This is a genomic window from Sphaerochaeta sp., assembly GCF_050256055.1.
Classification (GTDB): Bacteria; Spirochaetota; Spirochaetia; order Sphaerochaetales; family Sphaerochaetaceae; genus Sphaerochaeta.
The window spans coordinates 1-57,671 of the sequence record NZ_JBFWIJ010000009.1; the positions used below are offsets into that span (position 1 = coordinate 1).

Here is a 57,671-nt window from a genome sequence, read left to right on the forward strand (position 1 = left end):
CATCCCGAACACGGAAGTTAAGCACCCTCACGCCGATGGTACTACGGTTTGCCGTGGGAGAGTAGGTAGCCGCCGGGCCCCTTTTTTTTCTCCGTCCCTCCCTTCGCGGAGGTTCTTTTTTACCCTTTTGGTACGTTGAACTATGCTACACTGCTACAGGGAGTGTAGGATGCTGTTCATACAAGTATTTGCAATAGCCTTATTAGGTGCGTTCCTTCAAGCAAACATAGGATTCGGATTTCCGGTGATCGCCATGGTGTTTCTTCCATCCTTGTTTCCTTTCTCCACGGCAGTGGCTTTGAACCAGATGATTGCTTTGGCAAGTACCGGCTATCTCACGTTAAAATATCGTGCATCGATCCGCTATGCAACGCTCATCCCGTTGTTGATCAGTTCGCTAGTGGTGGGTATGGTATTCATTCTGTTCAGTTTTTCGCTTGATTCACGAATCCTCGTACTGCTGTTGGGCGGCTTTCTGATTCTTCTCTCCCTCTATTTCATAATATTCAGCGCACGAATTTCCATCAAACCAACAAGAAGAAACAGCTTGGCAATGGGGTCGCTTGCAGGACTCGGCAACGGGTTGTTTGGAATAGGAGGGCCTCCGGTGGCGTTGTATCTTCTGGCTTCCACGGGAGACAAGCGTGCATATCTGGGCACCATCCAAGCATATTTCTTGATCTGCAATATCCAGAGCATCATCCTGCGCTCGATGCATGGCGCCGTTGCCTTGGACCAGGTTCCTTTGGTGCTGCTGGGGTGGGCAGGCATCGGAATGGGAACCTATCTGGGGCTAAAACTCTTCAACATCTGGTCGGAGACTGTTTTGAAACGTATCGTCTATGGGTTTGTGGGAATCAGTGGCGTGTGGATCATCATCAACGCACGATAGGCCTCTTGAACAAAAAACTTGGCAATTGAAGTGTCGACAAGATTCTTTGGTCGATTGTCTGGGTATGTACGCAAAAGTGATTGACAAAGGTCACTGATGCATATTATATATTGATAAGCATCAATATGAGGAACATAATGGACAGTGAACAATTGATACTTATACTCAAAGCACTCTCCGACTCCAATCGGCTGGCAATCTTTCTCAAACTGACCGAAGGAGAAGCCTGCGTCTGTGAGTTGTTGAAAGTTTTTTCAATTACCCAAGGAACGCTCAGCCACCATATGAGGATCCTCTCGGAGGCTGACTTGGTGGTCGGGAGACGGGACGGCAAGTGGATTCACTATGCAGTCAATACAGCAACATTTTCTGCGTTTCAGACGTATATTGGATCGATTACGTTCACCACAGATCCCTTGGAGGCTTGCCCGTGCGTATGATTATCGATTTTCTGCAATACCAAGTGCTGGGGATGCGCTTCCTCAATGATCTGATCGGGATGGGCCTCTCCGCTCTGGGTATCTCCTTGGAGAGCCGGATTGGGGGAAGCCTGCAATTCTTTTTGTATGATGTGATCAAGATATTGATCTTGCTTTCCGTCCTCATCTATGTGATCAGCTACATCCAAAGCTATTTTCCCCCTGAACGAACCAAACGCATACTCGGTCGGTTTTCGGGTCTGAAAGCCTATACGTTGTCTGCACTGTTGGGGACCGTAACCCCCTTTTGCTCCTGTTCGTCCATCCCCTTGTTCATCGGTTTCACTTCCGCCGGGCTTCCCTTGGGAGTCACCTTTTCCTTTCTGATTTCCTCACCGTTGGTTGATCTTGGCTCGCTGGTGCTTCTTGCCAGCATCTTCGGTTTCCCCATAGCCTTCGCTTATGTGGTGGTGGGCTTGGTTCTGGCCGTCCTGGGAGGTGCGTTGATCAACAAGGTCGGCAAGGAAGAGCAGATCGAGGAATATATCCGGAATCTTCGGGCGAATGCTCAGACAGAACCTTCGGTCATGTTGGGCGTGCAGCGAAGAGCCTATGCCGCTTCCCAGGTGCGCACTACCGTGCATAAGGTATTCTGGTATATTCTCATAGGTGTGGGAATCGGAGCATTGATCCACAATTGGATTCCCGCTTCATGGATACTGTCGGTTCTGGGATCAAAGAATCCCTTCTCCGTCTTGATTGCTACGCTCGTCGGAGTGCCCATGTATGCCGACATATTCGGTACCATACCGATTGCCGAGGCGTTATGGCTGAAGGGAGTGGGGTTGGGAACCATACTGTCCTTCATGATGGGGGTCACCGCATTGTCCCTTCCTTCCCTGATACTCCTACGCAAAGCGGTGAAGCCGCCTCTGTTGGCTTTGTTTTTCACGGTAGTTACCGGGGGTATCATCTGCATCGGATACTTGTTCAACAGCATCGGGTATCTGTTCATTCATTGATTCGTAGAGGAGAAGACATTATGGCATTGTTTGGATTAGGAAAAAAACAAAAAGAAACACAAGAGGAAATTTCCTCTGCGGTGAAGATTCTGGGTTCCGGGTGTGCTGCATGCAATAGCCTGGAACTGAACACCAAGAAAGCCCTGCAGGAATTGGGACAGGATACGGCGGTTGAGCATGTCACTGACTTTGCGAAGATTGCATCGTATGGAGTCATGAGCACGCCCGCCCTGATGGTGGATGGAAAGGTTCTTTCCTCCGGCTTGGTCCTCGGTTCAGATGAGGTGGCCGCCTTGATCAAGAAGGCGAGGGATCTGGGATGAAGAAACCGGTGGTCGCCTTCATCTGTGTGCATAATTCCTGTCGAAGCCAGATGGCGGAGGCATTGGCTGTCTTGCACCACGCAGATGTGTTTGAAGCTTGCTCAGGAGGGACCGAGACCAAGGCTGCGATCAACCCGGATGCCGTGAGGATCGTGAAACAACTCTACGGAGTCGATATGGAATTGACCCAAAAACCCAAGTTGCTTGCTGCGCTCCCCCCTGTGGACATCGTCATCACCATGGGGTGCAACGTCCAATGTCCCCACCTTCCTTGCAAATATCGTGAGGATTGGGGATTGGATGATCCTACCGGAAAGGGGGATGATGCGTTCATGTTGACCGCCAAGGTCATCGAATCAAAACTTGAGGATTTGGCTCGGCGCATTGCAGCCGGCTTGGGTAATACCTAGTGGACATTCTTGGCAAATAACGGTATTACATAGGGGTGTCTTGCAACAAGACACCCCCTCTTTTCAGAGAATCCAGGAGTTTCGTGAATGCCCTCAATCGCATCCCTTTTGAAAGTCAAGCGAGAAAACGTACGCTTGATGTATATCGTCTATTTTGCCTTTTTTACCAGCGGCATGATGAGTACGCTCATCGGTGCGCTCCTGCCTTTTATGAAAGAAGAGTACCACATGAGTTACGTGCTCAGCGGCGCCGTCATTTCCGCCCATCAGATCGGCAACTTCTGTGCGCTTTTGATCGCAGGATACCTTCCGTATATGATCGGGAGGAAACGAAGCACCATCACGCTTTCTCTCGGGATTGTCATCGGTTTTTTGCTTATGACACTTTCAGGCAATCCGATTCTTCTATTGATTGCATTCGCTTTCACCGGGATCGGTCGTGGTACGTTGAGCAACATCACCAACGTGGTGATGAGTGAGATATCGGAAAACAAGGCCGCCAGCCTGAACCTGCTGCACGCCTCGTTTGCCGTAGGAGCCTTCGTGGCCCCGTTTCTCGCCATCCTCTCCACCAGTGTGTTCGGCGTCTATTGGCGTATCAGCGCCTGGGTGCTGGTGGCCTTTGAATTAGCCGTCCTGTTATTCTGGACTCGTTCCTCGCTCTCAGGCAAACCGAAAACGAAGAACAGGGACGAGGGTACCGATTTTGCCAAAAGCCCCCGCTTTTGGCTGAATACCGCGATTCTTTTTTTCTACCTCTGCAGTGAAGCCTCGGTGATCGGTTGGTTGGTGACCTATTTCAATGATACCGGACGACTCAGCCCGGCATTGGCGCAGACCACCAGTTCCGCACTTTGGGTGTTCATCCTCATCGGCAGACTCGCTTGTGCTTCATTGTCGGTAAAAATGAACAAGAATGTATTGCTCCTCATCTTGGGATTTTTGCAGGTGGTGTTTTTCTTCATGATGATCAGCGTCCAGTCAATCGTGCTGATCTATATCAGTCTGTTCGGGTTCGGACTCGCCATGAGCGGTACCTATCCAACCACGCTCTCAACGATGGATAAACGGTTCATGTCTTCCACCATCGCAACAGGAACCTGTATTGCCACTGCAACTATAGGGGCAATCGCCATGCCGATTATTGTCGGCTCCGTCGCTCAATCGGTGGGAATTGCCGGAGGTTTGGCAACCATCAGTTTGAGCATCTTATGCATGTTCTCGCTCATGGTTGTCAAATATCTGCTTGGCAGAAGACAGCCGGTGGCGGCAACTGCATGATTCTATGTACAAGGAACTAGTATGATTACCCATAATGATAAGATTCGCAACATCGCCATCATCGCACACGTCGACCATGGCAAGACCACACTTGTCGACGCACTGTTCAAGCAAAGCGGCATGGTCAAGGAAAACGCCGAGGAACGCATCATGGACAGCGGTGCGATCGAACGGGAACGAGGCATCACCATCAGTGCCAAGAACTGCGCCATCTCGTGGAAAGGTGTAAAGATCAACATCATCGATACCCCGGGTCATGCCGACTTCGGTGGTGAAGTGGAGCGGGGTCTGTCCATGGTTGATGGAGTGGTTCTGCTTGTGGACGCTGCAGAAGGGCCGCTTCCCCAGACCCGATTCGTGTTGGAAAAGGCTCTGAAACTGGGACTGAAACCGATCATTGTAATAAACAAAGTCGATCGTCAGGATGCCCGCAGCGAGGAAGTCATCCAGGAAGTCTACGAGCTGCTGCTCGAGCTTGCCAATGATGAGTCCATGCTCGATGTCCCGGTGTTCTATGCGAACGGCCGGGAAGGACGATGCGGGCTCGATCCTGGTTCATTGGAAGAGAACCTGTATCTTCTCATGGATTGTATTCTTGAACGGGTACCCGAGCCGATCTTTGACGACCAGCAGCCCTTCCAGATGCTGGTCAGCGATCTTTCCTACAATGATTATCTCGGTCGGCTTGCCATCGGGAAGGTGGTGAACGGAAGTGCCACCACCAACGATACGCTGGTGTGCGTGGGAAAGGAAGGTGAGCCGAAAACACTACGGGTCACCAGATTGCAGACCTACAACGGACCGACGTTTGCAGAAACCGAGCGGGTCGTCAGCGGGGATATTATTGTCCTCAGTGGTGTTGAGGATGTGCATATCGGTGACACCATCTGTACATCCGACAATCCGAAAGCCCTGGAGCGCATCCATATTGATGAACCGACGGTTTCAATGCTCTTTTCCAAGAATATCAGCCCGCTTTCCGGACGCGAAGGAAACCAGGTGACTTCAGCCAAGATCTGGGATCGTTTGCAAAAGGAAGCACTGCGCAACGTGTCGATCAAAGTGGAGAGAAACAACGACGACACCTTCACAGTAAAGGGGAGAGGTGAGTTCCAGATGGCCATCATCGTGGAACAGATGCGTCGCGAGGGTTTTGAGCTTTGCGTGGGAAGGCCTCGGACCATTTTCAAAACCGATGAGCAGGGACGGAAGACTGAGCCTGTAGAATACTTGTTCATCGATTGTCCTGAGGAATACAGCGGAACGGTCATGGACAAGCTTTCCAAGCGCAAGGCGCAGATGAGCGACATCACCTATACCGACAACAGCAGGGTGAAGATGAAATTTGAGATTCCGGCCAGAGGCTTGATCGGTTACCACGATGAGTTTTTGACCGATACCCGCGGTATGGGGATCATGAACAGCTATATGAAGGGCTATGAACTCTACAAAGGTGATTTCCCCGACCGTTTCAGCGGTTCCTTGATCAGTGACCGTGCAGGCGCAGCCGTTGCCTACGCACTCTGGCAACTTGAGGATCGGGGGCGATTGTTCCTTGTCCCCGGAGATCCTGTGTATGAAGGCCAGGTCGTGGGGGAACGAAATCGTGAAGGTGATCTTCTGCTCAATCCGACGCGGACGAAGAAACTGACCAACCTCCGAGCTTCCGGCAAGGATGAGGCGGTCACGCTGACCCCTGTCTCCAAACCGTCATTGGAGCAGGCGATCCAATTCATCAAGGATGATGAGCTGGTGGAAGTAACCCCCAAGTCAATCAGGATGTGTAAGAAAATTCTCGATTCACAGCAACGCAAAGTCTTTGAGAATCGAGGGGAAATCCCCCAGTATCTGCTTAACAAATAAACGTCAATCGGAAAGCGTAAGAATGACAGGAGCGTGGTCGCTGCCAAAAGTGTCACCATCAATGGTGCTGTCCACAATCCTGTTTTCAAGCTCTTTGCTGACCAACCAGTAGTCGATGCGCCACCCGATGTTTTTCTCCCGGGAACGGAATCGGTACGACCACCAAGAGTATACTCCCTCCAAGTCAGGATACCGATATCGGAAGGTATCGATGAATCCTGATTGGAGAAGCAAGGAGAACTGTTCACGTTCCTCGGCCGAATATCCGGCGTTGCGCTCATTCGCCTTGGGATTCTTCAAATCGATCGGCTTGTGTGCAACATTGAGATCCCCGCAGATGATCACCGGTTTCTGTTTTTGCAGCGTGTTCACGTACGCTCTGAATGCAGCATCCCAATCTATGCGGGTCTCAAGCCGAGCCAATGCTTCCTGACTGTTGGGAGTATAACAGCTCACCACGAAGAATTGCTCGAACTCAGCGGTTACGGTCCTCCCTTCTGCATCCAGGGGATGGCCGATGCCCGTTTGGACGGACAACGGCTCCTGTTTGCTGAACAGTGCCGTTCCGCTGTATCCTTTTCTTTCTGCAAAGCTCCAATAATGGAAATATCCGTCGAGTGCAAGTGAAATCTGGTCAGCTTGCAGCTTGGTCTCCTGCAGGCAGAAGATATCCGCATCAGATAATGCCAAGTACTCCTCAAACCCTTTCTTCTGGATGGCTCGAAGTCCGTTCACATTCCAACTGACCAGTTTCATTGCAACTCCTTTACATCATGAAGACATTCAGTGCTTTTGCCTCTTGTAGCATATCCTCAGGCCACACTGATGCCTGCACCTCCCCGATATGGGCTTTTTTGAGCAGGAACATACACAGACGACTCTGCCCGATGCCCCCACCGATGGTCTGCGGCAGTTCACCGTTGAGCAGCCGCTGGTGCCAGTACAAGGATGTACGATCATTGGCGTCCCGGATGGCAAGTTGCCTGAGCAGGGTCTCTCTATCCACTCTGATTCCCATCGAAGAGAGTTCCAGTGAATCCTGGCGTACCGTATCCCAGACTATGATATCCCCGTTGAGTCCGGTATGCTCGTCGTCGGTTTTGGTCGACCAATCGTCATAGTCGGGAGCGCGTCCACCCTGGCTGACCCCGTCGGCCAAGGGGGAACCGATACCAATCAAGAAAATCGCTCCGTATTCCTTGGCCAATTCCCGTTCACGTTCGGCGGGGGAAAGATGGGGATAACGCTTCTGTGCATCTTCGGTATGAATGAATGTGATTTGATCGGGAAGGGTGGGTGCGCAGGATGAAAACATCTCACTCACCAGGAATTCGGTGCGCTTCATGGCCGAGAAAATTTTTTTCACGATTTTCTTCAGGTATTCGAGGTTGCGGTCATTCTTTCCCATTACCAATTCCCAATCCCACTGGTCGACATAGATCGAGTGGATGGCGTCCAGGTCGTCGTCCGGCCGGATGGCGTTCATATCGGTATAGAGTCCGTTTCCGTTCTTGATCCCGAGGTCGGCCAAAGCCATACGTTTCCATTTTGCCAGAGATTGGACGATTTCCATCTCCCGGTTTCCCAAATTGCCGATTTCAAAGCGTACCGGTCGTTCGATTCCGTTCAAATCGTCGTTGATACCTGATCCACGGGGAACAAACAAGGGGCTGGTGACCCTGCTGAGTTTCAATCCACCGGAAAGCTCTCGTTCGAATGTGTCCTTGATGTACTTGATCGCTTTTTCAGTCTGTTTCTGTTCCATAGCGGGAACATACTCATGTGGAAAATATTTGGGCATAGAAAAGACTCCTTATTCGTCGTAGCATAGCGTATTTCTCCAATGTGGAAAAGCTCTGGTGTGAAGATGGCAGGTGTGCTAGTATCAGGCGATATGAATACAAATCCCTCCTTGATCATGGTCGATATGGGCGGTGTGCTCGCTTTGCATACGGACACCTCGTTGGAGCGCGCATTGCTGTTGGAATTCGGCATCGATAGCGTTGCAAGTTTCTCCCAACTGGAGCCTTCGCTGGTAGATCTACTGCAATTGCACAGTAAAGCCGTGATCGACGAGGATGCACTGTGGGCACGGTTCTCAGACTTGACCGGGGTACCGGTGCCACCCCATGATGGCTCGCTTTGGGCGAAGTATTTCAATCCACTGATGGATCCGGAGATGGAGAAGCTGTTGGGAGACCTGAAGGCAAAGCAATACCGGATCGTCTGCGCCACCAATACGGAACCTGCGCATTACGCCTATCATCAGAGGATGAACCACTATGGCATCTTCGATGCGGTGTACGCTTCCTGTGTGATTGGGAAGGCGAAACCGGAGCTTGACTTCTTTACCCATATCTTGGCTGCAGAGAATGTCGAACCTCGACAGGTGTTGTTCATCGATGACAGCAAGGAAAATTGCGATGCAGCATCATCGGTGGGAATCAATGCAATCCCGTATGCGAATTGCGCTAACCTCCGACAGAGATTGGAATATATTGGAATACTATAAAAAAATATAGAAAAAATATAATATAAAATAACAACAATATTTAAATAGTATGAAAAAAAATATGTTTGTACACTGCCACAACTTTGTTCTGGCGATTTCATAACCTTGTTGTCCATCATGATGCATGCTAGCATCATCGAAGATACGAGTCAGCAGGATAAGAAGAGGAAAAGGTCATGCAGAAGATAGCGTTTGGAAAGGATTTTCTCTGGGGATGTGCAACTGCAAGTTTTCAGGTTGAGGGTGCCACACAGGAAGGAGGGAGAAGCCCTTCCATCTGGGATACCTTCTGCAACGTACCGGGTGCCATCAAAGGGGGAGATGACGGACGCTTTGCTGCAGACCAGTATCATCGATATGCACAGGATGTCAAGCTGATGAGTGAACTTGGCTTCCAAGCCTATCGTTTTTCTTTGGCTTGGCCGAGAATCCTGCCTGAAGGAAAAGGTAGGGTCAATAAGCAGGGGATCGAATATTATCGTAATCTTGCCAAAAGCCTGCATGACAAAGGAATGAAAGTAGTGGTGACTCTCTACCATTGGGATCTCCCGCAGGTTCTCCAGGATGAAGGGGGGTGGGCGAATCGCAGCACCGCCTATGCATTCGCCGAGTATGCATCTGTCTGTTTTGCAGAACTGGGGGATGTCGTTGACCAATGGACAACGCTGAATGAACCATTTTGCGCAGCATATCTTGGGTACTTGTACGGGGAACACGCTCCGGGATTGAAGGATCCTGCACAGACGTGGAAGGCGGTGCATCATCTGAACCTCGCCCACGGATTGGCGGTGCAGGCATACAGGAAAACAGGCCTTCGTGCTCCAATAGGCATTGTTCTGAATCCCAGCATGCCGCGTCCAGCCACCAGAAGGCATGAGGATGTCCATGCCAGTGAACTGGCCAGAGCCTTTGATACCGACGTGTTCCTGCATCCTTTGCTCGGCAAGGGGTATCCCCTTCTTGTCACCAAGGAATTGGGCATCACCTATCCGATTGAAGCAGGAGATATGCAGATCATCGCCCAAACCATCGACTTCATCGGCATCAACTATTACATGGAACATGCGGTGGTCCTTGATGAATCTCAACCGTATCACATCCGGAATGTTCCTGTGTGGCAACGGATGACCGACCAAGACTGGCCGATTGTCCCCTTCGGACTGCTGAGGATACTTCGGTACTTTTCAGAGCAAACGAACAATATTCCTTTGTACATCACCGAAAACGGATGTTCCTGCAAAGATGTGGTTGAACAGGGGAGGGTGCATGATTACCAACGGTGTGATTACCTGAACCAGCATTTTGAAATGTGTCATCGAGCCATCGAGGAAGGCATAAACCTGAAGGGGTATTTCATATGGTCTTTCCTGGATAACTTTGAATGGGCATGGGGATATGAAAAACGTTTCGGAATCGTATATGTCGATTACGATACCCAGGAGAGGATTCCCAAAGACAGTGCCTATATGATGCGCGATGTAATTGCAGGGTATTGTGAATATGTATGATAACACGTAGAATTGATACAGATAAAATTAGAAAATATATTAAAATTATATAGAAACCATAAAATTACATATAGCTCAGTCCTGAAGGGAAAAAAGAAAAACGGAGGCTTTCATGCATTACATCGAGTGCTCGCGTGCATATGCCAAGCAGATTCTTGCTATCTATAACGATGCCATACTCCATACGACAGCCGTATATGAGTATGAAGAGAGGTCACCGAATTACATGGAAGCTTGGTTTTCCGCAAAGGAACAAGGATCATATCCAGTAGTAGGTTTGGTGGATGATGAAGGTGGTTTACTGGGGTTCTCCACCTATGGTCCATTCCGCCCCAGACCTGCGTACCAATACACCGTGGAACATTCAGTGTATGTGCAAAAAGATCATCGGGGCAAAGGATTGGGAAAACTGCTGCTTGGTTCCATTATTGAGAAAGCCAAGGCACAAGGTTATCATTGTATGGTGGCAGGCATAGATTCACGTAATACCGCTTCCAGGCGTTTGCATGAGGGAATGGGATTCAACCTCAGCGGGACGATGCATGAAGTAGGATTCAAATTCGATACCTACTTGGATCTCTGTTTTTATCAATTGATTCTGCCGCAAATTGGAATCGAAGCCATATGATACAATGAGAAATTATAGAAAAAATATAAAAATTATATAAATATAATAGTCAAATGATGTCTAACCCATGTAGTAATATAACTATATGTGTAGGTACGATACTATAAAAATAAATAATTACTATAATTAATGTTAGAAAATATATCGAAACAATATAATTACTAAATTGAAATACTTGCATTAAATATTTAAATGCTAGTGAAACAATAGTGATAGTATTTGTAATGATGTATTACCAGTAAGGAATTATATCCTTACACTGAAAAATGAATGCAGCAATGCTAGAAACAGGGTATCAATACTGAAACCTTCCGTACATCCATGTTGCATTGAATTACTCAGGTCGGTGATGATCTGATGATGAGAAGATTCTAGGCATGATGAAACGCGGAATACGCAAACTGTCCCAATCTGGATCCCGGAACATCCTCCTTGCGCAAAGAGACTGTTTGCTGTTTCATTCTCCTTATGAAATGCATTTCCCAGAACCGAGCAAGTACGTTCGTAAAAACCTACCAAGGTCACGTTGTATTGAGAGTGCCCGGTGAAAGTACGTGAGGGATGAATACTGATACCTGGGAACGTGCAGTAAACCGCACTGCTTCACTTGGTTTTTTCGAAAAAAACTACGCAATGTTCAAGACGAAATGATGTGGAAGTTGTTGGAAACTGATGGCGATTGTCGCTTTTGACACATGTACATACAACGAGGTATGAACAGAGAGGGGAATTCTGGAGTACCAGGGGAAGCGATATTTTGATGCTGATTTGAAAGGGAAAAGAACTTGAAAATTGGAACATGTAGGAATATGATTACAAACCAAGCAAATGGGAAGTATAAAGATTCCTCTATTTATCGCTTTTAGTTAAGAATAAGTATATAGCGTTCGGTATAAGTTATATTATATAATAAAAGTATAATACAGAAATTAAAAAGACATAAAAAAGATAGTATATAAATATTATTAAAGTTAAAAGCAATATTAAAATAATATGGTAACAAACTTATTTTAAATTAGTTATATACAAAATATTCATGATTGTTGTTTGAACCAGAATAATACTTGTACGATGAATAAACTCGGTATATACTGAGATTTAAGGTTGTACACATGGCAAAGACTATTTCATTCCACCTGCAAAAAGGTGGTGTTGGAAAAACGACAATCTCGGGTACGTTGGCCTGCCAATCCGCATTGGATGGGTACCGTACGTTGTTGGTTGACGTTGATCCGCAGGGAAATGCCTCTTCCTGGTTTTTAGAGGCAGCTCCTTCCTATGAATTGGCTGATGTTGTACAAGGAAAGTGCTATATCCAGGATGCTATCGTCCCTATCACGCAAGTACCGAATCTCTTTGTGCTTCCTACATTCGGAATCGGTGGAACATTGAAGCTGTATTCCGAAACTAAATTGGCCGAAGAACCTTATGTATTGCAGGATTTGGTAAAAGAAGTTGCAGATGCCTTTGATCGAATAATCCTTGATTTATCTCCGGGATTAGGGCGTCTCGAGCGTGCAGCACTTATTTCCAGCGATGAGGTAATCACTCCTATGACACCTGAGGTGTTCAGCTTGGATGGATTGGAAATCTTCATCGATGAATTGCAGAAAATAAGGAAAAATTTACGTTCTCCGGTCAAACATTCACGGATAATCATCAATTCATTTGATAACCGAATCAAACAACATCGTGACATATATACTGCTGCCTGCGAGGGTGTCTTTACGGTCTATCGTATTCCGGTGGATCCCTTGTTCAGAAAGGCGCAGGAAGCAGGAGTGGCTCCACAATTGTTCAAGGTCCGTGGAAAAGGTTTGAAGGAAAGCACAATAGAAGCGATTGAAACACTTAATAAGGATATTTGGAGATAAGGTATGGCTTTGAAGAGGAACCCGGAAGCAGAGAATGAGTTGGTGATTGACAACAGCATCAGTGGTCAGAAAGCAAAACAATTATTCAGCAAGGAGACGAAGACTCCAAAGAAGGAGAACAAGGTTCTTACCACCTTTTCCATTGAACCATCGTTCAAACGGGAATTGGAGGAACTGTTTGCCAGTATGGGGTTGGGCTGGGCTGCAGGTATTCGGTTTTCTCTCAAGGAATTCGCAAAGAAACATGCCGAAGAATAGACAACAAGTCCGATCAAATACCTTATCCTCCGTCGATGTACATCCGTATCCCTATATTGCGTGTATCCATAAATTGTTAGCTTAAAAGACTGATATATATTTATAATTGATCCCATGAAAAATATAGGAAGAATGAATTTGGATACATGTTGGATTACTATTTCAACAATGTAATTACAATATGTATAACATATTTAATTAATATTATAATTAATTGAAATAATATTAAATTACATTAAAACGATATTAATATACATTAAAGTTTATAGATTCATAGTACTCGTTTATATGTATGGGATGATGATAGATATGCATTTGAAATAATAATATATTATATTTATATTAATTTATTTAAATATAAAAATGATATAAGATATAAACAACATTACTATCAAATAGATTGTGTTTCCATGAAATCCATCAAGAAGAAAATTCTTTGTATGGTATCGATTCCTGCAGTATACTCATGGCAGGGGGTGGTCTATGACTGACGCATGGTATCAGGATGCATTGATCTATCAGATTTATCCAAGAAGTTTTCAAGATACCAATGCGGACGGAATAGGGGATCTTCCTGGAATCATCAAACGCCTGGACTACCTGAAGACGTTGGAAGTGGATGCGATCTGGTTGAGCCCGATTTTTGTTTCTCCCATGGCCGACTTTGGGTACGATGTTTCCGATTACCGTTCGATCGATCCGGTATTCGGTACCCTCGAAGATTGTGAGCGTTTGCTGGAGCAGGCCCATAAACGTGAAATAAAGGTCATCTTTGACATGGTGTTGAACCATACGTCGAAAGAACATCCTTGGTTTCTGGAAAGCCGTACGTCAAGGACAAATGAAAAATCTGATTTTTATATCTGGTCGGACACCATTCCCAACAACTGGTATGCAGCCTTCGGTGGGAGGGCATGGACCTATGATGCTGAGCGTGGTCAGTATTATCTGCATTCATTTTTAGCCGATCAACCGGATTTGAATTGGAGGAATCCCAAGGTAGTTGATGCCGTGTTTGCAGAGCTTCGGTATTGGTTGGATAAAGGGGTTGATGGATTCAGGTTGGATGTCATCAACTGCATTGTCAAGGATGAGACATTCAGGAACAATCCGAAAGGCTTTTGGACCAGACCGCGTCCGTATGACATGCAACGTCATATATTCGATCGCAACAGAGTGGAATCGCATAAACGATTGGAACAAATGCGCTCCCTCATTGATGCATATCCTCAGAGGATGCTGGTAGGGGAAATCATGGTTGAATTACCGGGAGAACCTGAACTGGCAGCATCTTATTTGGGCAAGAATGGGGATGAGCTCAATCTTTGCTTTGATTTCAGCTTGGCGAATGCGCGATTCAATGCAGCAAAATGGAAAGTCATTGCAAAACGTTGGTATGAAGCTGTTGGAAAACATAGGGTTCCGACATGGGTACTAAATAACCATGATTTACCTAGATTCATAAGCCGAGTTCAGGGCAATGAACAAATTGCCCGCTTAGGTGCATTGTTTTTGCTGACACAACGAGGTGCCGTTTTCTTGTACTACGGAGAAGAACTTGGCCTTTCTGACTCCAAAGTATCCCGTCCTCGCATGTACGATCCGTTGGGCAAACATTATTGGCCGTTCCATCCCGGAAGGGACCCGGAGCGCGGACCGATGATATGGAATACCGGTGAGGGGTATGGATTCAGTGAAGCCGAGCCATGGCTTCCATTCGCAAAATCGGCAAACCGATTATCCGTAGAAAATCAGGAACTGGAGGAGCAATCCCTGCTCAAGTTCTATCGGGTTCTGATTCAGTTGCGCAAAGCCGACCAAGCGCTCCGTTTCGGCATCACCACCTTCCTGGATACGACCAATACAAACATCATGGCCTATAGCAGGGAAATCGGTGAGGAACGAAGGTTGATAGTCTTGAATTTCAGCAAGAACCGTCAGTATTGCATGATTCCTGTCTGGAAGGATACAAAAAGCATATGCGAGCCGGTGTTTTCGACACATCCTGTCGAGGACGAAAAGCAGAACGCCGGCAGAGCCATGTTGTTGCATCCCTACCAGGGTACCATCTACCGTTTGTCGGATGATCGGTAGATGGTTTTAAGGATTTGCTGCTACAACCTGAACAGCAGGTCGTCGTAACTGGGAAGCGGCCAGTATGCTTTGTCCGTATAGGTTTCCATGAGATCTACATGGCTGCGAAGGACCTGCATTTGCACTACCACTTCATCGCGATAGATCTGCGCCTGTTTGAGAACGTCATCCTTATAGGAAAGGGCCTTTGCTACATTGACGTGCAGTGTCTCGGTTTCTTCAATCGCCTTGTTCAGAGCACTCTGGATCGTTGTGATGACTTGTCTCTGAGCGGTTACCTCCAACCCGAGGTTTTCCTGTTTTGCGATGGAGTCGGCAAGATTGCCGACATAGCGGATGACTGCAGGAATGATCTGTTTGCGGCACATCTCCACCATGATGGAAGCTTCAATGTTGATCTGCTTGCTGTATGTCTGCAGATAAATCTCCAAACGTGAGGTAATCTCAGATTTGGTGAATACGTTCTGCTTCTTAAAAAGTGCAAGGCTCTGGGCACTGATCATCTGCGGGAGCGCGCTTACCGTATCCTTGAATTCGGGAAGACCTCGCTTCTGTGCCTCGAGTTTCCATTCCTTGCTGTAGCCGTTTCCATTGAAAATGATGCGTTTGTGGTTTTGGTAGAATTCCTTGATGATGGCATGACATTCGGTATGCACATCCTGTGCTGCCTCAAGGCGGTCGGCTACCGTCTGGAGAACTTGGGCGACGGCTGCGTTGATGTAGATGTTCGGACCAGCCATGGATTGGGAGGATCCTACCATACGGTATTCGAATTTGTTGCCGGTGAAAGCAATCGGGCTGGTTCGGTTGCGGTCGGTCAAATCCTTGGGCAACTGCGGCAGCATGGTGAGGCCCATCTGCATGAACTGTCTGTCAGTTTTCGCGATGTTGCCTTGTTGGGTGATGGTCTCCAGGATTCCACTCAGCTGATCGCCAAGATAGATGCTGATGATCGCAGGCGGTGCTTCGGAAGCCCCCAGTCTGTGGTCATTGCCTGCTGTTGCGGCTCCGCATCTGATCAAGGGAGCATACTCATCCATCGCTTTGATGAAGGAGGTGAGGAATACGAGAAACTGCAGATTATCCTCTACATTGCTGCCTGGAGCAAGCAAGTTGACCCCGTCGTCGGTGGAAAGGGACCAATTGTCATGCTTGCCCGACCCGTTGACGCCGAAAAAGGGTTTCTCATGCAACAGCGCCACCATGCCGTGCCGCAATGCCACCATCTGCAATACGTCCATCAACAATTGGTTGTGGTCGGTGGAAAGGTTGACGGCATCATAGACCACGGCTATCTCAAACTGGTTGGGAGCCGCTTCCTTGTGCTGGGTCTTGCTGCTGATCCCCAGTTTCCATAATTCATAGTTCAATTCACTCATGAAGACCGTGACCCGGTCCCCGATGGTTCCATAGTAGTGGTCGTTCAGTTCCTGTCCTTTTGCAGCCAGGTTGCCGATGACCGTCCTGCCGGCCAGTCTGAGGTCAGGGCGCTGATCATAGTATTTCTTGTCTACGAGAAAGTATTCCTGCTCCGGTCCGATGTTGACGATGATGCGCTTGGTTTTCGCATTTCCCAAAGCCCTCAGAACTCTGAGGGTCTGTCTTTCCAACGCCTGGGTGGAACGAAGGAGCGGGACCTTCTTGTCGAGCGCTTCCCCATTGTAGGAAAAGAACGCAGTGGGAATATACAGGGTCTTCACCCCGTTGATATCCTTGAGGAACGCCGGGGAGGAGGTGTCCCACGCGGTGTATCCGCGTGCCTCAAAGGTCGCCCGAAGTCCTCCATTCGGAAAGGATGAAGCATCGCCCTCCCCCTTGATGAGTTCCTTGCCTGAGAATTCAAGCAATACCTTTCCCCCTTTGGTGGGGCTGATGAAGGAATCGTGTTTCTCCGCGGTCAAACCGGTGAGCGGTTGGAACCAATGGCAGAAATGGGTCGCACCCTTGGATAGTGCCCATTGTTTCATGGCACTGGCGACATAGTCGGCCAGTTCACTGGTAAGTTCCCGTTGTCCTCGCTGCACCTCTTTCAGCTCCCTGATGATCGGGTCGCTCAAGTACTTGCCCATTTCTATCTCTGTGAAGCAGTTGACTCCATAGAAATCGGTAACCGGTGTTTTTGCGTAGTCAATGTCGAACATAGTGTATTCCCTCTCTGACCGTATGGTTCGACAATACACAGTTTTTGCATGATTATGCAAGAAGCAGAGTGCAACAAGTTGCGTTAGATAGTGTCGTTGGGAGTGATGTTGACTGTGATGGTATCGGAATACAGGCCCGCCGGAGCCATCTCTGCTTTGGTGGCGTCAATATTGGTAACCAGAATATCCTTGGTGTAGGTACCTTCGCTCAGATTGGTCCAGGTCTCAGGTATCCCTCCACGTACCGGGTTTGCGTTGAACAACAGGGTGTATGGAATGGCGTAGGTTCCTTCCAAACCATCCAGATGCAAACTGAAATTGGAAGTATTCGTTGTATTGCTGAAGACGACCGAAACTCCGTAGTTTGTATTGGGAAGGGTATTGGCCAAGGTAAGCTGGGCTCTTGCAACCCGTACGCTCTGTGCTCCATATGCATTGGCGATGGAAAAACTCTGCTCATCAATGATGGTGAGCAGATAACTGACCTCTGAGACAGGTTCTCCATAGGGAACCGGTTGTGGGGTGGTGGATCCCCCTGCAAGCAACAGCGTCGTTTCACCCGGTTGACCTCCATTCACCGAAACAAGGATGTCGTTTCCGTCCCAGTATCCACTGCCGTTTTTTGCTACCCCAAGCAGAAATCCATTCATCGTACCGGAGACCCACGTATAATTCGCTCCCGGTTTGTAGTGCACCCAGTCCTGCTCGCTGACCAGATACAGTTCAGCAGTAAAAAACTTGACACTGAGATTTCCTGATTCGGTTCTCAGCGGTTGGGAGCCGTCCCCTTGGTTCAGCGCATTGACTTGGACGACCCCGCGTACGTCCGACACTGCATAGAGGACAAAATTCGTGGTTTGTGTTTCATAGACCGGAAGATTGGTGTTCCAATCATTGTACCAGGTCAGTGGTCCGGAAAATTGAAATGTGGTGGAAAGGTTGACATTGACCAAATTGGGGTCGAAGAGTTGGTTTTCCGTCGTACTGATCGTGATGGTACCGATATGGGCGACCAATTTGCTGGTGTTCAACGGCGAGAACCCTTGTTGGAAATGCAAGCTGGGCTCCGCCGTATAGGTGGCGGTGACGCCGGCCAAGAGGGGAGCGGCGACCAGAAGGAGGCAAAGCAAGCAGAGATTTCTCATCGTTCTCATATGCATATACGCTAGTGAAAAATGGGGAGAAAGGCAAGTAATGCGTATACCATGCACGACTACCCTCTATAACGTATCCAAAGGGATGACAACCACGGTGACCGTGTCATGGTAGGTACCTTCCGGAGCTTCGTCGATTGCCGTTCCCGGGTCGACGGATACGGTTATGGATTTCTGAGCCTCTCCGATGGTGGTTCCATTGGTGAAGAGATTCCTCCACACCGTGAATTGCTTGTTCTGAATCTCCGAATCCCCTAGATAGAGGCGGTAGGGGATCCCATGCTCGGAAAGATCGCCGTTCAGATGCACGGCAAATCCCAAGGGATCAGAGCTGCTGAATGCAATTTCCACCCCGTATTCATGGTCGGGAAGCGCATCGATCACCTGCAGCGATACCGTGGCGATTTCGATACGGTTTCCCGTGATCATCGCCTGTGCCAAGTCAAAATAGGCAGGATTGGAAAGAATGGAGAGAATGAACGCGTGTTCGAATGGATATCCCTCCCCCTCGAAGGGAATATCGGGCGTCGGATCGACGGTCTGTGGGAGGAAGGGAGCGGTATCCTCCGGGTCGCTTCCCTCCAAGGACACCGGTATATCGATGGGATCTTGGTTCCCTGATTCCTCTGCTGCAATACCGAAATTCCCGATGACACTGTCGTCAGTCAACGTATAGTAGGTTCCGGGGATGAAATAATCGTATCCTTGGGATGTGTTCACCAGAACAAGATAGGTGATCATCGAACTGGTACCTTTCAGCACATTTCCCGGATTGGGTGCGAGATTAATGGTAGTCCCTTCTACGATGACGCTGGAAATCACCGATCCTCCCACCACCGAAATCGCCCGCAATTCAACCGGTACTTCGGCAAAGACGAACATCCCGGACGTTGGATCGCGGCCATACCCCTCGATGGTCAAATCCAAACTGATGTTCATCTGGATGAGGGAGGGGTCGAACAGGGTATTGCCGTCAGTCTCAATCACCACCCGCCCCAGCATGGCGATGAAGTCGTCAGGGTAAAGCAATGTACTGCTGCTGCTGAAATTCTGCAGTACAGAAGGAGGTCCGTACTGGAATTGCAGATACGGTTCCGGATAATAGGTTGAGGTTATATTCGAGGGCGTAGGAGTTGCAGGCAAGACCGAAAGGCTTGCAAGAAGTACAATCAAACTAATGACATACTTTCCTTTCATGGGAAAAGTGTACGGTAGGTATTTACTGCTGTCAATGCCATCATAAATAATACTATAGGTACAGAAATATCTATGATTATTAGATATTTTTTGTTTTAATTTTATATATTGAAGACAATCTGTATAAAATATTACATATGACATATGTTATACTACGCTATATACTTTCTGTCCATATTTAGGATGAGATTGCACGGTGATGATTGGATGAATCTTCGAAATAATGCCTATTTCAACTATTCTCCTGAAAAAAAATCCACTGGGAATTTTCAGATCAATGGATTGAAAAGCGAAGCAGATCATTTTTGATATCCCTGCTCGGATGAAAACCGGCATTCAAAAGCAATGAACCGATTAGACGGATAAGTCCGATTCGTAGGATTGGTTAGCTGAAATCGAAGAGCTTGTATATAAAGAAATTATTTGTTATCCTTGGGGGAAATGAGTTGCTCGCTTGTATGGTTGGACCATGAGGAGTGGACGAAAATGAGGCCAAGAATGCTTGTGATATTGCTCCTTCTTGGTTGCTTTCAGTCATTGCTGTTTGCAACTGTGACGGCTGTCTATATCCCCGAAAATCAAATAACCTTGAGTATTTCACCTGGCCCTTACACCAGTGATTCCGTGCTTGGCGCTAAGCTGGGAACTTTTGTCATAACTGCTACAGATGGGGAAATCTACTCACCTTCACTCGTGAACATAGGGGAGGCAAGTGACGGCATACCGGTGACTGGATTGATGAAAAACTATGCCAACGGTCCGTATGAGCTGGGAACCAATACGTTTTATATCATGAGCGTAGCCTATCCGAACGGTCTAGGGGGTGAGCCGGTACTGCAAACCCTGTATAATAACTTGTGGCCGATCATTAGCTGGTCGGATGTCACCGTGTACCAACCGGTATTGTATGTCGAGATGTATCTTGTCAATACGAATAAAACGAATAGGCATGCACAGAGCTTGTATCGATATGCTTCCTATTTCAAATTGGATTCACCATTCACCCTTCCCTCTGGGTTCAATCCACGCTTCAGCATCGCTGTTGCGCAGGAGGAAGGAACAAATGTCGGCTCCTACACCAATGCAGATGGGACGGTTGTGGAGACCCAGGGTGATTATGTGGTAACTGATGGGGTGGATGGACCTGACAGCACCCCCATCATTGGAACGGGGGGATATACCAATCCTGAGGATCCTGGATCTCCTGGATTTTATTATGGCGATGTACCTCTCGTACCCACCTTCCTTTTCCATTTCTTTGATGCTGATGTACATTTTTCTCTGGAATCTGCATTGGGGAGCAATAGGGTGACCGTCAACCAGGCGATGATTCAAATAGAGAATGGAGTGGCAGGCGAAACGTATGAACAAACACTTGTATTCAGTGATACCAGTACCGCTCCGGAATTTCAACTCTTCCCTGTTGATGGTCCTGGTAATCCGATTTCCTACTTTCTGTTCCTGGGCAATTCCCCCATAACGAAAGGCGTACCGATGCTTTGGACAGGGCTACAGCCCAACGCGAACAGTCAGGATTTGAAAATTGGTGGTATCAGTGAGAATGCAGTGTCGCTGCTTGCAAGCGGTTCTTATCGAGGTACGATTACCGTCACCATAACAAATCCGAATTGATGTATGCTTGAGCAAACTCAATCCTACTTTGCCTGGATCCGGTAGATTCCATTTTCTTCAGGCAAGCGTGCCGTTGGTCAGGATTTTCTGCCTTTCACACATGCCACTCCTTTACAAGTTCATCCGATTTGCAGAATATGATGCATATGGAACTTCTGAAGCGGTATCTCACCAAGTATCGCAAACCGTTCATCCTGGCGCTTGTCGCTGTTGCCCTCGAATCATTGTGTGATTTGCTTGGACCTACGTTCATGGCCAAGATCATCGATTTGGGAATACTGAAAAACTCCTTGCCCGCCGTGTATCATTGGGGGTTTTTCATGTTGCTGTTCAGCCTCATAGGCTTGGTGTTCGCGATCAGCCGCAACTATCTGTCAAGCAACGTCTCCCAAGCCTGCGGCTCCGACCTTCGTCGTGATGTGTTTTCCAAGATTCTTCATCTTGATGTTTCCAGCTTCGAACATCTGAGCCCGGGTTCTCTGATCACCCGGATGACCAGTGATGTACAGCAGGTGACTCAGGCCGTAAACGGGACCATGCGTATTTTCGTCAAAGCCCCGCTGACCACCATCGGCAGCATTGTCTTGGCCACCTCGATCAATCCGAGGATGAGCATGGTAATCTATACGGTTGTCATCCTTTTGTTTTCAGCAATCGCTTTGGGAATGCGCCTCTCCTACAAACGATTTACCGCATTGCAGCAAGCATTGGATACCATGAACAGCAGGGTTTCTGAATACTTGCATTCCGTGCGTTTGGTCAAGGCATTCGGAACATTTGCCCATGAGCAACAGTTGTTCGAAGAGGACAATGCCTCACTGGAATCAAGCAGCATCAGGGCGCAGATGATCATTACCTTGCTCAGTCCCCTGCTTACCCTGATCGTCGGCCTCGGAACGGTGGGCATCCTGATGCTCGGAAGCCGTCTGTTTTCCTTGTCCTTGGCAAATGCAGGGGATATCAGTGCATTTACCGTCTACATCGCCTTGATGCTCGGATCCATCCTGCAGATGACGAATATTTTCAACATTCTTATCCGAACAAAGGCTTCGCTGAGGCGGCTCGAGGAGGTGTTCGCCCAACCATCCGAAGAAGAGCCCTCCCTGGCGAATCCGATGCCCAAGGTCACCGAACTCGCTTTCTCCCACGTAGGCTTTTCCTATGAAGGCAAGGAAGGGGTACCTGCCTTGCAGGATATTTCATTTCACGTCAAATCCGCTCAGAGCATTGCCATCATCGGGCCTACCGGCTCGGGGAAATCGACGATTGCATCGTTGCTGCTTCGATTCCATGACCCGCAACAAGGGGTAATCACCCTCGACGGTTTTCCGCTTTCCTCGCTTGATCGAACCGACCTGCGTCGGCATATTGCCTATGTGAGCCAAAATCCGGCATTGTTCCGAGGGACCGTTGAAGAGAACCTGCATTGGGGTGATCCTTCCGCCACCAAAGCGCAAATCGATGATGCACTTGCACAGGCGCAGGCATTGTTCGTCACAGATGGCAAGCAGGCGGTGGCAAGTGGTGCTTCCAATCTCTCGGGAGGGCAGAAGCAACGACTGGCGCTCGCGCGGGCATTGCTCAGGCACAGTCCAATTCTTCTACTCGATGATGCAACCAGTGCATTGGATGCCATCACCGAAGCGAAGGTGCGTTCTTCCCTGCTGGCCGACAAAGAGGAGCGGATCATCATCTTCATCACCCAACGGTGTTCATTGGCTCGGAGCGCCGACCTCATTCTTGTCCTCGAGGATGGCAGGCAGATGGGGTTGGGAACGCATGCACAGTTGCTTGAGGATTGCCCTGTATACCAGGGCATATTCGCCTCACAAAATGGATGGAACGGACATGGCCCAGATTGAGATTCCACGACTGGGTGCACCGAAGGTGGGAGGAGCAAGTCGATTCGCCTCCCATGCAAAAGCCAAGGATATGAAAGGCACCCTGAAACGGCTTCTGCATTTGTTTCTTGGATATCGACGTACGTGGATTGCCACACTTTTTTTGAGCATACTCTCAACTGCACTCACCGTAGGCATTCCCTATGGAGTGGGCCAAGTCTTCAATACGTTCCATGAAGCGGACCATCAGGTGGACATCCCCCGTTTCCAGACACTCATTGCAGCATTGCTGGTGTTCTCTGCCGCAAATGCATTGGTGACCATGCTCAGCCACAGTATGATCCTGAAAGCCTCCCAGCATCTGGTGAAAGCGCTCCGTACCCGATTCTTCGCCAAGCTGCAGCATTTGGATCTTGCCTTCTTCGATACCAATTCCAGCGGTGATACAATGAGCCGTCTCGTCAATGATGTCGACCTGATAAGCCAATCGATAGCCACTTCTGCAGTACAGCTGTTGGAAAGCATCCTGACCATTCTCGGCTCTTTGTCCGTTATGTTCTTCCTGAATATTGTGCTCTCCGTGAGTGTATTGCTTTGTGTTCCGTTCGTGTTCCTCGTCACCCGATTCATTGCAAAGAAAAGCAGGGCTTTCTTTTTGGAACAACAACAGAATCTGGGGAAGATCAACGCATTGGTGGAGGAAAGCATCCAGAATCTACAGACGATCAAGGCGTTTTCCAAGGAAGCGGATTTTGATACTGTTTTTACGCAAACCAACGAACGACTGCGGGTGGCCGGAACCTCGGCCCAGTTGTATTCCGGATTGCTGATGCCGCTGATGAACGTTCTGAACAATTTCACCTTCGCCGTGGTGGCCATTATAAGCGGGGTGCTGTGTACAAACAGCGGGCTTTTGATCGGAACAGCCATCACGTTTCTTACCTACTCAAAACGATTCGCTTCCCCTTTGAATCAGGTTGCGGGATTGTTCAACACCATCCAAAGCGCCTTGGCCGGTGCGGAACGGGTATTTGAGATCTTGGATAAAAGCGAGCAGATCCCCGACGAACCGAATGCGGTGGATTTGGCGAACGCACGAGGGAATGTCGAATTCAAGCACGTCTCTTTTTCCTATGACAAACACAAGCAGGTTCTTACGGACATCAATTTCACGGCAAAGGCGGGACAGGTGATCGCACTGGTAGGGGAAACCGGATCTGGAAAAACCACCATCGTCAATCTGCTTACCCGCTTCTATGACGTCGATAGCGGGGAAATCCTGTTGGATGGGGTTACTCTTACCCACATCAAGCGCAGCAGCCTCAAACATTGCTTCACCGTTGTCCTGCAGGAGCCCTGCCTTTTCACCTCAACCATAGCCGAAACAATCAGGTATGCAAAACCCGAGGCGAGCGATGCGCAGGTCATGCAAGCTGCCCGCTTGGTCAGGGCGGACCAATGTATAGAAAAGCTCCCCAACGGTTACCGTTCGATGATTTCAGCAAACAATCAAAGCCTCAGCCAAGGGGAAAAGCAATTACTGGCGATCGCCAGGGCGGTGCTCTCCGACAGTCCGATCCTCATACTCGACGAAGCGACCAGCTCGGTGGATACCAAGACGGAAAAAGAGATCCAGAAAGCTTTGACGACCCTGATGGCCGGACGTACCAGCTTTTTGATCGCCCATCGGCTCTCGACCGTCAAGGATGCCGATTTGATATTGGTGATTTCAGAGGGGCGCATCTGTGAACGGGGAACCCATTCGAGCCTGCTTGCCCAGAGAGGTCTGTATTATGACATGGTCTCCAGTCAGAATGGCCCAGAAGATGCTGAGCCCCTAGGCGTTGGTTTTCCCGGCAAGTCGCTCGCGCAATAACCTGAGCTTGTCCACCACCTGGTCGCTGGATAGTTGCTTGGCTGGATCTTCCTCGTCGAAAAGCGATTTGGGAATTTCCTCGAGGAAACGGGAAGGTAGGCTGGTGATCTCATCATGCCCCCGCTTGCGTTTTTCGCAACTGCTGATGATCAAGGCTCTCCTGGCGCGGGTGATCGCAACATAGAACAGCCTGCGTTCTTCGTCGATGTTCTGAGGGTTTTCCTCGATGGCTCTGGCGTGGGGGATGTACTGGTCCTCAACCCCGGCAAGATAGACGGTGTCGAATTCGAGCCCTTTTGACGCATGGATCGTCATCAAGGCGATCTTCCCTTCGTTCTGATCTTCCGGATCATCCTTGCCGGTCAAGCTGATTCGGTTGAGAAACTCGAATAATGACGAGCTCCTGTTGTCCGGATTCCGTTCCCAACGAGCCAGCATGTCGCACAGCCGTCCGATACCCTTCATCTTGAATGCAACGACCGCCTCATTGTCCGGGTGCTCTGCTTCCAGATACGCTTTGTATCCGATTTCCTGCACCAAGGTCCTGAGCACCATATTGCGTTGGGTGTGCGTGGCGAACAACTGTTCATGAAAATCCTCGATCATATCGAAGAAACGCTTCAGGGTGCGTTGGATTCCCTCCTTGACCTGCCCATCGGTGGCGATGGACATCAAGGAAAGCGCACTGTACAAAGAGCATTTGTGCTGATCTGCAACCCGACGCAATTTTTCGAGCGTCGTACGCCCGATGCCGCGCCTAGGAGTATTGATGACACGAAGCAGGTTCACATCATCATCCTGGTTCGCCAGAACTTTCAGGTAACTGATGATGTCACGTATTTCTTTCCGATCGAAGAAACTCTGGCCTCCGGTTACCTGGGAGGGGATGCCTCGCTCGGCAAACTTGGTTTCCAATGTGTCGATCAAGCTGTTGGTTCGGACCAATACCCCGAAATCCGAAAACGGACGGTCTTCCTTCTTGTGGACCATGAGGATCTCATCGGCGATGACCGATGCTTCATCCTCATCATTGGTAGGGTGGATCAGCCGAATGGAGGAACCTTTGCCGCTTTCGGTCCAGAGTTTCTTGTCCTTGCGCATCTGGTTGTTGATGATCAGGGAGTTTGCCGCTTCCAGGATGGTTCCGGTCGAACGGTAGTTGCGTTCCAGTTTGATTTCCAGACGTTCGGGGAAATCGCGTTCGAACATGACCAAATTCTCATAGTTCGCCCCACGCCAACTGTAGATGCTCTGGTCGTCGTCGCCGACCACACACAGGTTCCGGCTCTGCTGGGCAAGCTGTTCAACCATTCGGTATTGGGAAAGGGAAGTGTCCTGGAATTCATCGACCAGGATGTGAGTGAAACGGTTACGCAGCGAGGCCAGCACCTCCGGCTTCTTTTCGAAGAGCTCAAGCGGTTTCATGATCAAATCATCGAAATCAACGGCATTGTAGGCTTTCAGATGCTGTTCATACTCTTGGTACAAACCGCGTATCTTCTCCGACGCATTCGGTCCGAACACCTTGCGTTTCGTCTTGATGTCACTGAATAGTGCCGAAAGCTCATACAGATCAAAACTTTCCACCACGTAATCGAGATTCTGGATGACTTCCTTGATCAGGGCCATCCGGTCATTCGTGTCGTAGATGGTGAAGTTGTTCTTGAAACCAAGGTGTTGGATATATTGCTTGAGCACCCCCATTCCGAATGCGTGGAAAGTGGAAGTGGTCAATTTTTTCAAAGGAAGTCCCGTAAGCTCCCGGATACGATCCGCCATTTCACGGGCCGCCTTGTTGGTGAAGGTGAGGGCAAGGATTGATTCTTCCTGGATACCGCTGGCCAGCATGTTGGCGATCCGGTAGGTGAGCATCCGGGTTTTTCCACTTCCGGCCCCGGCAATGACCAGCAGGGGGCCATGGAGGGTCGAAGCAGCTTTGCACTGCTCAGGGTTGAGTTCTTTTGCTAGATTGAAATGCATGTTACCTCAAAAACGTTTGATGAAGACCGAGTTCATTCCTATTCCCAAGGCAACCAAGGCGGTGACGATCAGGCCGGAAACGATGACTCCGCCGAATACTGCCATCATGGTCTTTCTCTTGTCAAGGCCCAAAATCCAGGAACCCAGGGTTCCCGTCCAAGCTCCCGTGACCGGAAGCGGGATGGCGACGAAAAGCAGAATGCCCCAATACCCGTACTTGTTCACCTTCGGATAGACCTTCGCCCGTGCCCGCTCGACGAATCGGTCGAAGAATGAGGCATACCATTTCCACCATGAATGGAGAACCCTATGGAGGGTAGCGAGGAATGTGTAGACGATCGGGGCCACCAATGCATTGGTGAGAATGCACAGGGGGGCGGCAATGAAAAGGGAAACCCCGTTGAGATACGCATACGGGATGCCGCCCCGCAATTCACTGATGGGAAGCAGGGAGAGCAGTATACTTACAAACAGCGTTGATACGTTCATAATCCATCCTTCAGGGAGTGTGCAGCTCATCCACAGCGATCGCGGAGGCTGGGCATACTTCATGGCAGCAATAACACCGAATACACGCCTTGGTGTCGATGATGATCTGTTTGTTTTGCATCGTCAAGGCTGATGCTGGACAAATGTCAATGCATTTGCGGCATTTGATGCAGGGTTCAGCCAGGAATGTCGGTGCCTTGCGTTCTCGCTTGACTTTCCAACGGAGATATTTGCTGAAGAAGAACGGAAGGACCAATGCATGCAGAAAGCTGGTTTTTTTCTGTTGTTCTATCCTCAGATAATCCTTGACGATCATCGATGAGAGTTCCACGCCGCGATATCCGGTGGGCAGCGACCCGAATCCCCTGTGCAGCGCCTCCTGTATGATCGGCACCGTCTTCGCATCATAGCCCATGATGGTCGCTTGCGTGTAATCGAGGGCCAGGGCATCGGTGCTGGCCAACAGCAGACCCAGATGCCGGGGAACCCCGTTTGCGGGTCCCGGACCTTCCATGCCGATGATGCCGTCCATCAAGCAGAAAGCAGGTTTTGCAATTGTTGCTATACCGACCATCAGGGAAGCGAATTGTTCACGGGTGGGAAACTGGACATGACAGGGGCTCTTGTTCAGGTTTGGTACCAAACCGAACAGGTTTTTGATAGCTCCGGTTGCATACATCAATTGATGGGTCTTGAACTTGGGTACCGAGAACACCATGTCGACGTCATCCAAAATGGATGCCAAGGGCAATTGTTTGCCCCGGGTATACGGGATGACATGCATGTGCGGTTGTTTGGTGAAGTCGATCCAAGGAACCTGCTCCTCGTCACAGACGGCCTGGATCCCGCTGTTCCTGGGCTGGAAATTGGAGCGTTGGAGACCCGGTGAATCTCCCATGCAAAGAAAAGCGGCGCCACGCTTTCTCAGCAGATGGATCAAAGCCTTCAGGACACTTGGGTGAGTGGTTATGCATTGGTCGGGTCTTGCATCGCTGAGAATATTCGGTTTGATCAAGATGCGTTTTCCTGCCACATCCGGCATATCTGCAAGCATGCAGGCCTGCTCAACTGCTTGGTCGACCGTCTGTTGGTCATACGTTGTGCATTGTACAAGGGAAACCGAACTCATATGATCCTCCTGATCAAACATACATACAAAGGACCACGTCCCTGACCTGTGTCCGGTAGAATGATTGATCCGTATTTCAGCTCCTCACCGTATTGCAGGGTGATCGGCGGAAGGGAAAACCTACCCGCTCGCTTGGCATGAAGCTTCTCGATGATCATTTCATTCTCATTCGGGTTGATCGAGCAGGTGCTGTACAGAATGTACCCACCCACTTTCACCGCTTCCAATGCTGAGGCCAGCATCGCGAATTGTTGGATAGCCAAATGCTTGGGCCGGGCGCAGGTCCACTCACTCAGTGCTTTCCCATCAGATAGTACATGGCGCTCGCTCGAACAGGGTGCATCGAGGAGAATCCGATCGTACACCTGTTGTTCATACAACGACCAACGTGATGCATCATGACTGGTAACAGTGATGTTGTTCTGAAGATTTTCCGCCAAATGCGAGGCAAGCACCTGTTTCAGCCGGAGTCTACGGTTGGCTGATCGATCATTGGAAACCAAATGGCCGGTGCCTTGCAATGCAGAAGCCAGTACCAGAGTCTTGCCGCCCGGGGCTGCACACATATCCAGCACCGAATCCCCACTTTGGACATCCAAAAGTTTTGCCCCCAGGATCGATGCCTCATCCAGGTAATACGGTTGGGTAAGGTCCTCACTGAATGCAACCGGGTTGCGCTCAGTCAAGAGCGACGCTTTCAACCTTTCCCAACGTGCTTGGTAGAGTGAAGCATAATAGGTTTCGAAGAGCGAAGATCCGGTTGCTTTTTCCTTGCGTTTGGCCATGAGGAGACTGTATCAATTTTTTTAGCTCTTGTGAACCTTTTCCAGCTGTGCTATGCTCGGCCATGGCATATCTTACTGCTTTCCTAGAAGGGATCATTAGTTTCATCAGTCCGTGTATCCTCCCGATACTCCCCCTTTATTTTTCCTATCTTGCAGGTGGGGTGGCCGAGCGGCAGCAAAAGAAGGGTGTACTGCTGAAAAACAGCATTGCTTTCGTCGTGGGCTTCACGATTCTTTTTGTTGCCTTGGGAGCCGCCTCCACGACCATAGGAAAATATTTGGAGACGCATCTGACGCTTCTGAACCGCATCGGAGGGGTGTTGGTCATTTTATTTGCGCTCAACAACCTCGGGTTCGTCCTGATTCCGGCGCTCAATGACAATCATAAAATCCAACTGAAAGGGTTGCAGAATATGAATATTCCCAAATCTTTGCTTTTTGGATTTGTATTCGCCGTGGGATGGACACCATGTGTGGGGCCTTTGCTTGGTTCTGCGCTGATGATGGCTGCCAATGCGGCGCTGCTGTATAAAGGCATGCTCACCCTGCTTTCCTATGCGCTGGGACTTGCCATACCCTTCTTGCTTTCCGCTGTTCTGATCGAACAGGCAGAAGGAGCCTTCTCTGCGATCAAGAAGCATGCAAAGCTCATTACGATCATCAGCGGTCTGTTCCTGTTGGCCTTCGGCATCGCCTTGGTCATCGGATACAACCCGGCCGCATTATTTCTGTAGGAGATATCTATGAAAAAGAATTCCCGTACGTTATTGATAACCATTGTGTCGTTCATCGTGCTCATCATTGTAGCTTCCGTAGCCTACAACGCATTGAAGGACAATGCACCATCGGTTTCCTTCACCCCTGAATTGGCCCCGGTTACATCCAAGCAACCGACCCCCATCCCCGCGTCAGCACCGCAGCCTGCCGCTGCCGAACCGGCTCCAGCACCCCGTCCTGAGGCAGCCTTGCAGCCTGCTGTTGAGGAGCCGGTGGCCGAAAGCACTGAAGCACCGGCCGCACCCGCTCTCGAGGAGACGACACCCGAACAGGCCCCGCCGAGTGAATCGGATGCAGTCTCTGCAAGCGATGCAAATACCGCTGCTCCCACCGCCCCGAAGGCCGAGGCAAAGCAAGAGCCCACCATGCCGGACATCCCGCTGTTCACTTTGGACAAGCGTGAAACGTCTTTTGAGAAGGTCCGTCAAGGAAAGCCGGTGGTCATCAATTATTTTGCTTCGTGGTGCCCCCCCTGCAAACAGGAGTTGCCCCATTTCCTCAAAGCCTACGAGCAGTATAAAGACCAGATCAGCTTCATTTTCCTTGATGCCATGGATGGTCAGCGGGAAACCTTCGACACCGTCAAGAAGTTCATCAAGGATTTCCCCTTCACGGCGCCCGTCTATTATGACGAAGGAATATTCGCCTATATGTTCCAGACCAACAGTCTTCCGACCACCGTGTTCATCAATGCCGATGGTACCCTGGCCAATGGATATTTGGGGATGATCACTGAATCGGTACTGGAAGAGAACCTTCAGAAACTCCTTACGAAAGAGTAATCATGTAACCGACGAAGAAAAGCGCGCTTCCCCCGATGCAGAACAAATGCCAGATTGCATGGTAATGGGGGATGCGCTTGTTTGCATAAAAGATGACCCCGATGCTGTAGGTAAGTCCGGCACTGATGACCCACACAAGCAAACCGGAGGGCAAAAAGGGAATGATGTCCTTCCAGAAGAAAACAATCAACCAACCCATGCCGAGATAGAGTATGACATGGAGCGCTCGCAATTTACCCCAGAAGACCAAGGTGAACAGGATGCCTGAAAGGGCGATTGCCCATACCAGGTAGGCAAGGAGATGGGATGTAGGCGTATTCACATACAAGAGCAACGGCGTGTAGGTACCGGCGATGAGGAAATAGATGTTGCTGTGGTCCAGGATCCTGCACACCCGTTTGGCATTGCCGTAGGGAAGTGCATGGTAGAGTGCTGAGGCACTGTAGAGGAGAATCATCGTCAATCCCCAGACAACCATCCCTATTTTCAGCGACAGGGTTGAAAGGGTAGGGAGTTTGAACAGGATGGCAATGAATGCAATCAAGGCGAGGGCGGTACCGACGATATGGGTCAGGGAATTCGCCCGTTCCGATCTTGGGTCATCATAGGTATGCAACGTAATGTGTGTTTCCAACCAATGGGTCAAACCATTTGCTTTTGACATAGGAAATCCTCCGTTCTCGTGCATGACCATACCGTCAAATGTTGGTTCAGACAATGGTGCATTTACACTTTTTGTGCACTAGTAGAAATCTATCAGTTGAAAAAGGGGCCGATCGGCCCCTTGGTTTGCATTATAGGATATGTTCCAAAAACAACTTGGTCCGTTCATTGGTCGGATGGCTGAACATCTGCTCAGGTTTTCCCATCTCGATGATTCTTCCCTCATCCATGAACACCACCTTGTCTGCAGCTGCCCGTGCAAAGCCCATCTCATGGGTCACCAACAGCATCGTCATGCCGCTTTTGGCAAGTTTGAGCATGACATCCAGTACTTCCTTGATCATCTCAGGATCCAAGGCGCTGGTTGGTTCATCGAAGAGCATCACCTTCGGTTCCATGGCCAAGGCACGGGCGATGGCAACACGTTGCTGCTGTCCACCGGAAAGTTGTGGAGGGAACACCTCCGCTTTTTCTTCCAGTCCCACCAGTTTGAGCAGATCCTTGGCTTTTTGTTCGGCTTTTTCCTTACTCAGCTTCTTCACCTTCGTGGGAGCCAAGGTGATGTTGTCCAATACCGAGAGATGCGGAAAGAGGTTGAAGGACTGGAATACCATTCCCACTTCCTCACGGATCTTGCGCAGGTCCACATCAGGATCGGTTACTTCATCCTCATCGATGAAAATTCGGCCGCCGCTCGGATGCTCAAGCTTATTGACACTGCGAAGCAGGGTGGACTTGCCACTTCCCGAGGGTCCGATGATGACTACCACTTCCCCGTGTTCGACGATCAGACTGGCATGTTTGACCGCTTGTACCGTGGTGTGGTTGGAGGTGATGTAATCCTTGGAAAGATCTTCGATACGTATTCTAGCCATTTTCGTGCAACCTTTCCTCCAAGATGCCGACAAGGCGGGACAAGAGGAGGGTAATGATCAGATAGATGAGAGCGACGACCAACATGGTTTCCAACGAAAGGAAGGTTCGGGAGATGTACTCCCTTCCTTTTCTCAGAATGTCACTCAACGCTATGGTCGATACCAAGGAGGAGTCCTTGAGCATGGAGATAAACTCGTTACCGATGGCCGGCAGCACCACTTTCACCGTCTGGGGGAGGATGACATACCGGAAAGCCTGGCTGCGGGAAAGTCCGAGTGCGATCGCTGCTTCCATCTGGCCCTTGGGGATGGCCTGTATCCCGGCTCGTACAATTTCACCCATATAGGCACCGAAACAAATGGAAAGGGCGACCACCGCAGCGATCATGCCTTCAATTTTGAAGAATCTTCCCATGGCGTAGTAGATGAAGATCAACTGGACCAGAAGCGGGATGCCTCTGATCAACTCCACATATACTCCGCTGATCATGTTTATCCATCTGCGTTTACTCACCGATCCAAGACCGGTGACCGTACCGATGACCAATGCCCCCAATATGGCGAAAATAGTTGCTTCGAAAGTGACCGGGGTTCCCTTGATGGTGACCAAAAAGATGTCCCGATAGGGGGTGGGTTTGAACATGACCAGACCGGCCAGCAGGAGGATTGCACTGAAGAAGGTGATTCTCCAGGAATTGAGAATGTGCCCGTCATCCTTTCGGGGAATGAGCACACCATCGGTCATCTGGATGGTGACCGGCTTTTTCTTTGGTGCATTCGGGTCGACGGATACTACTTTCTTCCGCGCCGCCTGCAACTTCAATTCTTCAATATCATTAGGTTGGTAATCCATAGGTTCTCACACTTGATAAAGTATTGTACAGTGAAGTACTACATAATTATACAGTTAAAGTCAAGCGATCATGTATAATTATTCAAACAATCCCCATGATATTCCCTCTTCATGCAACAAGGGGCCATACGGCCCCTTGTCTAGCTTCTTGTGATGCAGAATCAGAGGATGTTCCACTTCTTCTTCAGTTCATCCATCTTTCCGCTGGCCTGGATCTTGGCGAGGCTGTCGTTCACCAATGAAAGCAGAGCCGTATTGTCCTTGAGCATGGCGATGGCGATCGGTTCAGGCTGGCCGAGATCACTGGCGGTTCCCGCCACCTTCAGCTTGTTGGCGTAATTCGGGTTGGATAGTACATAATCACTGGCGATGACCGAATCGGTGACCACCCCGTCGAGATTGCCGTTGAGCATGTCCTCGATGGCGAAGCCGACTTCGTCATACGCTTTGATGGTTACTTTGAAAGAAGGATTCTGCTTCATGAAATCCTCGAGGAAGATATGACCGGTGGTTCCCAGTTGTACCCCTACGGTCTTGCCATTGAGGCTGGCTGTGTTGGAGAGGGACGTATTGGAGATAGGAGCAAGGATCGCCTGGGTGATGACCATGATCGGCGTAGAGAACGCCATGGTCTTTTTCCGTTCCTCGGTTACCGAGACACCGCTTGCAACCGCATCGTACGCCCCGTTGGCAAGACCTGCAAAGATGCCTTCCCATGCCACATTGCGGATAGTGATCGAAACATTGCTGGTCTTGGCGATTTCGTTGACCAAGTCGATTTCGAATCCTACGATCTCTCCGTTTTCATCAACGAATTCCAGCGGGGGCCAGGCGCAGTTGGCTGCAAAGACGTACGAGGGGCCGCTTTCTTTCTGTGCTTGGGAAAAAAGCAGGGAAGAGGATGCCAACAAAAGAATCAGGGCAATGGTTACAAGCTTTTTCATGATTGATCTCCTTCATGTGATATGCGTATATTGCATACTTATGCATTATATGTCAACTATATAGGAATAAATATACAATGAAATCCGTAGTTTTGCATAAAAAAAGGGAGCCGAAGCCCCCTTTGTACGCCCATCACCTGCTAGAGCAGGTTCCACTTCTGCTTGAGTGCCGTATAGGAACCATCGGCCTGCATCGCACTAAGGCCCTTGTTGATCAGATCAAGCAACGTCTTGTTGCCTTTCTGCACCGCAATGGCGATATCCTCCTGGGTGAACGGCTGGCCGGCAACCATCAATTTATTCTTGTAATTGTCATTGGCCAGTACGAAGTCACTGGCGATGAGCGAATCGCAGACCGCTGCATCGACATTTCCATTGAGCAAATCCTCAATGGCAAGCCCGATGTCGTCATAAGCACGCCGTTGGACTGAATACTTCTCCAACGCAAAGTCTCCGGTGGTCCCGATTTGTACGCCAATCTTCTTACCGGTGAGATCCTCGATTCCCTTGACTTTGGCACTATCGCCGCTGCGAATGATCACCACCTGTCCAGCCTGAAGTATGGGAGTGGAAAAATCCATGCTGAGCTTACGTTCCTCGGTCACTGTCACTCCGCTGGCAACACCGTCATACGCCCCATTGGCAAGTCCGGCGAAAATCGTGTCCCAGGGAACGTTCTTCACCGTCATGGGAACGCCTGTTTTTTCCCCGATGAGCGGGATGAGTTCCACCTCGAATCCGGTGAGCTGTCCATTTTCCACAAATTCAAGCGGCGGCCAGGTGGCATCGGATGCGAAAACATATGCCGTATTCGCTGTTTCCTGTTTTCCTTGTGCGAAGGCGACCGACGAAGTGACTACGAGCAATACGAGTAACAGGGATATCAACTTTTTCATCAAACAACTCCTTGATATATGAAATACTGGAGGCATCATGCCCCCGGTCGAAAGGAAAGTCAAGCAAACATTACTTACAGTGATCTGGTGGAAAAGGTGACGTAGAGGCCCACCAGCAATCCCAAAGCAGTACCTCCAAGTACCTGGCTGAAGGAATGCCCCAGCATGGTCTTCAGGTTTTCCGGGGTGAATTGGCCTTCGCGGTGAATGTCGCTGAGTATCCTGCTCCACTCATTGATGACCTCCGCCTGTTTTCCTGCAGCCCGTCTGATGCCCATCGCATCGTGAATGACGATCGCAGCAAAGGTTGCTGCTATGGCGAAGTCCACCGTACCGATCCCTTCGGTAATTCCGATTGCCGTCACCAAGGCAATGACCCCCGCCGTATGGCTGGAAGGCATTCCCCCGGTACTGATCAACAAATGCCATTCAAAGGTTCTCTCAAAAATGGCATTGATGAACGGTTTGAGCATTTGGGCGATAAAAAACGCCGCAGCGGCAGCGATGAAGGGGGCATTCCCCAATAAATCGTTGTTCATATGCCTACACTAGCTGTTTTTCCCTCCTTGCGCAAGAATCTGTCTTGCTTTACAGTAGCATGCAACGGTATTTTCGGAGCATAGATATGAAAATTTCCCCACAAAAGACCGATGTCATCCAGTTTTGGGTGATCAACATCGCTTCCTTCATCGCACAATTGACCATTGCCATGGTGAATCTTGCGTTGGTCTATCATTTGCGTAGATTCTACGGTTTGGGAGCTGATGCGATTGGGATTGCCGCTTCAATCAGCACGGCGACCTATCTGGTATTCTGTTTGGTGGGTTCCCGCTATACGGTGCATTTCCGTCCGCGTCATTTGGTGGAGCTTTCCTTGGTCGGTATGGCCGGTGCAGTGGCTCTGTTCGTGGGAACGAACCGAATCGCCGTCGCCTACCTTGCCCTGGGTTTGTACGGGATGTTCATGAGTCTGCTCTGGCCTCAGATCGAAGCATGGTTCAGCCGAGGCAAGGAAGGAGCCGGCTTGAACCGGGTCGCCAATGCCTTCAATTTCTCCTGGTCATTCGGTGTGGGGGTCTCCTCCTATGTGGCGGGCCTTCTGGTGGAACGGTCCACAACCCTGCCGTTTTATGTGGCGCTGGTCCTGTTCTCCCTGGTGTTCCTCCTGATTTATGTGAGCAGCGCCTTGGTGCCGGGAATCAGGGCCGTGGCAAGTGAGCATGAAGACAACAAGATCAATGGAAAGGTCGATGAAAGTACGCCGCTCAGGTACTATGCCTGGGTGGGTATCATCGTCCTGTATAGTGGGATGAGCGTCATCCTGACCATTTTTCCCCTCTATGCGCAAGATGTACTGGGCATCAGTGAAAGCCAGACCGGATTACTGTTGCTGGTCAGAGGGGTCGCCACGTGCATCAGTTTCCTCTTGCTCGGGAAACTGGAATTCTGGCATTTCAAGAAACGGTATATTTTTCTAGTGCAGGGCTTGTTCGGTCTGTTCTCCCTCCTGGCGATGACGTTCACCACACCGCTGCCATTCGCCTTTTTCTTTTTGGTGTTCGGAGTCCTGTTCGCATTTGCCTATGACCAGAGTATGTTCCATGGGGCAAGCGGGAGTGTGAACCGTTCACTCAGAATGATCATCCATGAAGTCCTGCTTACCATCGGCACCATTCTCGGGGCAGTGGGAGGCGGATATATTTATGAGCATCTGAGTTTCTCCTCCATTCTCTTGATCATCGGCAGTGCATCGTTGGTTCTGGTTTTTCTGCAGATGATTTTCGCCGGTGTATTGGAACGGAAGCACATTCATTGAACAAGAGGTTTTACATACAAGATATAATTCGTATACAATAACCCAAGAATTGTCGAAAGGAGCTAGATATGGGCAAGACACTGACTGCAAAGATTCTCTCTTCCCACCTGAAGGAGGGAACATTCGAGACGGGAAATCCAATTGGGATTCAGATCGACCAGACCCTTACCCAGGATGCCACCGGTACCATGGCGTATCTCCAGTTTGAAGCCATGGGCTTGAAGCGAGTCCAGAATGAATTGGCAGTCAGTTATGTCGATCATAACACCATCCAGGTCGGTTTCGAGAATGCCGACGATCATCGATACCTACAGACGGTCGCCGCAGCCAAAGGGGTCGTGTTCTCCCGTCCGGGCAACGGTATCTGCCATCAGGTGCATCTGGAGCGGTTCGGTAAACCCGGTAAGACGCTTCTGGGCAGTGACAGCCATACTCCCACCGGGGGAGGCATCGGCATGATCGCCATCGGTGCGGGCGGCTTGGATGTAGCGGTAGCCATGGCCGGCGGTCCGTTCCACCTTATTACCCCGAAGGTTATCGAAATCCGCCTGACCGGAGCGCTCCGACCGTGGGTCTCTGCAAAGGATGTCATTCTGACCATTCTGGAACACTTCGGGGTCAAAGGCAATGTAAACTGTATTTTCGAGTATACCGGCGACGGTGTACAAACTCTTGAGGTCCCCGAACGCTCAACCATCTGCAACATGGGGGCGGAATGCGGCGTGACGACCAGTGTGTTCCCTTCTGATGAGAAGACCCGGATGTTTTTGAAGGCTCAGGGGAGGGAAGCGGATTATCTCGCCCTGTCTGCGGACGAGGATGCCGTCTACGACGGGTTGTTCACCGTCGATCTATCCAACCTCGAGCCCAAGACCGCATGTCCGCACTCGCCGGGAAACATAGCGAGCGTCGCTTCCCTCGCCGGGAAGAAAATCGATCAGGTCTTGATCGGTTCTTGTACCAATTCCAGCTACGCCGATATGAAAAAGGTTGCAGACATCCTGTCAGGACATACGGTTGCTGAGCATGTGAGCCTGGGAATCGCTCCGGGAAGCCGTGAGGTCCTGTTGATGCTCAGCCAGGATGGATCGCTTGCAAAACTGATCCAAAGCGGGGCCAGGATTCTGGAAAGCGCCTGCGGTTTTTGCATCGGTAACCATCAAAGCCCCGGGACGGAAGGAGTCTCCTTGCGTACGAGCAACCGCAACTTTGAGGGCAGGAGCGGGACGAAGAGCGGTCAGGTGTACCTGGTAAGCCCGGAGACAGCCGCACTTGGTGCCATCACCGGCGTGTTCACCGATCCTCTTTCCGACCATGGCATCGCGTATCCGAAGGTGGTGCATCCGACGCAATTCGTCATAGACGATTCCATGTTTGTATTCCCGCCTTCCGACGGATCGGATGTGGAGATCTTCCGTGGGCCGAACATCGGCAATCCTCCGAAGAACACTCCGCTTGCCGATGAGCTGAACGGATTTGTGACGATCAAGGTGGGGGATAAGATCACCACCGACCATATCATGCCGGCCGGCGCGCGGTTGAAGTATCGTTCCAACATCCCCGTTTATTCTAATTATGTCTTCGAGCCGATCGATCCCTTGTTCAGTGAGCATTGCAAGGAGAATCAAGACCGGGGCAAGGACAACTTCATTGTGAGCGGCGCCTCCTACGGCCAAGGCTCCAGCCGGGAACATGCGGCGATTTGCCCGATGTACCTGGGAGTGAAGGCGGTTATCGCCATTTCCATCGAACGGATCCATCAGGCGAATCTATGCAATTTCGGCATCATTCCCCTGACGTTTGTCAACGAGGAGGATTACGCAAAATTCGACCAGAACGATGAATTGGTTTTGGAGAATGTACGCGAACAAATCCAGAATGACCATGTAGTGCTGAAGAACCGGACCAAGAGTGTGGAAATTCCACTTGTTTGCGACGTCACCGAGGAACAGCGGGCCATGCTTCTGAAGGGTGGGCTGTTGAACATTCTCAAGGAGCGATATTGATGGAACAGGTCATTGTCAAGCAAGAAGGGACCCTGGTGGTTCCCGACCAGGTCGTCATCCCCTTTATTGAAGGGGATGGTGTAGGATCGGAAATCACTTCGGTCATGAAGCAGGTTGTCGATACGGCGGTTGCAAAGGCCTTTGGAGGTAAGCGTTCCATCCTCTGGAAGGAAGTGCTCGCCGGAGCGAAAGCCAGGGAGTTGACCGGTACCCCGCTTCCTGAAGAGACCTTGGAAGCGATACAGAAATACAAGGTGGCCATCAAAGGGCCGCTTACCACCGAGGTAGGCAAGGGGGCGCGCAGTTTGAATGTCACCTTGCGCCAAACCCTCGACCTGTATGTATGCTTGCGTCCGGTGGAGTATTATCCGGGGGTTCCTTCTCCGGTGAAGCATCCCGAGAACGTCGACATGGTGGTGTTCCGTGAGAATACCGAGGATATCTATGCCGGCATTGAATGGGAAGCGTACTCTCATGAAGTCAAGAAAGTGATTGATTTCCTGGCTGTTGAAATGGGGGTGACTAAGATACGCTTTCCCCAGAGCAGTGCATTGGGGATCAAACCGGTTTCCCGGGAAGGCAGCGAGCGGTTGATTCGTAGCGCCATTACCTATGCACTGGAGCACGACCGAAGGAATGTCACTCTGGTGCATAAGGGCAACATCATGAAGTTCACCGAAGGTGGATTCCGATTCTGGGGCTATGAGCTGGCCAAACGTGAATTCGGTGCCCAGGAGGATGAGCAGGGTCGGATTGCCATTGCACGGAAGGGAAAGGAGCCGTTGTACATCCAGGATTGCATCTGCGATGCATTTTTGCAGAACATCCTGCTCAAGCCGCAGGCCTATGATGTGATAGCCACGTTGAATCTGAACGGGGATTATGTCTCTGATGCGTTGGCCGCCGAAGTGGGGGGCATAGGCATCGCCCCCGGAGCAAATATCAACTTTGAAAGCGGGCATGCCATTTTTGAGGCAACCCACGGCACGGCCCCGGATATAGCGGGAAAAAACCTGGTCAATCCGCTTTCCATGGTGCTTTCCTCCGAGATGATGTTGCGCTACATCGGTTGGGATAGTGCAGCAGACTTGATAAAGCGTGCAGTCGGGCATGCCATCAACTCAGGTATGGTCACTTCCGATTTTCATCGTTTGATGGAAGCTGAAGGCAGGAAAAGTACACAACTGGGTACCCGTGAATTCGCAGCGCATCTTGTCTCATTGATCTAAAGTGAACTGGGTAAAATCATCGAGCAGGCCATGGATCCCCTCCATGGCCTGAAGTGTCTGTATATCGGAGCCGGGGCTCTTCATTGCATAGATGCATCCCATTCCGGCTGCTTGGGCAGCAAGGATTCCCGCTTTGGTATCCTCGAACACCGTACAGGTTGCAGGAACGCAACCCAATGCACTGCATGCATCAAGGTAGAGATCAGGAAACGGTTTTCCTCGCCTCATCCCGTTGTCATGGATGATGAGGGAATCGGGAACCAGATCGGAAAGGTTGAACCATTTCTTGTACCGTTCGATGTTGTCCGGTCCTGCACTGGTGGCGATCGCCACGGCTCTTCCTGCCTGCTTGGCCTTGTTAATCAGATATTCCGCCCCGTTTGCCAAAGCAAGCGGGCGGTGAGATAGGCAAATAGACTCGTAGAGCAACTCTTTCTCATTGCTGAGCTGTACCACTTCGTCTTCTGGGATTTCCCTTCCCAAGAGATATGCGAGGGTCTGCTGATTGGTCCGACCGTCAAGATAATGACTCTCCGCTTCGCTCAACACAACACCACGCAGGCGTAGTGACATGGCACCCCATGCCTGTCGATGATATAAGGTATCCCAGAACAAGGTGCCGTTGAAGTCGAAGATAAGAGCTCTATCGGTCCTCAAGAGGGATCACCTTGCGTACATGCGGACCGGAGTAGACCTGTCTGGGTCTGCCGATCTTCTGATACGGGTCATGGCGCCATTCCAACCAGTGGGCTATCCATCCAGGGAGTCTTCCCATGGCGAACAATACCGTGAACATGGATTCCGGGATACCCATCGCATGGAAGATGATCCCGGTATAGAAGTCTACGTTGGGGTACAAGTTGCGCTCGATGAAATACGGATCGGCCAAGGCCGCTTTTTCAAGGTCCATTGCGATCTGGAGCAGGGGATCGGTCTGATTGTCCGCTCCCAGCACCTGTTGGCACAAACGCTTTGCGATCTTTGCCCGCGGGTCATAGGTCTTGTAGACACGGTGGCCGAACCCGGACAGCCTGAAATTTGAATTTTTATCCTTGGCCATCTCAATGACCTTGTCGATGCTGATGCCCTCGCTGAGAATCTGATTGAGCATTTGCATCACCGCTTGGTTCGCCCCTCCATGTTTGCTTCCCCAAAGGGCGCAGCAACCGGCGGCAACCGAAGCATAGAGGTTGGCCTCGCTGCTTCCGACCAGACGAACGGCGCTGGTGGAGCAATTCTGTTCATGGTCTGCATGGAGGATCAACAGGATGTTGAGGGCTTTGACATGCAACGGGTCCGGCACATATGCGTTGACCGGGGTGTGGAACATCATGTTCAGAAAATTCTCACAGTACGAGTACTTGTATGTGGGGTCCACAAAATCCAGACCGTTCATCTGCCGGTAACTGAACGCAGCGATGGTTCGCATCTTGGAAAGAAGGCGGCTGACGGTAAGGTCGACGTTTTCCTCAGGGTCGACATCCTCGAGTTCCGGATAGAAGGCTGAGAGCGAAGCGACCATAGCGGAGAGGATGGACATTGGATGGGCTTCCTGAGGGTAATCACGGAAGAAGTTACGCATATCGACATGCAGCAAAGAATGGCGGTTGAGCATCTCGGCGTACGTATGCCGCTGTGCAAGCGTGGGGAGTTCTCCCTTGATCAACAGATATGCAACTTCAACGAAGTCGCATTGCTCGACCAGTTCCTCGATGTCATACCCGCGGTACCTAAGGATTCCCTGCTCGCCGTCCACAAAACAAATGGAACTCATGCATGAGCCTGTATTCACAAATCCCGGGTCGTAGGTGATGAATCCGGTCTGCTTGCGCAAGGCGGTGATATCTATGGACTTCCCGCCCATGTTGTCGGTGATGACCGTAAGATCAACTTGTTTTTCGCCAAGAATCAATTTCGCTGCATCTTGCTGTATTTCCATGCATTTGCCTCCTTTGGGGGGTCTGGTTGTGGTACACACGAGGAAACGGGAGCCGGTGCATCCGTGAATTTTTATTCAGGATGGTAGAAATGTATCGTATATTTATTCTTTTGAGAATATAGCAACAGGCAATCTCTTACTTTTCATCCTGCCCGGAGCCCTGTATACTGAAGGCGATGTACAGGAGGTTCTCGATGGAAGGTACACCCATGCCGTTGGAAGAGGAAATTGTTGATATCGCTGATTTCTTCAAAGTGTTCGGGGATCCGACTCGCCTCAAGATATTGTTCCTGCTCGAAGCGGGGGAACGTGGTGTCAATGCCATCAGCGAGGAACTCGGGATGCAACAGAGCACAATCAGTCAGCAGCTTAAGTTGCTCAGGGCCCGGCGTTTGGTTCGTTTCCATAAGGATGGAAGGAACGTACTGTACCGACTCAATGACGAGCATATCCATGACATCCTGGCTCTAGGCATCGAACATTATGAGGAACTCCTATAGCCGTCAATACAACGATTTCTCCTGGGTTGCATAGTCAGTGAATAAAGGCAGGCAGATATCCCGATCGGAGGGGTGCAGTTGCAGTACCGACTCATCCTTGCACCCTTCGTTGATGAAACGATAGATGAAGTCATCCCGAAAGCCGATCGCCTGTGCATCCTGTGCGGTGCAACCGTAATACACATCCTTGATATTGGCCCAGATGCAGGCGGAAAGGCACATCGGGCAAGGATAGCAGGTGGTGTAGAGCACCGAACCGGTCAGATCATGGGAGTTGTTGGCCTTGCATGCCTGCCTGATCACATTGACTTCCGCATGGGCTGTGGGGTCATGACTTCCCAATACGGTATTGGAGTCGACGAACACCTGCTGATTTCGATCAACCAAGACCGCTCCGAACGGACCTCCGAGGTCGGCTTGCATGGTTTCTTTCGCCCGTTTAACTGCTTGGATCAGAAAATCCTTCGGTTCCATGTATCTTGCTCCCATTTGTATACCGTATCATATGCAAGGGGGATTGGACAGGAAAACCGCCTTCCGGCGGCTTCCCCTTGGATTGTCAGCCTCGTTTTGCACTGGCCATCAAGCGGATCGCATTGATGTTGATGAAGCCTTTGCAATCAATCGGTTGGTAGCCTCCGGCTTTATCCATCGAGCCAAGATCCTGATTGTACAATGATACCGGACTGGATACCCCAGCAAATATGACATTGCCCTTATACAGTACCACCTTGCTGGTACCACTGACATGTTTCTGACTCTGTTCGAAGGCCGCACTGAGCATGGCGAACTCGGCGGATCCCCAGTATCCGTTGTAGATCAGCTCGGCGTATTTGGGCATCAGGCTGTCACGCAGATGCATCGCCTCCTTGTCCATCGTGATGCCTTCAAGATTATGGTGGGCTTTCCAAAGAATTTCGCAACCGGGAGTCTCATAGACACCGCGGCTCTTGATTCCCACATACCGGTTCTCCACCATGTCTACACGGCCGATGGCATTGTCATGCCCGATCTTGTTCAAATACAAAATCATTTCCAGCGGGTCGGTCACCACCGTCTGGTCCTGCTCATTCGTGACCGAAACGGGAATGCCGTCCTTGAATTCAAAACGCAAGAGCGTCTCCTCGTCCTTGGCCATCTGCGGGCTCAGGGTAAGGCTGAATACATCCTCATCACAACGCTTGGACGGATCTTCCAGGATGCCTGCCTCATGGCTGATATGGATCAGGTTCTCATCTTCACTGTAGGGTTTCTTGATTGAAGCCTTCACCGGAATGCCGTACTTCTCCGCATAGGCGAGCATATCGCTGCGGCCTTCGAATTGGCTGAGCCATTCGGCATCCTTCCAGGGGCTGATGATTTTCACTTCCGGCATGTGCATGTAGTACCCGAATTCGAAACGTACTTGGTCATTTCCTTTTCCGGTGGCTCCATGCGCCACATACACCGTGCCTTCCTTACGCGCAATCTCTATCTGGCGTTTAGCTATGACGGGGCGGGCGAGGGAGGTCCCGAGCATGTAGGTACCTTCATAGATGGTATTGGCCTTCAATGCCGGGAAAATATAGTCGGTGACCAACTCCTTGCGAAGGTCCTCCACATACACTTTGGATGCCCCCGTAGCCAAAGCCTTTTTCTCAATGGCTGCGAAATCCTCATTCTGTCCAACGTTCGCTACATAGGCGATGACGTCGAAACCCTTGTTGGCAAGCCACTTGAGGATGACCGAGGTGTCCAGACCTCCGCTGTATGCCAAGATGATCTTTTCCTTACTCATATCTGTTCTCCCTGTCCGGTATGTTGTTGCTGGGCTCAGTGTAGTGAAGTGAAGCTCGATTGACAAGAGGTTTTTGTATAAATATTCCAAAAAATTCCCATATATGCAGAATGTTTTAGGAAATTCTATGAGTTTTATGAATGAATATTCATTATATCTAATTCGAAAAAATTCGAAATAGCTCTTGCAAAACCGTATGTTTCCTCCTATACTGCATGCGGAGTGTAATCATGCTGATATGTAACAATCTTTCGAAACGGTATGCAAATCAGAATCGAAATGCGGTTGATCATCTCGGGCTTTCGATTCCCAGCGGGCAAATCTTCGGCTTTCTAGGTCCGAACGGGGCAGGGAAGAGCACTACGATCAAAATGCTGGTCGGACTGTTGCAACCGGACGCAGGAGAAATCTCCTTTGACGGACTGGACCATACCAAGGATAGTCTACAGTACAAAAAGCAGATCGGGTATGTGGCCGATGAACCTGCATTTTATGACAAGATGACTGCACTCGAGCATCTCCATTTCATTGCGGATATCTACCGAATCGATGCGCAAACGCGCACCCAAAGGATTGCCAGCCTCAGTGAGCGGTTGCTTTTGGACAACGTGCTCGCAGATCCCATACATTCCTATTCTCATGGGATGAAACAGAAACTGGCCGTCATTACCGCTTTGCTGTACCAGCCCAAGTTATTGATCCTCGATGAACCGATGGTCGGGCTCGATCCCAAGGCATCATTCATTCTCAAGCAACTGCTGAAAGAGTATGCCCAGCAAGGAAATACTGTTTTCTTCTCCACCCATGTGCTGGAGGTGGCCCAGAATCTCTGTGACACGCTAGGGATCATCAAGGAAGGTTCGTTGCTCTACTTCGGGAGTTTTGAGGAACTGCAAAGCAAGGGAAATGGCAATGATGAGACCTTGGAACAATTGTTCCTCGAGTTGACCGAGGAGGGACAATGAAACTGCGGACCATAGGGTTGCTGGTCAGCGCGTTCTGGCGAGGCAACAAACCCATCCAGGCAACCTTGGCACGGTTGAGTTTCGGCAGGCAGGGAACGAAATCCCGTGTGCTGGCGACGGTGATGACCGCACTTTTAGTGGTGGTGTTTTTGTATTTTGCCTTTCTGTTGGGTCTGAATTATTACGGGTATCAGGTGCTCGGGCTCATGATGGATATTCCCTCACTGGGGATGTTTCTGGCTTCTTTCCTCTCTTTTTTCTTTTTGATCCTCTTCAGTATGACCGGCACTGATACGATTCTCTATCGAGGAAAGGATGTCCAAAGCCTACGTGCATTGGCGATTTCCGATACCGAGCTGGCGGTCAGCCGGTTGGTGTTGCTGTATATCCAATTTGCGCCCCTGTACTGGTTTTTGTGTATCCCTGCCTTGGGAGTGGCATTGCTGCGCAACGGGTTTTCGTTCCTATATCTGGCAGGTTCTCTTCTGTTTCTTCTCATCGGTCCGGTCTTCGCGCTTTCGATCTGCGTCGTCCTTACCTTGGTGATGATCCGTTTGACCAAGGGTAGACGCTTCGTCATGGCCCAGGAATTGATTTCCATGCTGCTTTTGGTCGTCCTAATCATCGGTTTCAGCGCTTCCATGACCCGAAACATGAGCAAGGATGGAAGTCTCTCGTTCGATTTTCAGGCTATGCAGGCGACCCTTGGACCCCTGTTTCGATCGCTTGTCGGTTCCTTGTCCTTCTTCTCCTGGCAAGCCGATATGCTCACTTCTGTGTCCACCTTGGTACTGATGCTTGGCTTGGGAGTGCTTTGTGCAATCCTGATCGGGTTGTTGGTCACCCACACGTACACCTCCAATCTCTCCTACCTGGCAAGTAATGAAGCAATGCTATCCAAACACCGAAGGCAACGGTCGGTGCGGGCAACCGGAGCCGTCCGTGCATTGATGAAACGCGATATGGTTATCATTCGTTCCTATTCCGCATTCACCTTCGAGTTGCTCGGAGAGCTGCTGGTTCCCGTAATTCTGTTGGCTGTGTATGCGGCCACCGGGGTGCTCGGGCAGATGGAGGCCATGGTACAGACGCTCAAGAATCTGCCGTTTTTCCCCCAGATCATCGTACTGGTGTTTGTCATGACTGCAAATCTGGGGATGCTGAGTTCTACCAGCGTCTCCCGCCAGGGGTCCTTGTTCGTTCTGGATAAGCAATATCCGTTGGACGCATCAGTATTCATCAAGGCCAAATTGTTGCTGCATCTTGTTCTGGTCGGGATTCCCTTGTGCATCTATTTGGTGGCATCATTGCTATTCTTCAAGTTGGGACTCGCCGACCTGTTTTGGATGCTTCCCATTGCTGCACTTTCGGTTTTCTGTGCTGCAAACCTGCATCTGGCCATCGATTATCGAACTCCGCGGTTGGATTGGACGCTCGCCCAGCAAGCCATGAAAAGCAATCCGAATGGATTGATCGGATTATTGGTCTCGTTCCTGTGGGAACTGGTACTTGCAGCTTGTCTCCTGCTTCCCTCGTTCCTACACATTTCTTTCCTCTGGGGCTTGGGATTGTCCTTGTTGCTGCTTGCCGTGCTTGCACCCTTTTCCTATTCGTTGGCTGTACGACAGGCACACTATACGCTCAGTAGATAAGCCATCGATCGCTTGCAGGCTTCTGCAAGCGATGAATGGGTTTCATATGGATAGTGTTTGGTTTGCGTATCCCAAGCCAGGATTAAACCAAGATCGGCTTGTGCGAGCATGGGAAGATCGGTAGGACCGTCACCGATGGCGATGATCGGATGGTAGGAGCCAGAAAGTGCTTTCAGTGCCGATGCCTTACCCTGCGGATCGGCAATATCCACCAGAAGGGATGCTCTTCCTTGCTTATCCCACATCAGTCGCTTTCCGCGCACTGCACAAAAACACTGTTCGATCCCCAACTGCCGGAGGAACGCTTCGACCAAATTTTCCGTTCCACAGGTGAGCACCATCAAATCGGCGACAGCAGAGAGCGAAACAAGCGCTTTGACATCTTCTTCTGCAAGAGAACCGATGAGATCACCTGCTACTTGCTCGATCATCTTTCGGTCCACTGTGGTAAGCAGGCGTGCATACCGTTGATGAAAGGAAGCGCCGAGCTTTCCTTCCTGGTCCTGTTTGATGAAACGTTTGCAACGCATTTGGAACAAGGTCCCTTTGGTCGCCGCATGTTTTCTGATCAAACGTTGTTCACTGTCATATCTTTTGATGGGATACAGGGTCCCGTCGAAATCGAATGCGATGAGTGCACGGCTGTTCATATCGGCAGTCTAGCAAGCAGGGTGAAAAAAAGGAAGGGAGCGGATGCGCTTCCTTCCTTTTTGCAATTATGCATGCTTTTTTATGGTGCAGGGTTGATCCCGTAGAGTGTATTGAAGTACTCCATATCAGTGCTCAACACCTTGTTCAGCTTGGGAATGGTCTTCTTATAGGACTCGAGGGTTCTCCAGAGTTCAAAGAATTGAGGATCTGCCGAATATGCATCGGAATAGACGGTTGCCGCCTGAGCATCGGCTACACCTTTTATCTTCTCACTTTCGGCATATGCCTGGGAAAGGATCTGCTTCTGTTCCCCCTCGGTCTTGCCTTGCCACTGGGCCAATTGGCCGCGACCGTAGGAACGGTACGCTTCAGCGATCTGATTTCGTTCCTTGATCATCCTCTGGTACACGCTTTCGGTCAGATCGTCACTATAGCGGATCTGGCGGACGATGATGTCGATCAATTCGATGCCGAATCCATCGGTGAACTTTTTGGCCTGGTCGAACATCATACTGGAAAGGCCGTCACGTCCGATCGAGATGGTCTCCTGCCTGGACTGCGTGACCGTCAGGTTGCGCAGCGTCTCGGCATCGACGTTACTCTCCAGGTTCTGGACTTCCTCCACCACCTTGATGTTGTTGATCTGGTTGGTGTTCCTTACCGCCTCATTGAGATAATTCTCACTGATGATGGTGCGAATCGAAGAATCGAGTACATCGTTGAGGCGGTAAATGCCATTGTTGATAGTGTTGACCGTCTCGTAGTATTTTGCAGGATCGCTGATTTTCCAACGTGCGGTGGTATCGACCCAGATGAACTGATTTTCCTTGGTCGGGATTCGCTGTGCATCACCGTCCCAGGATAGGATTTTCTTGGGATAGATGACCACATTGTCGATCAAGGGCATCTTGAATTTCAAGCCGGAGGTCTGTTCCGTATTGACGATTTTCCCGAACCGGGTGAGTACCGCCTGCTGTCCTTCATACAAGATGTAGAAGGGTCCGAGCAGAACGAAGATGACAAGAAACACAATCAGCACGATGAGCGTGGTGATGAGTTTTCTGTTGGTGGTTGCTTTCATTTTGCACCCCCTTGCAGCATCTGGATCGGAAGGAAGTTAGCCAGATTCTTATCCACCAAAGTGACCGAACCGCTGTCGGTCGGATTGATGATCGATTCCATGGTTTCAATATAGAGACGGGCGCGGGTGATTTCCTTGCTCTTCTCGTACACTTCCCGGACGCTGTTGAAACGTGCAACATCGCCTTCTGCCTGATTGACCCGTTCAGCTGCATACCCCTGGGCCACCTGGATCATCTGATTCGCTTCGCCTCGTGCCGACGGGATCACCTTATTGTAGTTCTGCTTGCCTTCATTGATCAGACGGTTCATATCCTGGATTGCCTTGTTGACATCCTCGAAGGCATCCTGGACTTCCCCAACCGGCGGAACGATGTTCTGCAGCTTTACCGTAACCACCTTCACACCCAACCCGTAGGTGTCGAAGATTTTCTGTACGTTGTCCTGGGCCTCGATCTCGATGCGGGTGCGTTGGCTGGTCATGACTGAGAGGATGGGAAGATCCCCGACCAGTTTGTTCATTACACTTTGGCTGATGTCCCTGATGGTCGTTTCCTTGGATTCAACATTGAACATCCACTTGTAGGGATCCTCAATCTTGTATTGGACGATCCACTGCACATCGATGATGTTCAAATCTCCGGTCAGCATCAAGGATTCATTGGTGTAATCAGTTGATCCCAACAACGGAGAAGTGGAGCTGTTGCTCCGGTATCCGAAGGTCATGGTCTGTACGACCTGGGTGGGGACTGTGTAGCTTACCTCGATCCCCAGGGGGATTTTGGTTTGCAATCCGGGTCCAACGGTTCGGTTGTATTTTCCCAGTCTCAGGACGACCGCCTGTTCGGTCTGGTCGACGACAAAGAAACTGCTGAGAACCAACATAACGAGGACAATCGCAACAATAATCCAAATGACCAGCTTGGGACTGATGTTCCGGACTTTGCGTGCAGGCCTCGGTGGTTGCTGCATGGTATCCATACTCTCTCCTGTATGTGCCGTAGCACCTTTTCAATGTAATGACACACCGGTGTATCGTCAAGGTCGCAATCTTGTGCCTGCCCGTCGGTTTGCCATTGAAATAAACGCTTCTCCGGTCTATTATGTCCCCTATGAAAAAGAGACTCGTAACTTCCGCCTTGCCCTATGTAAATAATATTCCTCACTTGGGAAACTTGACTCAGGTACTTTCTGCTGATGTGTTTGCCAGGTTCTGCCGATCCAAGGGGTATGAAACCCTGTATATCTGCGGAACCGATGAATATGGTACGGCCACCGAGACCCGTGCACTCAAGGAAGGGGTGACCCCGCGTCAGTTGTGTGATCACTACCATGCCATCCATCGAGACATCTATGCATGGTTCAACATCGGCTTCGATTATTTCGGACGAACCAGTACCGAGAAACAGACCCAAATCGTCCAGGATATTTTCCATAAGGTGGATGAGGCGGGCTACATCTGCGAGCATGAGCTGGAACAGTTGTATTGCCCGCACTGTGAACGATTCCTTGCCGACCGTTTCGTGGAAGGGACCTGCCCCCATTGCCATTATGAAGGTGCAAGGGGGGATCAGTGCGATAATTGCCAGACGCTGCTCGACCCGATAGAGCTCGTGGATCCGCGCTGCGGTGTCTGTGGCACCCGCCCGGTGCCACGGAAGACCAAGCATCTGTACATCGATCTACCCAAAGCCCTTCCTTTGCTGGAATCCTGGATGGAAAAAGCAAGCAGGGAAGGTTTCTGGGCGAACAATGCCGTGCAGATGACCAAGTCATGGATCCGTGACGGACTGAAGGAGCGCTGCATCACCCGCGATCTGAAATGGGGAATTCCCGTACCCAAGAGCGGGTATGAGGACAAGGTGTTCTATGTTTGGTTTGATGCACCGATCGGGTACGTCTCGATCAGTGCCAATGCAACCGAAGATTGGAAACGTTGGTGGTTCGATCCCGAGCATACTGAATTGTTCCAATTCATCGGCAAGGACAACATTCCCTTCCATACGGTAATTTTCCCCTCCTGCCAACTGGCTACCGGGGAAAACTGGACGATGCTTCATCATATGAGCAGCACCGAATACCTCAACTATGAGGGCGGAAAATTCAGTAAGAGTCTGGGCATCGGGATATTCGGCAATGATGTGCAGGATACCGGCATCCCTGCCGATGTCTGGCGATTTTATATGTTCTATAACCGGCCGGAACGCAGTGACGTGACGTTCACTTGGGCTGATTTCCAGGAAAAAGTAAACGGGGAGCTGATCGGCAATCTTTCCAATCTGGTCAACCGGACCCTGACATTCGTCAAGCGATTCTATCCTGATGGATCGATGCTTGATGCCAATATCGATGATGCGCTGCAGCAACAGATTGTCGAGAAGGAAGCGGAAATCGATCGTCTGCTTGAGAAAGCGGAGGAGCGTGATGCACTGCGCCAGATCCTTTCGCTCTCTTCGTTGGGCAACAAGGCGTTCCAGGATGGAGAACCTTGGAAAATGCGCACCCAGGATCCCTTGAAGGCCAAGATGTTGCTCAAGACCTTGGTATATCTCATCCGGGATCTCGGCGTCCTGATCGAACCCTATATGCCGACTACCAGCAAGCGCTTGCTCTCCTTCCTGCAGTCAGAGGGCGCACGGTGGACGGATCTTGGATCCTGTAAGGGGATTTTCGGTTTCGGCGAACCTGAGCTCCTGTTCACCAAGCTTGAGGATGCATTGATCGAGGAACTGCGGAATAGATTCAGCGGTTCGCAGGAAGAACGGAAGCAGAAAGAACAGACGGAAACCAAAGAAACAGTGGAGAAAATAATGGAGCAAACACAGGAAGCACAAAGTCTGGCTGAACAATTCGCCCAAAGGGTGGTCCTCAAGGTGGCAAAGATCACCAACGTTGAGAAACACCCGCAGGGAGATAAGTTGTATATCCTCACGTTGGATGTACAGGAGGAGGAGCCCCGTACCATCGTCAGTTCCATCGTCCCGTACTACGAAGCGAACGAATTGCAGGACCAGAACATCATCTTGGTAAGCAACCTCAAACCAGCCAATTTCCGCGGTGTGAAGAGCAATGGCATGTTGCTTGCTGCAAGCGACCCCAAGGCAGAGGAGCATACCACCTGTGAGGTGCTGTTCGCAGGACAGTATGCACCTGGAACAGTATTGACCGTAGATGGATTTACAGAACCTGAACAGGGTATCCCCTATGTGAAGGCCGATCGATTCTTCGCCCTGCCGTTGTATACCGAAGACGGAGTGCTGAAGATAGAAGGGAGAATGATAGGGAAGGACGGAGTACCCGTTACGTCGAAAAAATATTTGAACGGGCCGGTTGGTTGATTCTCCAAGACGAATGCAGAGAGAGACGACAGGGGCCTTTCCGGCCCCTTTCGTTTCGTGGGCGAAGGTAGATGGCAATGGTTGTCCGGTTGATTGATTACAAACAATTTCCCTGCACCACTTCGGTGTTGCAAAGCAGTTTCTGGGCAGCAGTGAAGCACGGCACCGGATGGATGCCCTATGCCTTTTCAGTCGAAGATGAATCCTATTCCTTTTCCCTGCTGGTTCTGGTCAAACAGGTCCTGCCGTTGATGAGCCTTGCCTATGTTCCCTTCGCGCCTCCTTTGGACGTACTTGATCGGGTGGTGGTTCATGAACTTTTGCGTTCTTTGTCCAAACAGTTGAAAAAACTCTTGCCTCACGGTGTCTTCGCCTTGCGTTTCGATCTCCCTTTCGACGGGCCGAATGAGGAGAATGTATTGGTTGTATCCGGACCGCGTTTGCATGCCTGTCGGGAAAGCGTACAACCGGAGGGTACGGTTCGTATCGACCTTCGAGCAGGGTATGCTGCGGTGACAGAGGCGTATCGTGAGCGTGCCAAACGCGCCCTTCGCAAGGCAGGCCAGGCGTTCGAAGTCGGATTGTATGGTGGGGACGATCCTGCATTCAAACGATGGTATGATGTGTATCTGGAGACTGCGAAGCGGGATGGCTTTTCCCCAAGGTCGGCGAAATATCTGAAAGCCTTGTTGAATCTCGACGGTAAGGTGCATGCTGATGTCGCATGCAAGCTTTTGCTCGCCACCCAGAAACGAAAAATCGTCGGAGGAATCATCGTCGTGTTCGGGCCATCTGAGGCATTGTATCTCTACGGTGCATCCTTGCGCTTTGATGGACTTTCTTGTGCACATTTACTCCAGGATTATGCAATACGCATGGCATGCGAACGGTCGTGCGCCTTTTATGACTTATATGGGATTTCCGGTCCAAGCGGGCGGGGTGCCCACCTTGCCGGACTGGAAATTTTCAAGCTTTCCTTCGGTGGACAATGTTATTACCGTACACCTTCAACCGACTATGTATACGCATTGCTTCCGTGGCGCTTCTATACCTTGTTGGAGCATATGCGGTATCGGATGAATCGCCAGCTCAAGAGCCAAGAAGGAGTCCCACCAAATTCTTGAACTGGTTGCCTCGGTCGAATTCATTTGCAAAAAGTTCAAAGGATGCACTGCCCGGTGAAAGCAGGATGGCCTGTGGCAATTGCGGGAGGTCCTTCTGCTTGGCAAGTGCTTCATCGAAGCTGGCCTGCAAAGCATCTCCCATCGACTTGAACGGCCCATGGTAGGTGATTGCGTGTTCGTGCAGCAAGGGAATCAGCTTGTTCTGGGTGAAGCTTCCATCCAAAAGGGAAATGCTTGAAGCTTGCTTGAGTTCCTCAAGCATGGAATCGGGTTTGAGATTCTTGTCCGTTCCCCCGCAGATCAAATGTACGGCCATCGTGCGGAATTTAGCATAGGAAAAATGCACTGCTTCCGGTATGGTGGCTGCGCTGTCATTGACAAAGAGGATGCTGTCCAAGGATCCGACTTGTTCGATGCGGTGCGGAACCCCCTGGAAGCCCTCCAACGCTTTGAGTATACTCTTGTATTTGAATCCGAGGGCAAGCAGGATCGCATATGCGCTGGTAAGGTGCGGTTGTTCCTGCAATTCCTTCGGACAGGAGCGGTCGATTCCCCTGATGTGACGACGATCAAGCTTGGTTTGCTTCTTGATACGGTTCATCATCACATCAGGAACTACAGCAAGTCTGACAGTGGGGGTGAACAGCTCCAGCTTGTCCTCCAGATATTGTTCGATGGATGCATAGGAATTCAGATGGTCCGGGTAAAAATTGGTCAAAGCGCATACCGCCATGACCGGCATCTGGGCGTGAAGCGCCCGGACAGTGTCCCGTATCTGCCAGGAGGAAAATTCACAGACCAAATAGTCGGGAAGTCTTCGTCCCTGTTCATTGCGCCGTTCCCATTCTCTCAGTACGCTGAAGGCGCTGATCCCCATATTGCCGCATTGCATGGCTTCATATCCCAATTCCTGCAGGACATGTGCGACTGCGGCACTGGTGGTCGTCTTTCCTTTTGTTCCGGTGATCCCAATGATGTTCACTTGTTCACACCATGGGGAAGAAAACAGCCAGGCAAAATCATTCACCACCATGCGAGCATGTCTGAGCATCGGGTGGTTCGGGGGGATGGCGGGGTTCTTGACTACGATATCCGCCCAGAAGAAGTCCTCAGAACGGTGCGGACCGCTTACACAGGTAGCGCCGCGTAGGGTGAGGGCTTCCATTTCCGAGCCGAGATCGCATGCACCGTTCAAGTCAGTGATTCTTACTTCATCTCCATGGTCGAGGAAATATGTCGCAGCGGAATATCCGCCTCCATGCATTCCCAAACCGAAGATAAGGACCTTCATACACCCTTCCCCCTGTCCCCTAATAGTAAGAAGAAACAGAGAGGAGAGCAAGATACTCTGCAAGCAAACTCCAAGGAAATCATGTTCAGCAATCATCTTAATTTTTCGTCTTCTCCCCCTTGACCTTGGTTTGCCATACCCGCATAATGGTACGGTAATTACAAAACCATCCGGATTCGGCCTTAGCCGACAAAAGAGCCGGTGGGTAAGGAGCTCTACAGTGCCTTGTGGAAGAAAAAGAAAGAAGCATAAGATTGCTACTCATAAGAGAAAGAAAAAGCTCAGAAAGAATAGACATAAGAACAAGTAGTTTTTTCTGGTAATCTTTAGCTTGGTACCAAAGCAAAACCGCCGGTCGCTCCGGCGGTTTTTTCTTGCTCAAGCTGTTGTGGCATTGAAGGATATCCAAGCCGTTTTGTTGACGTTGTCAGTAAAAGTATGGTACTCTACTGAGAACCTCTTTATCCGCCTCGTGTGGGCGGATCATATAGACCGTAAGGAGGAACCATGAGAAATTATGAGTTCACCGTTATCTTCAACGCAAATGAAGAGAACACACAGGCTGGCCTTGAGTTTGTAACCAGCCTCTTTGCAGCTGCCGAGGTAGAAATTACCAAGCAGGAAGACATGGGCGTCAAGTATCTCGCCTATGACATCAAGAAACAGGAAAAGGGTCACTATTTCTATTTTGAGCTGAAGGCTGACCCCAGCAAAATCCTTGGCTTCGAGAGAGAATTCCTCTTGCATGCCAACATCCTGAAATACCTGTTTGTAAACACCGAGAAATAAGCAAAAGAATGGAGAGCAAGAATGGCTAATGACTTGAATGTAGTCGCGTTGGTGGGTCGGCTTACCAGGGAAAGCGAGCTTCGTTATTCCAATGGAGGCATGGCTATCTGTCGTTTTTCCATCGCAGTCAACCGGAGAAAGAGGACGGCTGACAATCGCTGGGAAGATGAAGCCAACTTCTTTGACTGCACGATGTTTGGAAAGAGCGCCGAATCCGTCAACCAATATCTGGAGAAGGGAAGGCAGGTGTCCATCGTCGGTGAGCTGAGACAGAGTCGCTGGGAACAGGATGGCCAAAGTCGAAGCCGGGTTGAGATTGCCGTCAATTCTTTGCAGCTCCTCTCGAGCCCCGGTTCTCCCGAAGGGAGAGTTGAGAATCGTCGTAGCGAACAACAGCCTATGACGAGAAATCAGGGATCATATGGTGCACGCCCTGCTGCAGACCCGATGCCGGCTATGGATATCGGAGGTCCTGAGCAGTTCGACGACGATCAGATCCCATTTTAAGACACTGCCAGTTTGGGCAGTTGACGTTGCAAGGAGATATATGCATGCGTGATGATGATAATGATTCCGTAATGAACGAAATGGATGCAAAGAACGGAAGAGACAGAAGGATGGGTGGTCGTAAGCCCGGCTTCCGCAAGAAGGTTTGCAAGTTCTGCACCCAGAACCTTACTCCCGATTACAAGAATCCCGAGATGCTTCGCCGCTATATTACCGAACGTGGCAAGATCCTTCCTGCCCGCATCACCGGTTGCTGCGCAAAGCACCAAAGAGCTGTTACTGCCGAAATCAAGAAGGCCCGCGTCCTCGCTTACCTTCCGTTCGAGAAGAAGTAACACGTGTTGGGTGCCATGAACCGGATTGATACTCGGTTATTGAGAACTTCGCTTGTCATGGTCGGTGTGAGTTTTGTGCTCTCCCGGCTGATGTTGGGGAATTTTCTCTTTACCATACCCTTGATGGTTCTTGCCCCGAAGTTTTCCGATCGGAAGACAGCTCTCCTCCCGGTAGGTTTGGTTGCGGTCTTGATAGGCCTTACCGAGCTCATCCGTTCCAAGGGTGCATTTACAAGCCCGGAGGGAAGGATTCTGCTTTTGATTGGATTGTTCATCCCGACCGTGTTGTTGGTGGCATCGGCAGTATGGATTGCCTTTCCCACCCAACGTACGGTATACCGCTATCTTGCGTCCTGCCTGTTTGGGGTGGCCGCTTCATTTGCGGTGGTTATCTGGTTTTCGAAGCCGAACGAGACATTGATGCGGGTGGATTCAGCCTTGCTGGAAACATTCCGTCTCATACTTGGACAAGCCTCTGGAAACAACCAGGCGACACTTGGAATATCGGATTCTGCTATCCGAGAGTTGTACCGGTTGTCGGTTATGACGGTAGGAGCCATTCTGGCTCCCGTATGTATGGCATTGGTTGGCTTTGCAAGTTTTATTGCAATGAGCTACCAATCACGTTTGGATAAAGGGTTCAACAACCGCGTCGCCCGTTGGAAAATTCCTGAAGTGAATCTCTGGATCTTTCTGGGAGCTTGGACGATCGTCTTGCTGTTGATCATTTTGAAGGCACCCTATCTGTATCGGGCTTTGGCCATGCAGGTTGCTTTCGGTTCGAGCGTGCTGTATGCTGTGCAAGGTATGGCCATCGTAACACATTTTGTGTTGCGTAAAGGTCTGACTGTCAGTCCCTCAAGGTTGTTCACAACGGTCTTTCTTCTGGCTTTCCTGATACCTGGGGTGAACCTGCTGGTTGTCTTTGCATTACCCTTGTTGGGGGTTACAGAGACTTGGATTGCGTATAGAAGTTATGAGTAAGGAGTTATCCCTATGAAAATCATTCTCAATCAGGATGTCGTCAACCTTGGTGAAGAGGGAGACGTTGTTGTAGTCAAGGACGGGTACGCCCGTAACTATTTGCTTCCCACCAAAATGGCCGTTATGTTCAACAAGTCCAACCAGGCCATGTTCGCAAGCCGTGCTGCTGCCATTGAAAAGCGCAAGGTTGAGAAACGATCCGCAAGTGCTTCCCTCAAGGAGAAGCTGGACAAGGTTGTCCTGACCTTGGTCGTGTCTGCCGGTGAGAGTGGAAAACTCTTCGGGTCGGTCACTTCCTCCATGGTGCAGGATGCTCTTTCCAAGCAGGGAATTGAGATTGAACGCAAGAAGATCGAGGTTCCCACCCATGCCATCAAGATGGTGGGCAACTATTCGGTACGCGTTCGCCTGTATGAAGACGAAAGTGCTGATATCAAATTGGTAGTAGAGAGCGAAGCTATGGTGAAGGCCCGCCAAGCTGCTGAGGCAAAGGCTGCAGCAGAAGCTGCAAAAGCCGCCGCCAAGGCTGAAGCAGAAGCGAAAGCCGCCGCAAAAGCCGAGGAAGCCGCAGCAGCAGCTGAAGCCACAAC

54 protein-coding genes and 1 rRNA gene (1 of these 55 running past the window's edge) are annotated in these 57,671 nt (G+C 50.2%); 32 read left to right on the forward strand and 23 right to left on the reverse strand.

Annotated elements, in window-relative coordinates:
- The 8 genes from rrf to typA form a co-directional block, all read left to right on the forward strand.
- Positions 1-78: ribosomal RNA gene (rrf, locus tag AB7C91_RS05140) — 5S ribosomal RNA — on the forward strand; the annotation flags it as partial.
- Positions 79-169: 91 nt separating this feature from the next.
- Positions 170-892: a sulfite exporter TauE/SafE family protein gene (locus AB7C91_RS05145; protein WP_332446691.1), complete on the forward strand. Its 723-nt coding sequence runs from the start codon at positions 170-172 to the stop codon at positions 890-892.
- Positions 893-1,029: 137 nt separating this feature from the next.
- Positions 1,030-1,332, forward strand: coding sequence for a metalloregulator ArsR/SmtB family transcription factor (locus AB7C91_RS05150; protein WP_332446690.1), 303 nt, complete (start codon positions 1,030-1,032; stop codon positions 1,330-1,332).
- A complete protein-coding gene (locus AB7C91_RS05155) occupies positions 1,329-2,333 on the forward strand; it encodes a permease (protein ID WP_428589762.1) in 1,005 nt (334 codons plus the stop codon). Before AB7C91_RS05150 ends, AB7C91_RS05155 begins: the two co-directional genes overlap by 4 nt.
- A gap of 20 nt (positions 2,334-2,353) precedes the next feature.
- On the forward strand, positions 2,354-2,656 hold the full coding sequence (locus tag AB7C91_RS05160; RefSeq protein ID WP_332446689.1) for a thioredoxin family protein: 303 nt from the start codon (positions 2,354-2,356) through the stop codon (positions 2,654-2,656).
- Entirely contained in the window at positions 2,653-3,066 is a 414-nt protein-coding gene (locus tag AB7C91_RS05165) for an arsenate reductase ArsC (protein WP_332446688.1), read from the forward strand. The genes AB7C91_RS05160 and AB7C91_RS05165 overlap by 4 nt, the downstream gene beginning before the upstream one ends.
- Positions 3,067-3,153: 87 nt before the next feature.
- Positions 3,154-4,347, forward strand: coding sequence for an MFS transporter (locus tag AB7C91_RS05170; RefSeq protein ID WP_428589657.1), 1,194 nt, complete (start codon positions 3,154-3,156; stop codon positions 4,345-4,347).
- A gap of 21 nt (positions 4,348-4,368) precedes the next feature.
- On the forward strand, positions 4,369-6,210 hold the full coding sequence (gene typA, locus AB7C91_RS05175) for a translational GTPase TypA (RefSeq protein WP_332446686.1): 1,842 nt from the start codon (positions 4,369-4,371) through the stop codon (positions 6,208-6,210).
- A 3-nt stretch (positions 6,211-6,213) separates the two neighbouring features.
- Here typA and AB7C91_RS05180 read toward each other — a convergent pair whose 3' ends face one another.
- Positions 6,214-6,966 (reverse strand): exodeoxyribonuclease III, encoded by a 753-nt coding sequence (locus AB7C91_RS05180; protein WP_332446685.1) that lies wholly within the window; start codon positions 6,964-6,966, stop codon positions 6,214-6,216.
- A 10-nt stretch (positions 6,967-6,976) separates the two neighbouring features.
- On the reverse strand, positions 6,977-8,011 hold the full coding sequence (gene asnA, locus AB7C91_RS05185; RefSeq protein WP_332446684.1) for an aspartate--ammonia ligase: 1,035 nt from the start codon (positions 8,009-8,011) through the stop codon (positions 6,977-6,979).
- Between the two features lie 93 nt (positions 8,012-8,104).
- Here asnA and AB7C91_RS05190 point away from each other — a divergent pair, with 93 nt between their 5' ends.
- From AB7C91_RS05190 to AB7C91_RS05215, 6 genes are all read left to right on the forward strand, one after another.
- Positions 8,105-8,722, forward strand: a complete 618-nt coding sequence (locus tag AB7C91_RS05190) for an HAD family phosphatase (protein ID WP_332446683.1) — start codon at positions 8,105-8,107, stop codon at positions 8,720-8,722.
- A 176-nt stretch (positions 8,723-8,898) separates the two neighbouring features.
- On the forward strand, positions 8,899-10,230 hold the full coding sequence (locus AB7C91_RS05195) for a GH1 family beta-glucosidase (protein WP_428589662.1): 1,332 nt from the start codon (positions 8,899-8,901) through the stop codon (positions 10,228-10,230).
- A gap of 112 nt (positions 10,231-10,342) precedes the next feature.
- Positions 10,343-10,858 carry an N-acetyltransferase family protein gene (locus AB7C91_RS05200; protein ID WP_332446681.1) on the forward strand — a complete coding sequence of 172 codons (516 nt, stop codon included), beginning with the start codon at positions 10,343-10,345 and terminating at the stop codon, positions 10,856-10,858.
- A gap of 1,112 nt (positions 10,859-11,970) precedes the next feature.
- Complete coding sequence (locus AB7C91_RS05205; protein ID WP_332446680.1) at positions 11,971-12,732, forward strand: ParA family protein; 762 nt, start codon at positions 11,971-11,973, stop codon at positions 12,730-12,732.
- A gap of 3 nt (positions 12,733-12,735) precedes the next feature.
- Positions 12,736-12,990 (forward strand): hypothetical protein, encoded by a 255-nt coding sequence (locus AB7C91_RS05210; protein ID WP_332446679.1) that lies wholly within the window; start codon positions 12,736-12,738, stop codon positions 12,988-12,990.
- A 483-nt stretch (positions 12,991-13,473) separates the two neighbouring features.
- A complete protein-coding gene (locus AB7C91_RS05215; protein ID WP_332446678.1) occupies positions 13,474-15,084 on the forward strand; it encodes an alpha-amylase family glycosyl hydrolase in 1,611 nt (536 codons plus the stop codon).
- Between the two features lie 20 nt (positions 15,085-15,104).
- Here AB7C91_RS05215 and AB7C91_RS05220 read toward each other — a convergent pair whose 3' ends face one another.
- The 3 genes from AB7C91_RS05220 to AB7C91_RS05230 all read right to left on the reverse strand — a co-directional run bounded on the left by AB7C91_RS05220 (position 15,105) and on the right by AB7C91_RS05230 (position 19,576).
- Positions 15,105-17,225 carry a glutamine synthetase III gene (locus tag AB7C91_RS05220; RefSeq protein ID WP_428589667.1) on the reverse strand — a complete coding sequence of 707 codons (2,121 nt, stop codon included), beginning with the start codon at positions 17,223-17,225 and terminating at the stop codon, positions 15,105-15,107.
- Positions 17,226-17,308: 83 nt separating this feature from the next.
- Entirely contained in the window at positions 17,309-18,379 is a 1,071-nt protein-coding gene (locus tag AB7C91_RS05225; protein WP_428589670.1) for a hypothetical protein, read from the reverse strand.
- 66 nt (positions 18,380-18,445) lie between these two features.
- A complete protein-coding gene (locus AB7C91_RS05230; RefSeq protein ID WP_428589673.1) occupies positions 18,446-19,576 on the reverse strand; it encodes a hypothetical protein in 1,131 nt (376 codons plus the stop codon).
- A gap of 588 nt (positions 19,577-20,164) precedes the next feature.
- Between AB7C91_RS05230 and AB7C91_RS05235 the strand changes: the two genes are divergently transcribed.
- The 3 genes from AB7C91_RS05235 (at position 20,165) to AB7C91_RS05245 (ending at position 24,925) form a co-directional block, all read left to right on the forward strand.
- Positions 20,165-21,208, forward strand: a complete 1,044-nt coding sequence (locus AB7C91_RS05235; RefSeq protein ID WP_428589676.1) for a hypothetical protein — start codon at positions 20,165-20,167, stop codon at positions 21,206-21,208.
- A gap of 146 nt (positions 21,209-21,354) precedes the next feature.
- Positions 21,355-23,070 (forward strand): ABC transporter ATP-binding protein, encoded by a 1,716-nt coding sequence (locus AB7C91_RS05240; RefSeq protein ID WP_332446445.1) that lies wholly within the window; start codon positions 21,355-21,357, stop codon positions 23,068-23,070.
- Positions 23,042-24,925, forward strand: coding sequence for an ABC transporter ATP-binding protein (locus AB7C91_RS05245; RefSeq protein WP_428589680.1), 1,884 nt, complete (start codon positions 23,042-23,044; stop codon positions 24,923-24,925). Before AB7C91_RS05240 ends, AB7C91_RS05245 begins: the two co-directional genes overlap by 29 nt.
- On the opposite strand, the gene AB7C91_RS05250 is transcribed toward AB7C91_RS05245, so the two are convergent.
- From AB7C91_RS05250 to AB7C91_RS05265, 4 genes are read right to left on the reverse strand one after another with little or no spacing between them, the layout of a single operon-like run.
- Positions 24,887-26,905 carry an ATP-dependent helicase gene (locus AB7C91_RS05250; protein ID WP_332446443.1) on the reverse strand — a complete coding sequence of 673 codons (2,019 nt, stop codon included), beginning with the start codon at positions 26,903-26,905 and terminating at the stop codon, positions 24,887-24,889. The two genes, AB7C91_RS05245 and AB7C91_RS05250, sit on opposite strands and share 39 nt — an antisense overlap.
- Before the next feature lie 6 nt (positions 26,906-26,911).
- The gene (locus AB7C91_RS05255) at positions 26,912-27,394 is read right to left on the reverse strand and encodes a small multi-drug export protein (RefSeq protein ID WP_332446442.1); all 483 of its coding nucleotides are present in this window, start codon (positions 27,392-27,394) and stop codon (positions 26,912-26,914) included.
- A gap of 10 nt (positions 27,395-27,404) precedes the next feature.
- The gene (locus tag AB7C91_RS05260; protein WP_332446441.1) at positions 27,405-28,523 is read right to left on the reverse strand and encodes a DUF362 domain-containing protein; all 1,119 of its coding nucleotides are present in this window, start codon (positions 28,521-28,523) and stop codon (positions 27,405-27,407) included.
- Positions 28,520-29,308 carry an RsmB/NOP family class I SAM-dependent RNA methyltransferase gene (locus AB7C91_RS05265; protein ID WP_332446440.1) on the reverse strand — a complete coding sequence of 263 codons (789 nt, stop codon included), beginning with the start codon at positions 29,306-29,308 and terminating at the stop codon, positions 28,520-28,522. Before AB7C91_RS05265 ends, AB7C91_RS05260 begins: the two co-directional genes overlap by 4 nt.
- 62 nt (positions 29,309-29,370) lie before the next feature.
- Here AB7C91_RS05265 and AB7C91_RS05270 point away from each other — a divergent pair, with 62 nt between their 5' ends.
- Together AB7C91_RS05270 and AB7C91_RS05275 are read left to right on the forward strand one after the other, a co-directional pair.
- Entirely contained in the window at positions 29,371-30,042 is a 672-nt protein-coding gene (locus tag AB7C91_RS05270) for a cytochrome c biogenesis CcdA family protein (RefSeq protein ID WP_332446439.1), read from the forward strand.
- Positions 30,043-30,051: 9 nt separating this feature from the next.
- Positions 30,052-30,867: a redoxin family protein gene (locus tag AB7C91_RS05275; protein ID WP_428589685.1), complete on the forward strand. Its 816-nt coding sequence runs from the start codon at positions 30,052-30,054 to the stop codon at positions 30,865-30,867.
- Here the strand turns inward: AB7C91_RS05275 and trhA are convergent.
- The 6 genes from trhA to AB7C91_RS05305 all read right to left on the reverse strand — a co-directional run bounded on the left by trhA (position 30,854) and on the right by AB7C91_RS05305 (position 35,637).
- Positions 30,854-31,531 (reverse strand): PAQR family membrane homeostasis protein TrhA, encoded by a 678-nt coding sequence (trhA, locus tag AB7C91_RS05280; RefSeq protein WP_332446437.1) that lies wholly within the window; start codon positions 31,529-31,531, stop codon positions 30,854-30,856. The genes AB7C91_RS05275 and trhA overlap by 14 nt on opposite strands.
- Positions 31,532-31,661: 130 nt before the next feature.
- Positions 31,662-32,405 (reverse strand): amino acid ABC transporter ATP-binding protein, encoded by a 744-nt coding sequence (locus tag AB7C91_RS05285; RefSeq protein WP_428589688.1) that lies wholly within the window; start codon positions 32,403-32,405, stop codon positions 31,662-31,664.
- Positions 32,398-33,258, reverse strand: a complete 861-nt coding sequence (locus AB7C91_RS05290; protein WP_332446434.1) for an amino acid ABC transporter permease — start codon at positions 33,256-33,258, stop codon at positions 32,398-32,400. The genes AB7C91_RS05285 and AB7C91_RS05290 overlap by 8 nt, the downstream gene beginning before the upstream one ends.
- 161 nt (positions 33,259-33,419) lie before the next feature.
- On the reverse strand, positions 33,420-34,202 hold the full coding sequence (locus tag AB7C91_RS05295) for a basic amino acid ABC transporter substrate-binding protein (protein WP_332446433.1): 783 nt from the start codon (positions 34,200-34,202) through the stop codon (positions 33,420-33,422).
- A gap of 140 nt (positions 34,203-34,342) precedes the next feature.
- On the reverse strand, positions 34,343-35,098 hold the full coding sequence (locus tag AB7C91_RS05300; RefSeq protein ID WP_332446432.1) for a basic amino acid ABC transporter substrate-binding protein: 756 nt from the start codon (positions 35,096-35,098) through the stop codon (positions 34,343-34,345).
- A gap of 74 nt (positions 35,099-35,172) precedes the next feature.
- The gene (locus tag AB7C91_RS05305) at positions 35,173-35,637 is read right to left on the reverse strand and encodes a divergent PAP2 family protein (RefSeq protein WP_332446431.1); all 465 of its coding nucleotides are present in this window, start codon (positions 35,635-35,637) and stop codon (positions 35,173-35,175) included.
- A gap of 86 nt (positions 35,638-35,723) precedes the next feature.
- On the opposite strand from AB7C91_RS05305, the gene AB7C91_RS05310 reads away from it, so the two are divergent.
- From AB7C91_RS05310 to icd, 3 genes are all read left to right on the forward strand, one after another.
- Positions 35,724-36,914, forward strand: a complete 1,191-nt coding sequence (locus AB7C91_RS05310) for an MFS transporter (RefSeq protein ID WP_332446430.1) — start codon at positions 35,724-35,726, stop codon at positions 36,912-36,914.
- A gap of 68 nt (positions 36,915-36,982) precedes the next feature.
- A complete protein-coding gene (locus AB7C91_RS05315) occupies positions 36,983-38,920 on the forward strand; it encodes an aconitate hydratase (protein WP_332446429.1) in 1,938 nt (645 codons plus the stop codon).
- Positions 38,920-40,149 (forward strand): NADP-dependent isocitrate dehydrogenase, encoded by a 1,230-nt coding sequence (gene icd / locus AB7C91_RS05320; protein WP_428589694.1) that lies wholly within the window; start codon positions 38,920-38,922, stop codon positions 40,147-40,149. The genes AB7C91_RS05315 and icd overlap by 1 nt, the downstream gene beginning before the upstream one ends.
- Here icd and AB7C91_RS05325 read toward each other — a convergent pair.
- Together AB7C91_RS05325 and AB7C91_RS05330 are read right to left on the reverse strand one after the other, a co-directional pair.
- Positions 40,138-40,806, reverse strand: a complete 669-nt coding sequence (locus AB7C91_RS05325) for an HAD family hydrolase (RefSeq protein WP_428589697.1) — start codon at positions 40,804-40,806, stop codon at positions 40,138-40,140. The genes icd and AB7C91_RS05325 overlap by 12 nt on opposite strands.
- Entirely contained in the window at positions 40,793-42,088 is a 1,296-nt protein-coding gene (locus AB7C91_RS05330) for a citrate synthase (RefSeq protein ID WP_332446426.1), read from the reverse strand. The genes AB7C91_RS05325 and AB7C91_RS05330 overlap by 14 nt, the downstream gene beginning before the upstream one ends.
- A 194-nt stretch (positions 42,089-42,282) precedes the next feature.
- On the opposite strand from AB7C91_RS05330, the gene AB7C91_RS05335 reads away from it, so the two are divergent.
- A complete protein-coding gene (locus tag AB7C91_RS05335) occupies positions 42,283-42,588 on the forward strand; it encodes a metalloregulator ArsR/SmtB family transcription factor (protein WP_332446425.1) in 306 nt (101 codons plus the stop codon).
- 3 nt (positions 42,589-42,591) lie between these two features.
- On the opposite strand, the gene AB7C91_RS05340 is transcribed toward AB7C91_RS05335, so the two are convergent.
- Positions 42,592-43,062, reverse strand: a complete 471-nt coding sequence (locus tag AB7C91_RS05340) for a nucleoside deaminase (protein ID WP_332446424.1) — start codon at positions 43,060-43,062, stop codon at positions 42,592-42,594.
- 85 nt (positions 43,063-43,147) lie between these two features.
- Positions 43,148-44,365, reverse strand: a complete 1,218-nt coding sequence (locus AB7C91_RS05345) for an argininosuccinate synthase (protein ID WP_332446423.1) — start codon at positions 44,363-44,365, stop codon at positions 43,148-43,150.
- 230 nt (positions 44,366-44,595) lie between these two features.
- Between AB7C91_RS05345 and AB7C91_RS05350 the strand changes: the two genes are divergently transcribed.
- Both AB7C91_RS05350 and AB7C91_RS05355 read left to right on the forward strand, forming a co-directional pair.
- Positions 44,596-45,330 carry an ABC transporter ATP-binding protein gene (locus tag AB7C91_RS05350; RefSeq protein ID WP_428589702.1) on the forward strand — a complete coding sequence of 245 codons (735 nt, stop codon included), beginning with the start codon at positions 44,596-44,598 and terminating at the stop codon, positions 45,328-45,330.
- Entirely contained in the window at positions 45,327-46,982 is a 1,656-nt protein-coding gene (locus AB7C91_RS05355) for a hypothetical protein (RefSeq protein ID WP_332446421.1), read from the forward strand. Before AB7C91_RS05350 ends, AB7C91_RS05355 begins: the two co-directional genes overlap by 4 nt.
- On the opposite strand, the gene AB7C91_RS05360 is transcribed toward AB7C91_RS05355, so the two are convergent.
- The 3 genes from AB7C91_RS05360 to hflK form a co-directional block, all read right to left on the reverse strand.
- Positions 46,964-47,632 carry an HAD family hydrolase gene (locus AB7C91_RS05360; RefSeq protein WP_332446420.1) on the reverse strand — a complete coding sequence of 223 codons (669 nt, stop codon included), beginning with the start codon at positions 47,630-47,632 and terminating at the stop codon, positions 46,964-46,966. The genes AB7C91_RS05355 and AB7C91_RS05360 overlap by 19 nt on opposite strands.
- Before the next feature lie 80 nt (positions 47,633-47,712).
- Positions 47,713-48,714, reverse strand: coding sequence for a protease modulator HflC (gene hflC / locus AB7C91_RS05365; protein WP_428589706.1), 1,002 nt, complete (start codon positions 48,712-48,714; stop codon positions 47,713-47,715).
- A complete protein-coding gene (gene hflK / locus AB7C91_RS05370) occupies positions 48,711-49,694 on the reverse strand; it encodes an FtsH protease activity modulator HflK (RefSeq protein WP_332446418.1) in 984 nt (327 codons plus the stop codon). The genes hflC and hflK overlap by 4 nt, the downstream gene beginning before the upstream one ends.
- Positions 49,695-49,825: 131 nt before the next feature.
- Here hflK and metG point away from each other — a divergent pair, with 131 nt between their 5' ends.
- Together metG and AB7C91_RS05380 are read left to right on the forward strand one after the other, a co-directional pair.
- On the forward strand, positions 49,826-52,051 hold the full coding sequence (gene metG, locus AB7C91_RS05375; RefSeq protein ID WP_428589709.1) for a methionine--tRNA ligase: 2,226 nt from the start codon (positions 49,826-49,828) through the stop codon (positions 52,049-52,051).
- A 71-nt stretch (positions 52,052-52,122) separates the two neighbouring features.
- A complete protein-coding gene (locus tag AB7C91_RS05380; protein WP_332446416.1) occupies positions 52,123-53,175 on the forward strand; it encodes a lipid II:glycine glycyltransferase FemX in 1,053 nt (350 codons plus the stop codon).
- Here AB7C91_RS05380 and murD read toward each other — a convergent pair.
- Entirely contained in the window at positions 53,141-54,466 is a 1,326-nt protein-coding gene (gene murD, locus AB7C91_RS05385; RefSeq protein WP_332446415.1) for a UDP-N-acetylmuramoyl-L-alanine--D-glutamate ligase, read from the reverse strand. The genes AB7C91_RS05380 and murD overlap by 35 nt on opposite strands.
- A gap of 507 nt (positions 54,467-54,973) precedes the next feature.
- On the opposite strand from murD, the gene rpsF reads away from it, so the two are divergent.
- The 5 genes in view from rpsF to rplI are tightly spaced (at most 44 nt apart) and all read left to right on the forward strand, a layout consistent with a single transcriptional unit that may run on beyond the window.
- Positions 54,974-55,255, forward strand: coding sequence for a 30S ribosomal protein S6 (gene rpsF / locus AB7C91_RS05390; protein ID WP_332447508.1), 282 nt, complete (start codon positions 54,974-54,976; stop codon positions 55,253-55,255).
- A gap of 21 nt (positions 55,256-55,276) precedes the next feature.
- Complete coding sequence (locus AB7C91_RS05395; protein WP_332447507.1) at positions 55,277-55,762, forward strand: single-stranded DNA-binding protein; 486 nt, start codon at positions 55,277-55,279, stop codon at positions 55,760-55,762.
- Between the two features lie 44 nt (positions 55,763-55,806).
- Entirely contained in the window at positions 55,807-56,097 is a 291-nt protein-coding gene (gene rpsR / locus AB7C91_RS05400) for a 30S ribosomal protein S18 (RefSeq protein WP_332447506.1), read from the forward strand.
- A 39-nt stretch (positions 56,098-56,136) separates the two neighbouring features.
- Positions 56,137-57,081 carry a DUF115 domain-containing protein gene (locus AB7C91_RS05405; protein ID WP_332447505.1) on the forward strand — a complete coding sequence of 315 codons (945 nt, stop codon included), beginning with the start codon at positions 56,137-56,139 and terminating at the stop codon, positions 57,079-57,081.
- Positions 57,082-57,093: 12 nt separating this feature from the next.
- On the forward strand, positions 57,094-57,671 hold the 5' portion of the coding sequence (gene rplI / locus AB7C91_RS05410) for a 50S ribosomal protein L9 (RefSeq protein ID WP_332447504.1). Its footprint extends 16 nt past the window's final position; the window shows 578 of its 594 coding nt (coding positions 1-578); the start codon lies at positions 57,094-57,096; the stop codon falls past the right edge of the window.

Excerpts from the sequence above, each read along its gene's own strand:
- typA (WP_332446686.1), top strand. The coding sequence starts at position 4,369 with ATGATTACCCATAATGATAAGATTCGCAACATCGCCATCATCGCACAC.
- AB7C91_RS05285 (WP_428589688.1), bottom strand. The coding sequence starts at position 32,405 with ATGGCTAGAATACGTATCGAAGATCTTTCCAAGGATTACATCACCTCC.
- AB7C91_RS05205 (WP_332446680.1), top strand. The coding sequence starts at position 11,971 with ATGGCAAAGACTATTTCATTCCACCTGCAAAAAGGTGGTGTTGGAAAA.
- metG (WP_428589709.1), top strand. The coding sequence starts at position 49,826 with ATGAAAAAGAGACTCGTAACTTCCGCCTTGCCCTATGTAAATAATATT.
- AB7C91_RS05380 (WP_332446416.1), top strand. The coding sequence starts at position 52,123 with ATGGCAATGGTTGTCCGGTTGATTGATTACAAACAATTTCCCTGCACC.
- AB7C91_RS05335 (WP_332446425.1), top strand. The coding sequence starts at position 42,283 with ATGGAAGGTACACCCATGCCGTTGGAAGAGGAAATTGTTGATATCGCT.
- AB7C91_RS05160 (WP_332446689.1), top strand. The coding sequence starts at position 2,354 with ATGGCATTGTTTGGATTAGGAAAAAAACAAAAAGAAACACAAGAGGAA.
- AB7C91_RS05295 (WP_332446433.1), bottom strand. The coding sequence starts at position 34,202 with ATGAAAAAGCTTGTAACCATTGCCCTGATTCTTTTGTTGGCATCCTCT.
- AB7C91_RS05225 (WP_428589670.1), bottom strand. The coding sequence starts at position 18,379 with ATGAGAACGATGAGAAATCTCTGCTTGCTTTGCCTCCTTCTGGTCGCC.
- rpsF (WP_332447508.1), top strand. The coding sequence starts at position 54,974 with ATGAGAAATTATGAGTTCACCGTTATCTTCAACGCAAATGAAGAGAAC.
- AB7C91_RS05360 (WP_332446420.1), bottom strand. The coding sequence starts at position 47,632 with ATGAACAGCCGTGCACTCATCGCATTCGATTTCGACGGGACCCTGTAT.
- AB7C91_RS05255 (WP_332446442.1), bottom strand. The coding sequence starts at position 27,394 with ATGAACGTATCAACGCTGTTTGTAAGTATACTGCTCTCCCTGCTTCCC.
- AB7C91_RS05200 (WP_332446681.1), top strand. The coding sequence starts at position 10,343 with ATGCATTACATCGAGTGCTCGCGTGCATATGCCAAGCAGATTCTTGCT.
- AB7C91_RS05155 (WP_428589762.1), top strand. The coding sequence starts at position 1,329 with ATGATTATCGATTTTCTGCAATACCAAGTGCTGGGGATGCGCTTCCTC.
- AB7C91_RS05300 (WP_332446432.1), bottom strand. The coding sequence starts at position 35,098 with ATGAAAAAGTTGATATCCCTGTTACTCGTATTGCTCGTAGTCACTTCG.
- AB7C91_RS05275 (WP_428589685.1), top strand. The coding sequence starts at position 30,052 with ATGAAAAAGAATTCCCGTACGTTATTGATAACCATTGTGTCGTTCATC.
- AB7C91_RS05265 (WP_332446440.1), bottom strand. The coding sequence starts at position 29,308 with ATGGCCAAACGCAAGGAAAAAGCAACCGGATCTTCGCTCTTCGAAACC.
- AB7C91_RS05210 (WP_332446679.1), top strand. The coding sequence starts at position 12,736 with ATGGCTTTGAAGAGGAACCCGGAAGCAGAGAATGAGTTGGTGATTGAC.
- AB7C91_RS05165 (WP_332446688.1), top strand. The coding sequence starts at position 2,653 with ATGAAGAAACCGGTGGTCGCCTTCATCTGTGTGCATAATTCCTGTCGA.
- AB7C91_RS05170 (WP_428589657.1), top strand. The coding sequence starts at position 3,154 with ATGCCCTCAATCGCATCCCTTTTGAAAGTCAAGCGAGAAAACGTACGC.
- AB7C91_RS05305 (WP_332446431.1), bottom strand. The coding sequence starts at position 35,637 with ATGAACAACGATTTATTGGGGAATGCCCCCTTCATCGCTGCCGCTGCG.
- icd (WP_428589694.1), top strand. The coding sequence starts at position 38,920 with ATGGAACAGGTCATTGTCAAGCAAGAAGGGACCCTGGTGGTTCCCGAC.
- AB7C91_RS05315 (WP_332446429.1), top strand. The coding sequence starts at position 36,983 with ATGGGCAAGACACTGACTGCAAAGATTCTCTCTTCCCACCTGAAGGAG.
- AB7C91_RS05350 (WP_428589702.1), top strand. The coding sequence starts at position 44,596 with ATGCTGATATGTAACAATCTTTCGAAACGGTATGCAAATCAGAATCGA.
- murD (WP_332446415.1), bottom strand. The coding sequence starts at position 54,466 with ATGAAGGTCCTTATCTTCGGTTTGGGAATGCATGGAGGCGGATATTCC.
- AB7C91_RS05230 (WP_428589673.1), bottom strand. The coding sequence starts at position 19,576 with ATGAAAGGAAAGTATGTCATTAGTTTGATTGTACTTCTTGCAAGCCTT.
- AB7C91_RS05150 (WP_332446690.1), top strand. The coding sequence starts at position 1,030 with ATGGACAGTGAACAATTGATACTTATACTCAAAGCACTCTCCGACTCC.
- trhA (WP_332446437.1), bottom strand. The coding sequence starts at position 31,531 with ATGTCAAAAGCAAATGGTTTGACCCATTGGTTGGAAACACACATTACG.
- AB7C91_RS05190 (WP_332446683.1), top strand. The coding sequence starts at position 8,105 with ATGAATACAAATCCCTCCTTGATCATGGTCGATATGGGCGGTGTGCTC.
- AB7C91_RS05215 (WP_332446678.1), top strand. The coding sequence starts at position 13,474 with ATGACTGACGCATGGTATCAGGATGCATTGATCTATCAGATTTATCCA.
- AB7C91_RS05260 (WP_332446441.1), bottom strand. The coding sequence starts at position 28,523 with ATGAGTTCGGTTTCCCTTGTACAATGCACAACGTATGACCAACAGACG.
- asnA (WP_332446684.1), bottom strand. The coding sequence starts at position 8,011 with ATGCCCAAATATTTTCCACATGAGTATGTTCCCGCTATGGAACAGAAA.
- hflK (WP_332446418.1), bottom strand. The coding sequence starts at position 49,694 with ATGGATACCATGCAGCAACCACCGAGGCCTGCACGCAAAGTCCGGAAC.
- AB7C91_RS05270 (WP_332446439.1), top strand. The coding sequence starts at position 29,371 with ATGGCATATCTTACTGCTTTCCTAGAAGGGATCATTAGTTTCATCAGT.
- AB7C91_RS05290 (WP_332446434.1), bottom strand. The coding sequence starts at position 33,258 with ATGGATTACCAACCTAATGATATTGAAGAATTGAAGTTGCAGGCGGCG.
- AB7C91_RS05330 (WP_332446426.1), bottom strand. The coding sequence starts at position 42,088 with ATGGAAATACAGCAAGATGCAGCGAAATTGATTCTTGGCGAAAAACAA.
- AB7C91_RS05355 (WP_332446421.1), top strand. The coding sequence starts at position 45,327 with ATGAAACTGCGGACCATAGGGTTGCTGGTCAGCGCGTTCTGGCGAGGC.
- AB7C91_RS05340 (WP_332446424.1), bottom strand. The coding sequence starts at position 43,062 with ATGGAACCGAAGGATTTTCTGATCCAAGCAGTTAAACGGGCGAAAGAA.
- AB7C91_RS05395 (WP_332447507.1), top strand. The coding sequence starts at position 55,277 with ATGGCTAATGACTTGAATGTAGTCGCGTTGGTGGGTCGGCTTACCAGG.
- AB7C91_RS05250 (WP_332446443.1), bottom strand. The coding sequence starts at position 26,905 with ATGCATTTCAATCTAGCAAAAGAACTCAACCCTGAGCAGTGCAAAGCT.
- AB7C91_RS05195 (WP_428589662.1), top strand. The coding sequence starts at position 8,899 with ATGCAGAAGATAGCGTTTGGAAAGGATTTTCTCTGGGGATGTGCAACT.
- AB7C91_RS05220 (WP_428589667.1), bottom strand. The coding sequence starts at position 17,225 with ATGTTCGACATTGACTACGCAAAAACACCGGTTACCGATTTCTATGGA.
- AB7C91_RS05145 (WP_332446691.1), top strand. The coding sequence starts at position 170 with ATGCTGTTCATACAAGTATTTGCAATAGCCTTATTAGGTGCGTTCCTT.
- hflC (WP_428589706.1), bottom strand. The coding sequence starts at position 48,714 with ATGAAAGCAACCACCAACAGAAAACTCATCACCACGCTCATCGTGCTG.
- rpsR (WP_332447506.1), top strand. The coding sequence starts at position 55,807 with ATGCGTGATGATGATAATGATTCCGTAATGAACGAAATGGATGCAAAG.
- AB7C91_RS05180 (WP_332446685.1), bottom strand. The coding sequence starts at position 6,966 with ATGAAACTGGTCAGTTGGAATGTGAACGGACTTCGAGCCATCCAGAAG.
- AB7C91_RS05245 (WP_428589680.1), top strand. The coding sequence starts at position 23,042 with ATGGATGGAACGGACATGGCCCAGATTGAGATTCCACGACTGGGTGCA.
- AB7C91_RS05240 (WP_332446445.1), top strand. The coding sequence starts at position 21,355 with ATGGAACTTCTGAAGCGGTATCTCACCAAGTATCGCAAACCGTTCATC.
- AB7C91_RS05310 (WP_332446430.1), top strand. The coding sequence starts at position 35,724 with ATGAAAATTTCCCCACAAAAGACCGATGTCATCCAGTTTTGGGTGATC.
- AB7C91_RS05345 (WP_332446423.1), bottom strand. The coding sequence starts at position 44,365 with ATGAGTAAGGAAAAGATCATCTTGGCATACAGCGGAGGTCTGGACACC.